The following is a 43,446-nucleotide window of genomic DNA, read 5'->3' as shown; positions in this document are numbered from 1 at the left end:
TTCTAATCATAATAAATACCTTTAAGATTTTGCTTATTTTAAGCTATAAATCTCTACAGTTTCATTAGACCATTACACTTCATAATCATCATTGCTAGCGTCTGCATTTAAGGTGAATACATCCGTCGAGTAATAATGGATCCACGGTCCACCATCTTGGCTTAAATATAATTCGGCAAATACATCGGCCTGAATGTCACCCGAGCTGCTATTAATGTCTGCATCAAAAGTCACACTAAATGTTTGATAAAAGCCATCGTAATCGTAGTCATCATATAAGCGAGAATCGGCAGCATAGAATGAAAAATCGTAGTAAACAACTTGGTTTTGCAGAGCTAATGCCCGCTGTTGTTGGTTTGCTGCAGTGGCAGCGACTTTTTGATTTTTGGCCATCACCTGTTCACGGGTGACTTTTTTAGTCACATTGTCGGCGCTGCTTAACAACTTAGCTTGCTCATGCAACGCATCCACCCTAGCCAATTTATCGGCTTCAGATTCGGGTGTTTGGAGATTAATGACTCTTGCCTGACTGTATGTACCCAAAGCTTGTTCAGATAACCGCTCAGCGCCATGTACTGCTGGCGAACTTAACCAAAGCGCACTGGCAACACACAAACTTAGCCCCCATTTCACTTGGGTATTCAGTGTCGATACGTTAGCTGTTTTCGCAGTATTATGTTTCATGTTCATTCCTCACAGTCTTGATATTAAGGCCATTAAAACCTACTCAAAATGAACATAAGCTGAACATAAGCTGATTATAACAACGAGGCTGACTACCTTGAAAAACACCGACCGATTAACGCCCCTACCATAAACCGATACAGCTAAGGCTCGGTATAACCTAAAAACCATTCAGTTAATGTTCATCTGCTGGAACGTATACTGCACTGGCAAATTATCCAAGAATTTAACTTTATCTATACTTGTAGAGACTTTTCTCAATTAGGTTACGTTAAGTAGATGTTTCTATATCGAAAGAGATCTTTTACACTGGCAACAATGAGGTTATTAGGGATCACAATATGCAGCGTATGCTCAACGTAAATGCCATCATGTTAAGCCTGATGTTAGCGATACTTTCACTGACGTGTTCAGTTTCGTCTTACGCTTCTGTTTTATCTTATTCCACAGACGTTAACTTCTCCCCCGGCCTCAACAATAGTCGTCAGAACAATAATCAACATAATAATCTGGTGGTCACTAGCGCCCGGCAAGCCGTACAGATAGCTCAACGTCGCTATTCGGGCAAAGTGTTAAAAGTACAATCAGCTAACGTCAATGGACACTCGGGTTATAGGATTAAATTACTCACCAATGATGGGGTGATTTTTTATGTGTCAGTGGATGCTACTAATGGCGCGGTCACAAGGAACTAACCCATGAGATTATTACTCGTCGAAGACGATTTAGCCTTGCAAGATAATATCAAACGCCATCTTATCGAGGCGCAATATACCGTTGATGTCGCCAGTGATGGTGAAGAAGGTTTATTTCAGGCTCAAGAATATCAATATGATGTGGCGATTATCGACGTAGGCTTACCCAAGCTCGATGGCTTATCATTAATCAGCCTCTTACGTCAGCAAAACATCAGCTACCCGATTATCATTTTAACCGCTAGAGACAGTTGGCAAGATAAAGTGGTTGGTTTAGATGCCGGCGCAGATGATTACTTAAGTAAACCCTTTCAGCTAGAAGAACTTGTCGCCCGTGTTAATGCCTTAATTAGACGTTCGGCAGGTAAAGCCAGCCCAGTAATCCACAACGGGCCATTTAGTATTAATACCCGCAGTTTTGAAATTAAAAAGCACTTGCAAGTGATTAATTTAAGTGGCTCAGAATATAAGTTGTTTGAATATCTGATGTTACATCCGGGATCTGTGCATTCAAAAAGCAGTTTAATCGAACATATTTATGACCAAGATTTTGATTTAGACTCCAACGTTATTGAAGTTTTCATTCGTCGGTTACGTAAAAAACTCGACCCAGACAATCAATACCAATTGATTGAAACCCTGCGTGGTCAAGGTTATCGTCTGCGCCAATTAGACCAAGATGCATAACCTACTGAGTTCGCTTAAAGTTCGCATTGTTGTCAGTGCCTTATTGCTGATTTTGGTGTTGCTGCCCATTATTGGCATTACCCTTAACAATGCCTTTGAGACCCAGGTAAATGTTGCCGCCAAAAACCAGTTAAAGGCGTATGTTTACTCTGTTTTAGCTATGGCAGAAGTGGAAGATAATGAGTTACAAATGCCGTCACATTTACTTGAAAATCAGTTCAATGTGATTGGTTCAGGCCTTTATGCGTTGATCACCACCAAAGACTATCAATTACTGTGGACTTCCAATTCATTTCTCGGTCTCAACACACCCATTAACTTGCCTAAACCCGCGACGGGCAGAAGCACGTTCGACTCGATAATGATTAATGATAAACCTCTGTTGATATATAGTTTTAGCGTCAGTTTTGCCACTAGCGAACAGCCTTTTACCATGACGCTGCACATTATAAAAAACAAACAAGAATACCTGCAACAAATCCAAAAGTTCTCCAATACCTTGTGGACTTGGTTGCTGATCTTAACCGCCTTATTGGTCATAGTGCAGCTAAGTTGGTTATTGTGGACTCTAAAGCCTTTAGGTCAGTTTAGCCAAGAACTCACTGCAGTAGAACAAGGCACGTCGATGCAGCTGAGCACCCACTACCCTGTGGAACTGCAAAAAGTAGCCAAACAATTAAACACCTTATTACAAACCGAACAAAATCAACGTAAACGCTACCGTAATGCCTTAGCTGATTTAGCCCACAGTTTAAAAACACCTTTAGCGGTCATTCAAACCCAAGCCGATTTAAGCGAAGCATCGACCGAACAAATTAATCGCATCAACCAGATTATTGCCTATCAACTCAGGCGGGCACAAAGTGCCGCTGGTAGCGGTTGGCATATAGGGATAAGTGTTGACAGCATTGCCGTCAGGTTAGTCAGAACGTTAACTAAGATTTACCAACATCAAAATCTTACCATCGAGTATCATCCAAACAAACAAGCCCGTTTTAAAGGCGATGAAGCAGACTTAACCGAAATGCTTGGCAATGTGCTCGACAATGCCTGTAAAGCGGCTAAAACAAGGGTAACACTCACCCTTAAACAGCAAGACAATCAGCTGTGGATGACCATTGAAGATGATGGTGAGGGTATTCCTGAAGAAAAACAGCAACATATTTTTGAGCGTGGGATCCGTGCAGACACTTATGCTCAAGGTCACGGGATCGGACTGGCCATCGTCAGAGATCTTGTCGACAGTTACCATGGCAACTTAACCGTCGGTCAATCAGCGTCATTACAGGGGGCCAAGTTCGAGTTTACCTTTGAACAGTAAAAATCGGCTTTAGGCAGCGCGGTAAATTAACTACCTACTCTGTGAATTTCAATTATCCGCTTTCAGCTTATGTTCATCTTCAAGCCGTTATTATCGAGTTAACAGTCATCAATGACACTGGAGATAACATGAAAAAAGCCATTCACGCACCCGCTCAGGCGCTACTTGCCTTAGTTTTGGTCTTTATACCATTAACGAGTGTGCAAGCGGCGCAGCCAACCAATACATACACTTACCCCGCCGAAGAGGGTGTGGTCAGTGATGCAGAGTTGGCTCAAATGCTCGCGCCCATTGCGCTATATCCAGACAGCTTATTAACCCACATCTTAATTGCGTCAACCTATCCGTTAGAAATAGTGCAAGCTAAGCGTTGGTCATCTAACCAAGGTGATCGCGACACTAACCAAATCATGACCGACGTAGAGTCGCAAGACTGGGACCAAAGCGTCAAAGCCTTGGTGGCATTTCCAAATGTATTACAGCGTTTAAATGATGATTTAGCTTGGACACAAAACATAGGCGATGCCTTTTTACAAGATGAAGGCCGCATGTTGGACACCATTCAATCCCTAAGACAGCAAGCTGATGAAGCCAATAACTTGGCTGACCTTGAGCAAGTGAAAGTCTCGCGGGTTGAGCGCCGGATCATTATTGAATCGGCTCGCCCAGAAATTGTTTATGTGCCTTATTACGATAGCCGTATTGTTTACGGCAACTGGCGCTGGAACCGTTACCCACCCGTTTATTGGCATGCGCCTGCATATGTGAATTATCGCCCTAATCACAGTGCCATTTTTGGGGACAGCGGAGTGCGGATTAGTTTTAACTTCTTTTTTAGTAGCTTTCATTGGCATGACCGCCGCGTGATTGCGGTACCAGTGCGTCCACACTATCGTTACTACACACCACGTAAAATAACCTACAGCCATGGTGCACAGCATTGGCAACATAAGCCTAAGCATCGCAAAGGCGTCGCCTATCGCAGCCAAGTGATCAGCAAACGTTACAATGGCCATTATGAAAAACATAACCAGAAAGTAAGTTATTCTCATGAGCCTAAACGTCAGCGAGCTAATGAGTCTCGTCATTACTCAACCAAGGTTAACGATCAGCGTAAACAGATAAACCATAATAGCAAACAGGACCAGCGTAGCCATAACTTAGCGGTAAGAGGCGTTAACCGTAATGAGCCACTTGAACACAGAAGTACTCAGCTAAAGCGCGAGTTAAGTCAGCAGCGCCCGACGGCACAGGCTAAATCGTTTGATCGTAAAGGCGAGCCAACAAAATCCCACTACAGCCGTCAACGCGACGTGACTCAAACAGCCCGTAAATATAATGCGAAACCCGTGGCTAATGTGACAAATAAACCACGCACTCAAGCATTACAACAAGCTCAACGTAATACCCGAGTTGAAAAAGCGCGTCAGCCACAAGTTAACGCCATGCGCCATCAGCAAAAGCAAGCTAAACAAACACGCAGAAGCGAACCGCAAAGCCAGCAAGATCGTTCAACAACGAGAGCGGCGCCTCAACACGCTTCACGCTCGAAGAGTCAGCAACGAGATAATTCATCATCACGCCATGCAAGCCAATCAAAGGACAGTAAACACTCAAGAGAAAGACAGTAGGTCAATAAACACTCGCGAAAAAACAGCATGAGTAGTATCCCCCTCTCATGTTGTTTTTTGAGTGAATCAGTGCGGCAGAGGAGACTCAGGTTAAACCTGAGTGTGAGCGTGCGGTAATACAATGCACACATTTAGTCCATGAGGTTCTACCCGATTAAAGGTTAGCTCACCATGATGCAAACTGATAATATGCTGGCAAATAAACAAGCCTAAACCGGCTCCTTGTGAGGCATTTTCATCAACACGATAAAATCGGTTTTTTGCTAAATTGATTTCTTCATCAGACATACCGCGACCTTGATCCATCACACAAACCATCGTCTGCTGATCATCTTCAGAAACCTTAATGGCAATTAATGATTCTAGAGGGCTGTATTTGCAGGCGTTTTCGATGATGTTTTTCAGTACCAATTCGAGGTAAAATTGATCGGCATTAATGGTCATCTCGGGGGGAATAACGATATGCCATTCGTAATCAGCAATCACGTGTAATAGCTGATTAATCACGTTCTCCATAATATTTTGCAGCTTACAATCGGTTATATTTAACGCCTCAATGGCATCAACACGCGACAACAGCAACAGTTGCTCCACGGTATGGCTTATACGATTAACGCCTTCGCTCATGGCCTGAATATAAGGCAAAGCCTCTTGCTGTACTGCATCGTCGGCCCCCGTTAACACATCACGTAATCCATCACTGTGCAATTTAATAATCGCCAAAGGGGTTTTTAATTCGTGGGCAGCATCTGCGCTAAAACGGCGTTCACGGATCATGGTGTCAGCAATGCGTAATAAGTAACTGTTTAATGCATATTGCGTTGAAATTAATTCCTTCGGTAATTTGATATCAATGGGGGTTAGATCTTGAACCGCACGATTATCTAAATGGCGCTCTAATAACTTAACCGGTTTAAATAAATAATAGGTTAGCAGCAACATAAAAAACATTATGATGGGGGTAATGATTAATGGCGATCGCCAAGTGTTACTGATGATTAATGATACTAACTCTCGGCGAACATCATCCCGTTGCGCTGTAACTATCCATACTTGATTAGGTTTAGAGAACAGACTGTAAACATGCCATTTATCGCCTTGAATAATTTTGATGGCATAACCTGGGGTAAAGTCTGTCAGTAGCTCTTTACCTGAACTATCAGAATAAGCCAGCAACGCCCCCGTTGCAGACAGTAATTGAAATGAGAGCTTATGTTCATAGGATAATGTTTCAGGGTTAGTTTGATCTGCAAAGGTTTCGATATTGGAATCATCGACATGAAACAAGATTGGCACTGAGATCAGTTGTGCTAGTTGCTCTTCGGTCAGCTGATCCACATAAAACTGTTCCAGCATTTTGGCTGTTTGAACCATTTGCGCGTCAAATAATTCTTCCACTTCATAGATAGAATCTCGCGTGCTTAATAGACTCGAAAATGTGACGGTTAATATAATACCTACCAACATAAGCAAGCTTGATAATAGTCGCAGCGAAAACATAACATCCTTATGATATTGACATAATCTTATTATTTTTAATGGTTTAGCTTAACGTGTAAATTATACAATTTCCATTAAAATGTAACCAATACCGCGCACGGTTTTAATCAATTCAGTGGCCATTTTTTTTCGTAGATGATGAATATGGACTTCAATCGAGTTGCTGCCCACCTCATCCCAGCCATACGTTAATTGTTCGAGTTGACTGCGAGTTAACACTCTCCCAGCTGACTGAGCAAACTCTAACAAGAGTTGATATTCACGCCGAGACAATGAAATTAATTGATCACGAAAATGCACGTCACAGCGGGTAAAATCAATCGCTAACGCCCCATAACTGAATTGGTTATGATCTAAACCATGCTGACGACGAATGATCGCTTTGAGCCTGGCAATTAATTCCCTTACGTCAAAGGGCTTACTTAAATAATCATCAGCGCCAATGTCTAAACACATCAAGCGCGTGTCAAAATCCGTGTTGGCGGTCAACACAATAATCGGTAATGAGATACCGTTTCTACGCCACTGTTTTAATAAATCAGCACCATTGCCATCGGGCAAACCAAGATCCAAAATAATCGCACTAAAATCTTCATTCTCTAACGCTACCTGCGCCTGCTTATAGGACGGTAAATGATCGACTTGAATACCCTCTTTGGCAAGGCCCATCATTAAGCCTTGCGCTAAAAGCTTATTATCCTCAACTAACAATACCCGCATTGATTGTCCTTATTATTTACCGAAACACCTTAAAATCGACACCTTGTTGCTGTAAAAAGTCTTCAGCATCAGGTCCTTTTAACATCGACATGGTGGCTAACATTCCCGCCATGACACAATTGGGCGCCAGCACTGTGACAGATAATGGCGCCTGTTCAACCGGGTAACCATTGTTAGGATTAATAATATGTCCATAACGCTTACCAGCGACCTCAATATAGCGGCGGGTATGGCCACTGGTGGCTAATGCACCTTGGCGAATGGTTAATAATGCTGCAGCGTTATCAAGCTTCTGCGGATTTTCAATGCCCACTTGCCAGCCATCATCCTTGCTAATAGGGCAAGCAATATCACCACCAAAATTGACTAGCACCGACGTTTTTGGCCAACGTAGAGCCAATAATTGCGCGGTGCGATCGACCGCATATTCTTTGCCAATACCGCCAAAGTCGACACTCATACCTGCAGGCATAAAAACCGTCGTGTCAGTCAATTCAATATGAGCAAAACCGACATGTTGCAAGGCATCATCGATATCAGTTTGGCTAGGCACACGATGGCTGCCGTCAAAGCGCCATAATGCCATTAATGGGCAAGCACTAATATCAAACGCCGCCTCACTTAATTGAAAACATTGCTGGGCGAACGTTAGTAAATGAAGCGTTTCGGCATCAATCGGTGTCGTTTCACCTTGAGCATGGTTTAACTGCCACACCACATTACCCTCAATAAAACGACTAAATTTATGTTCGATACGCTTTGCCTCATCATAAGCAAGATTTAGCATTTGCCTAGCAATGTGCTCGTCATTAACCGCCATTAACAACTCACACGGACTTGCCATGGCGTTAAATGAACCTAAAAAGCCCCAAGGACGAGGCTGTAAGCTCATCACTGTTGGGGCTTTTGACACTTTAGTTAGTGGTTTAAGCAAGTTAAATCACTCTGTTTATTGATGATACTCTCATCTTAAAACGAATAACTCACTTGGGCTATGATTGCTTTTACCGCAGGGAATAAATCGTAATTTTGCAACTGACCAGGTATCTCTGTGCCATTATTTTCAGGATTTTGCTGGTAATACTCAAGACGATAACTCAATTCATGGCCACCCGATAAACGCTGACCAAACTTAAGCCCAATAGTATAAGCCGTCATATCACTAATACGATAATCAGCACTGGCATACTCAGGTATGGCATCGCCGCTCATCAAAAAGGGTTGATAAAACTCAGCCGCTTGCTGCTGGTAATAACGCAAATGCAATTGCCCGTACATGCTTGGACTAAAATAGTATCGATAATGAGTTTCTAAAGTCTGTGACTGAATATCCCAATCATCCGTACTATAACGATATGAAAAATCGACTACACCAGAATCCAAGGCACCTTTAGTGAGTAAAAACACACTGTGCTTAAGACGTGAGTCAGGACGATTCTCGTAGCGGTAAGCTTGGGTTTTACCGTTGATATCGACTTCACTGAGAATTTTATACGGGTCAGTCATGTAACCTGACACACTGGATAAACCGTAGTTAGCCTGCATCAACCAATTACGATTAATAATCTGTGTCACGCCAAACATGATATCGCTAGTTTGTTTGGTATCATCGCCCGCTAAACGAGTTTGATCAAAGGCAGCTTGATAATCGGCATCGTTGCCATAATCACCACGAAACACCATTTCAGACATTGCCACAGGGCGTCCACCGACAGGATCAACCACATCATTAGTAAATGCACCCGATAACGACAACGTGGTGTTATTTTTATTAAAGCTACGCTCAAGGCCACCGTTAATACCCATCGATAGGTAATCGAACTCTTTGGAGCCATAAACGCCTATATTACCGGTCCAATCTTGATTAATCACTTCTTGCCAATTCGCACTCAGCTGAACACGAGTATCATGAAAAGTATCATCAAGCGGTGTATCACCTGTGGCAACGTTATATTGGCCGTCACCAGAAGGACGAGTAAAGGTTTGGCTTTCGCTTTGTGCAACCGCACCTGAGGCAGATGCGCCGGTCAAACTGTCGACCACAATTTTCATGTCCAATAGCGAACTGTCACCAAACGCTTTTTGCACATTACCAATCGCTTCAGCAGCTTGAACTCTATCTTGCTCACCATAATACATAATGGCGGCGTCGACTTTCCAATCATCATTCACAGCACCAGACTCTGCCGAATCTGCAGCGCTGACCTGTTGGCTCAATAAACTACAACTTGCTAACGCCAATGCACTGGCAATACTTTGCTTAGATGTTAGTTGCATCCACAACCTCCGCCCGCTAATGAACGACCACCACTGGTGCCTTCTTTACTAAAATAAATATGATCATCTAACGCGAGATCGAGCTTTTCGCTGTTTAAGGCCATGTCTGCACGGGCTAATTGATCTTTCTCCCAAGGTTGTACACCTAGGCTCGAACACCCTACCAGGCTACTCACGACAGCGATAACAGCAACTGTCTTGGCTAATTGTTGACACCACGGTTTTGTCATATGATTACTCCTGTAACAACATTTGGATTTCTTGTTCATATGCGGGAATATTTTGTTGATAAAATCCCACGTGGCTTTGCACTAATTCACCTTTGCGATTAAACAAAAAGCTACTTGGCATACCTTGTAATTCAAAGGCGTGCGCAACATCACCCTCTGGATCAAAACGAAGATTAAATTGTGCCGGCAGCTTACTCAAAAACTCATGAGCTAATGCGCTATCAACATCAAGATTAATCGCTACCACCTCTAAACCTTGCTGTTGATATTTAGCCTGCATTGCATTCATCCAAGGAAATGATTTACGGCATGGGCCACACCATGATGCCCAAAAATCGACATAAACCACTTTGCCAGCAAACTCTTGCAAACTAACGCTTGCGCCTTGTTGATTCAATACATTGTGTTCTAATGAGGGAGCCGCTTGAGTTTGGGTGTTAACACCTAACCCTACAGCTAAACTTAACGCTATAAACTTGATTTTACGAAAATGAGAAAATAACCCAATTGACATCATATTTTCACCTAATGAACAGATTGCCCACAACATAGGCTACCAATCTTAAGATTTACTTAAGCAATGGCAACATATCTTATGGGCAGCTTTTGTGGCTTCTTTCTATTAGGTTATGATTATTGACGTAGAACAACTGCAGGTCATAAGCCCCGCCTTGATAACATCACTACAAACTACTGCAACATGGATCGTTAACGATCAACAGGCACTAATACTAGCCACCAATCATTTTAGACACTAGGCCTTTATCGTTTCCCGACTCAGCCACTAAAATCCCCGCTAAATGTAAACCAATAAAAGGAACAAAATACCAAAGTGCTAGCTTGTGAATTGTTTCAACCTGATCTTCTATCGCTTCAGGGCCAAACTTGAGCAACAGGCCGAGGATCACAGATAGCGCAACACCTGCATAAAATACCCAATACACCCATGCTTGAAACTTTTGTTTTGTGGTCGCTTGGCGCGAGAAAGGTGATGGATAGTGCAGACCAAATTTAGCCATATAAACAAAACGAGCCAGCAAAAATACGCCCACTGCATAACCAAAGTAAATATGCCATTGGAACATCACTCCGCGAATACTTTTAGCAATGCTCACCGATTGGCTATCCGTAATAATAAGATCTATTTTGGCTAGGCCTTGATGAATAATGGCGGCCATGTGGTTTTTCTCCATCCAGCCAAGCCTCAATAATATGGTTAACAACATGACCATCATGGTCAAGGCTAGTCCCCAATGGAGTAAACGGTGTAGCAGTGGATAAGTAGTCTGTGTTTGCATGGAAAACCTCGATAGGATTATGATGATGGCGCCATTATAACGTCCAAATCTTAACAATCACTTATGAATGGCATTAATCGAAAGATAAACTAAAACATGACATTATTGCGAAAAAGAACATTGAAGGGAGTCACAGGTGACGCATATTTTTAACCAAAGCCGACAAGCGGCATTATTCCTTGCAGGTCTTGGAACCTCATTAGGTGGACTTTATACTTTGTTTCCTCAATGGGCCGTCGAAAATCTTAACCAACTAACCTATGTGGTCGACAATACGATATTTATTCAGCATTGGGGATTTATGGTATTAATGCTCGGATGCAGTTTTTTTATTGCCATGGTCCGTTCAACTTGGATAAAACCACTGTTTTGCATTGCGCTAATTGAAAAGCTGTTTTTTATTAGCCTAGTATTGAGCAATGCCAATCAATCTTTTGTCGATGGCTTTTGGTTATCAATGATAATGGACAGTATTATATGTGCTTACATAGCCGCTTATTTATGGTTTTGCCGAGCCACTGCTGATTTAACGTCTTAAGCTAAGCAAACTTAATTTAGCCGATACTATCTGGCGGTGCCGCGACATCGCATTTTTTGCAACTGAGAACCATATCCAATTTCTGTTGCCGACTGGCAACAGTTGTTACCCACAGGCGAACGGTCCACGGCGGATTATGGCGCACATGTTGAAAATGGCCGCAGTCCAATTCTGCCACCCAATGATGCTCTTCATCCAAATGATAACCGATAATTTTTTGCTGCATATTGGTTAGCCCAATGGTTAATGTATTACATTGCGACACAATGGATTATATTTCTGCTGGCTCAATAAATAGCCCATACCATGTCGATAACACCCACAAAAAAGCCTGAACGAGTCAGGCTTTTTGAGCAATAAATAACTTAACTACATGCTAGATTACTTAACCTTAGCGCGGGTTATTTAGTACGATCGCGAATATGGCTCATTGCACGCTTACGACGACGCTCTTGACCTACGGTTAATTTCACCGTTTTACCTTCAAACGGGTTAGCACCCTCATGGAAACGTAACTGAATGGGCGTACCGACAACTTTTAATGAACGACGGAAGTAATTCATCATATAACGCTTATACGAATCAGGTAGCTTCTTAACTTGGTTACCGTGGATAACAACAATCGGAGGGTTATAACCGCCAGCGTGAGCATATTTCAATTTCACACGGCGACCATTAACCAATGGTGGCTGGTGATCATCTTGAGACATTTGCATAACGCGAGTTAGCATTGAAGTACTCACACGACGTGTCGCACTGTCGTATGCTTCTTCAATTGACTCATATAAATGGCCAACACCGGTGCCATGTAACGCCGAAATAAAGTGGATACGCGCAAAATCGATAAAGCCTAAACGGCGATCAAGTTCACTTTTAACACGGTCTTTGATTTTTTGATCAATACCATCCCACTTGTTTATGGCAATAACCAATGCACGACCTGCGTTTAAGGTAAAGCCTAATAAACCCAGATCTTGCTCTGCAATCCCTTCACGCGCATCGATCACTAACAATACTACGTTAGCATCTTCAACCGCTTTTAAGGTTTTAATCACCGAGAATTTCTCGATAACTTCATTGACTTTACTGCGGCGACGAACACCTGCTGTATCAATTAACACGTACTCTCTACCTTCACGCGACATTGGAATATAAATACTGTCACGGGTGGTTCCGGGTTCGTCATAAACTACGACACGCTCTTCACCTAAAATACGGTTGATCAACGTTGATTTACCTACGTTAGGCTTACCAATAATGGCAAGCTTAATCGGTAAGTTTTGTAGGCGTTCTTGTTCCGCTTCAGCTTCTTCTTCAGTATATTCACGCTCAACTTGTTCGCCTTCTTCGTCTAATTCACGAACAATACCCATAGCTTCAGCATAAGGCGTTAACGCATAGTCGATCATGTTGGTGACACCACGGCCTTGTGCCGCAGCCATTTGATATACTTCGCCTAAACCAAGAGACCAAAACTCACCACAAGCTGAATCAGCATCAATACCATCAACTTTGTTGGCAACAACAAAGGTCACCTTGTCGCGGCTACGTAAATGCTGAGCAATCGCTAAATCAGCAGCGGTAAGACCGGAACGGGCATCGGTCATAAATAATACAACATCGGCTTCTTCGATCGCAGCCAATGACTGTTCAGCCATTTTAGTTTCGATCCCCTCTTCAGTGCCATCAATACCGCCAGTATCAACAACGATAAACTCGTAGCCAGCTAAAAATGCACGGCCGTATTTACGGTCACGTGTTAAGCCAGGGAAATCAGCGACTAACGCATCACGAGTACGAGTAAGACGGTTAAATAATGTCGATTTGCCGACATTCGGTCGCCCAACAAGGGCCACAACAGGGATCATGATTTTGCCTCTAAAAAACTTTTCAATAAAAAGCCCCCGGAACGCTTCCAGGGGCTCTAGTAAGGATATTATACCTTAATTAACGCAACAATAGTGCTAGGACTTATTCCGCATCTGTTTCGGTATCTTCCTCAAGATTCTTTTGCTCTTGTTTGTTCAAACTCACAATGGCGACTTTGCCGCTGCGACCTTGAACATAAATTTTGTCATCCACCACTAAAGGTTGGCCATATAAGCCATCGCTGTCAACTTCAATGCGGCCAACAACCTCACCGCTAATACGGTCAATAAAATGCAAGTAACCTTCGAAGTCACCGACAACAATATAGTTATCTATTACTGCTGGAGCCGTTAACTGACGATTTTTAAGCTCAGAATTACTCCATAGCTCTAAACCATTACGGCGATCGACTGAGTAAATACGGCTATGATCGTCCACTAAAAACAGGCTGATACCTGCTGCGGCCAAATCATTAAAGCTTGAGTATTTACGCGACCAAACTACGCGACCATTGCGAAGCTCCATAGAGACTAAATTACCATTGTAACTAGCAACATACAGATTCTCACCCAATATTAATGGCGTCATATCAATATCGGCCATACGGGTAAACTCATTGGCACCGGTCGGACTAAAAACGGTTTGTTCCCACGCTGCTTGACCATTACTTTTAACAACAACAGCTATTTTGCCATCTGCAGAACCTAAAAAGAAACCGCCCGCTTCATAAACCGCAGAACCCGTACCCCGTAAAGTGAGGTTTGGCAGTTGCATCTCATAGCTCCATAACTTTTCGCCGTTATCGACATTAAATGCTTCAAATGTGCCTTTACTGGTATTCACTGCGACAACATCTTCTGCCACTGTGGGTGCCGATAATAATTCGCCATTAGCTTGCGTAGACCACACAACGTCACCCGTTGCCTCATCAAGCGCGACTAATAAGCCCGTTTCGCCACCAATAAACACTTTACTGCGTGCCGCAGTAACACCCGCAGCTAAACGAATGCCTTTAGTTTTGGTTCCAAGCTGCTGTTCGAAGACATCATTAAAGTCTTGCTTCCAAAGCTCATCACCACTTGTTTCGTCAAAAGCGACAACTATACCGTTGCGATCAGCAACAAACACTTTGCCATAACGGACGCTGGGACGAAGTTGCGAATAATAATCGCCGACGCCATCACCAACACTGGTATCCCAAATAATTTCAGGAAACACCGTTGCTTGTATATCAACTAATTCACTAACAGGCTCTTCTTCAACATCACTTGAAGAACAAGCAGACATAAGAGCAACACTTAACCCAACGGCAAGTAAATTTTTGCACCACGACTTCATCGGCTAAGTTCCTTATGCCTTATTTAGATTATCTAACTTCATGGTCAGCGCTGGACTGGTTAACGCACCACCATTATCCACTGCTGCTTGATAAGCTAATTTGGCTTTATCCAAGTCACCTTGACGCACTAAAAAGTCACCTTTTAATTCTTCACGTTGAGAAGCAAATGCTTTATCAGTCACTTGATCTAACGTGGCTAACGCCATGCCTACATTATTTTGCTCAGCTTGAATACGCGCTAAACGGATCATCGCGACCATGCCCAAACCAGCACCAGGTTGCGCCGCAATCACTTTGGTAAATGAAACTTCTGCTTTAGCCAAATCACCCGCTTCAACTGCCGATTTTGCTATTATCAATTCGAGTAGCGCTTGATAACCTTGCTGATCATGTTCTGATGCAAAGCTTTCTGCCTGAACCAATAATGCAGCAGGATTATTCACCTGTGTCACGATAGACTGAAATGACTCTGAAGCTTCTTCAGCCGCCGTCACTTGCATGTCTGAATAAGTATTCCATCCATATAAGCCACCAAGGCCTACCACGGCACCCACGACAATCGAGGTACCATAATCTTTCCAGAACTGCTTGATAGCATCTACTTGTTGTTCTTCTGTGCTATAAATTTCCACTGGCACTTCCCCTTTTAAATCAGTTCTGCAATTTTAGTTACGAGTTCACTACGCGTAACCAATTGTTGTTCGTTGTTAGTTCGTAATGGCTTAATAGCGACTTGATTACTGGCCAATTCATTTTCACCAATAATTAACGCAAACTGAGCACCGCTTTTATCGGCACGCTTCATTTGCTTTTTAACGTTACCGCCACCGCAATGACTCATGACTTTAAGCCTTGGTAAATGTTGACGCAACTCTTGAGCCACTTTAATGGCTTCTACTACGCAGTTATCGCCCATTGCTGTGACATAAACATCCACTTCAGCGGCAATGTCACTGGTTAACTCGAGCGTTTCAAGCAATAGTACAATCCGCTCAAGACCCATAGCAAAACCAACAGCGGGGGTATCTTTACCACCAAGTTGACCGACTAAACCGTCGTAACGTCCACCTGCCAATACCGTACCTTGCGAGCCCAAACTAGTGGTAACCCATTCAAATACAGTACGGTTATAGTAATCTAAACCACGGACTAAACGCGGATTGATGGTGTATTGGATGCCAACAGCGTCTAAGAGTTCACACAAAGTTGAAAAATGTGTCTTTGATTCTTCACCAAGGTATTCCATCAATACTGGTGCATCGCTTAAAATAGCCTGCACTTGTTGCGATTTACTGTCTAGCACACGTAATGGATTTGAATACATCCGACGTTGGCTATCTTCATCTAATTTGTCTTTGTGTTGCTCTAAAAAAGCAATTAACGCATCGCGGTAAGCAGCACGCTCAGCGGGATCGCCTAGGGTATTAAGCTCCAGCGCAACATGTTCTTTAATGCCTAACTGGTCCCATAAACGGGCAGATAACATTAATACTTCAGCATCAACATCGGCGCTGCCGATCCCGAAAACTTCAACACCAAACTGATGAAATTGACGATAACGACCTTTTTGTGGACGCTCATGACGAAACATGGGTCCCATATACCATAAACGTTGTTCTTGGTTATACAGAAGGCCGTGCTCATTACCCGCGCGAACGGTTGAGGCGGTGCCTTCAGGGCGTAAGGTTAAGCTGTCATTGTTACGATCGCCAAAAGTGTACATTTCTTTTTCAACAATATCGGTCACTTCACCAATAGAGCGTTTAAAAAGATCAGTACTTTCAACAATAGGAGTGCGAATTTCGCTATAACCAAATGCACTAACTGATGAGCGCAATACGGCTTCGACTTTTTGCCATAAAGGACTTTGCGTTGGCAGAATATCATTCATACCGCGAATAGCTTGGATTTGCTTTGCCACTGTTAACTTGCCCAATTCTTGAATTAGCTTGCACTAATAAAATGTAAATATACCCTCAACATAGACAACACTTAGGTTGTCATGCACAGGATTAATGATTATTCAGTTTTGTCGGTGATCGCGATGCGATTTGCCATCATGCTTGCTTTAGCACGGATTTTGGCTTCTAAGCCATCGATAATATTTTTATTGTCAAAGCGCTCTTTTTGACGCACTCCGCCATCATAATAACCGCTCTTTGCATGGCCGCCAGTTAAGCCAATATCTGACACCAGTGCTTCACCTGGACCATTAACCACGCAACCAATAATGGACACGTCCATTGCAGTGGTAATGTCTTCAAGACGACGCTCAAGTTCATTGACGGTACTAATCACATCAAATTCTTGGCGCGAACAAGAAGGACAAGCAATAAAGTTAATCCCACGGCTACGAATGCGTAAAGACTTTAAAATATCAAAGCCCACTTTAATTTCTTCAACGGGATCGGCCGCTAACGAAATACGTATGGTATCACCGATGCCTTCTGCCAATAACAGACCCAAACCGACCGCTGATTTGACTGAGCCTGCGCGCAGGCCGCCAGCTTCGGTAATGCCTAAATGCAAGGGTTGACGAATTTGTTTCGCCAGTAAGCGGTATGATGCAACAGCAAGGAAAACATCTGAGGCTTTAACGCTGACTTTAAATTGATCAAAATTTAAACGGTCTAAAATATCTACATGACGCATTGCTGATTCTAATAAGGCTTCAGCCGTTGGCTCGCGATATTTGTCCATTAAATCTTTTTCAAGCGATCCACCATTCACTCCAATACGGATTGGAATGTTGTTATCGCGCGCGCACTCAACAACACTGCGAATACGTTGTTCATTACCAATATTACCCGGGTTAATACGTAAGCAATCTGCACCGTATTCTGCCACTTTAAGGGCAATACGATAGTCAAAATGAATGTCGGCCACTAAGGGAACATTCACTGACTGTTTAATCATTTTAAAGGCTTCAGCTGCGTCCATCGTCGGTACAGAAATACGCACAATATCAGCACCGACTTTTTCTAACGCCCGGATTTGCGCAACGGTTGCTTCAACATCGTTGGTATTAGTGTTCGTCATCGATTGCACAGCAATCGGCGCACCATCACCAATAGGCACATTGCCCACATATATACGTGTAGATGGTCTGCGAATAATTGGGGATTCGTTATACATGCGAATATGCTCTATTGCTATGCTAAAGCATTATGACGCTTTAGGCAGGGTTAATCTTGCTACTCGGCCGTCGGAAAACGCAGCTAAACTGACGTTATTACCATCGAGACTGATACTGGCTACTTGAGGCGCACCCAGGATCACTTTAAAAGGTTTTGTACCACGGACTTCTATTCTTTGTGCCGCATTTTTCACACCATCAACCATCACTTTGCCATTGGCATCAGTTACGTTAACCCAACAGTCACCCGAAAGTTCAATCGTTAACACACTCTCAGAACTTGATACGCTCGTCTCTGTTATGGTTGACGATGGCGTACTCGGTTGAGTTAATGCCTGAGTTGAGATCGCCGCGTTTTGCGCTGTTTGGATAAGATTATCTTCAGCTTCGATCGCAGCCCTGCTAGCTGCATCAGTTGAACTATCGATGCCTTCAGTCACATAATCTGACTCACTGGTGGTGTTTTCAGCTTGCGATTGTCCAGATTCACTGCGAATGATTTGCTGCGGATCAAGCATGCTACTTTCCGCGGCAATTTCTTCAACGGTTGGCTGTGATAAATCAACATTTGTCAGTAACGATGATTTTTGAACCCACCATAACACCAGCATCGCTATTAATATGGCAACAATAAGGTAAGTCACTAAATTAAGCCGACTATTGCGAGCTTGATGGATCGTCTTACGTGAAAAACTTTGCATTACCGGTGCCACGATTTCAGGCACTTGACGGCTTAAACATTGCTGTATTACAGCCATGTCGGCGCTAACAAAACGAGCATAATTCTTAATATAGCCTCTCACATAAGTGATAGAAGCTATATTAATAAAAATATCATTTTCAAGATCATCGATGATCTTGGGACGTAAATGCAATTGGGTTGCAACGGTCTCAATCGAGATCCCCTTTGCTTCGCGAGCCGCTTTTAAAATGGTGCCGGCTGTCACTACGTCTTTTAACAAATCCGCTTTTTCTGCGTCTTGTTCTACTTCGAATTCATTAGTCATTAATTCAAGTTAGCTCTATAATTTTTGGCTTGTGGAGATGCAGGAAACTTCGCAATTAATAAAATGCCAAATCGTTTTACGGCCTCTACATCGTTCGCCGCCCGCTCAATCTTAATCCCTAAGGCTAAACTTTCTGCTGATTCACTAGCAACTCGATGGTATCTTGCGAGTTGTTCGCGCGCATTGCCGTAGTCAGCATCTTCCATGGCTAACTCGGTTAGTTCTAACAACGTTACTTGCCGTCTTTTATCATACTTTAACGCCATATTAAAATACTGTCGCGCTTTTTCTTTATCACCTGCTTTGCGACTGCACACCCCTAAGTTTTCATAACTCGATGCTGTGCGGGTATATTTAGGTGTTTCAATCGCAGCAAGAAACATTTTCTCAGATTCGACAAATTTATTTTGTTGACACAAAAACACCCCAAAGTTATTCCGCGCATCACCAGTGACATCACTAAAGCTAATGGCCTTTTCGTATGATGCTTCGGTTCGCTCTAAATCACCTACGGTTTGGTAATAATAAGCCATTGCCATATGAACTTCGCTGGTATTGGGTGCATATTCAACTGCTTTATTTAAATTATACTTAGCTTGTTCGCTATTACCACGATTTAGATAAGTAAGTCCGAGATGCATACGCTCTCTAGCGGCCCCCTGCTTATCAAACTGACGTTCAGCTACAGGGATATCAGTACCACTGTAGGTACGCTCAGTCACACAAGCAGTGACAGACAAAGCCAATAAGGTAATCAGACCAACCTTTTGCATTCCGTGCATCATTTATAAGCCTATTATCTATGTAAACAACGAGTTATTCCATTGTGACTGAAATCTGATTCTGTTGCATTTGTTTTTTTGCTAAACGCTTTGTTCTATCACGAATATCACCCGCTAACTGGCCACAAGCAGCATCAATATCATCCCCACGGGTTTTACGCACAATAACGGTGAGGCCATGTTCTATCAATACTTTAGAAAAACGGTCTATGCGTGAGTTAGATGAACGGCCGTAAGGAGAACCAGGATACGGGTTAAACGGAATTAAGTTAATCTTACATGGAGTATCTTTCATTAACGTTGCAAGTTCATGCGCTTGGTCTGTGCTGTCATTAATATGATCAAGCATCACATATTCAACCGTTACGCGGCCGCGATTTGCATTAGACTTTGCTAAATAACGACGAATGCCCGCTAAAAATTCTTGTAATGGATATTTTTTGTTAACCGGAACCAACACATCGCGCAGTTCATCATTAGGGGCGTGGATACTAACCGCTAATGCCACATCAATAACGTCACCGAGTTTATCAAGCGCAGGTACCACACCAGAGGTTGATAAGGTCACGCGACGTTTAGATAAACTAAAGCCAAAATCATCAAGCATAATATCCATCGCAGGGATCACATTGGCAAGGTTAAGCAAAGGCTCACCCATACCCATCATCACTACGTTAGAAATGGGTCTATCGCCGGTGTCTTTATGGAAACCTAAAAATTGCGATACTCTCCAGACTTGACCGACGATCTCCGATACCGTTAAGTTACGGTTAAAACCTTGCTGACCAGTAGAGCAGAAAGTACATTCTAAAGCGCAACCCACTTGCGACGACACGCATAACGTCGCGCGGTCCTCTTCTGGAATATATACCGTTTCGACTTCTTGACCCTGACCAACATTGATCGCAAATTTAATGGTGCCATCAGCAGACTCTTGAAAATTAGCAATTTCAGGCGCAACAATTTCATATTTCGCAGCCAATTTTCCACGTAGAACTTTGTTTATGTTGTTCATTTCTTCAAAATCAGTGACCCCAAAGTGATAAATCCACTTCATTAACTGATCGGCACGAAACGGTTTTTCGCCCATTTCACTGAACAACGCACGTAGTCCTTTACGATTAAAATCTAATAAATTGATTTTTTTTACACTCATCTGCCTAACCTCAAAACACCAAAACCTGTAACAGGGCGGCGAATTATACAGTTAGCATCACGTTTTAGCCAGTATCTCGAGCATCGAGTTTACTCAATATATCTAGTATCGTGTTCGTGTCGTGTTTTAGCCACTGTCGCGAGTCCATCGAGTTGACTCAATATCGCTATTGTCGTGTTCGTGTCGTGTTTTAGCCACTGTCGCGAGTGCATCGAGTTTACTCAATATCGCTATTGTCGTGTTCATGTCGTGTTTTAGCCACTGTCGCGAGTCCATCAAGTTTACTCAATATCGCTATTGTCGTGTTCGTGTCGTGTTTTAGCCTCTGTCGCGAGTCCATCGAGTTGACTCTGTATCGCTAGTATAGTGTTTTAGTTACTGTAGAGAGTGAATCGGATGTTTACTCAGTATCGCTATTGTCGTGTTCATGTCGTGTTTTAGCCACTGTAGCGAGTGCATCGGATGTTATGATAGAATTGATACAGTTTATTTAGTCTACCTCGAGGAAGTTTCTACTTACATTTATGTTAACTCTTTTTTTGATTGTCTTTTTTGCTATTTTCATTTCATTTCTATGCAGTATTTTTGAAGCAGTCCTCTTATCTGTTACTCCAAGTTATATCGAAACCCTCAAAGAAACTCACCCCTTTATTGCTGCACGCCTCGATAAGCAAAAGCAAAATATTGATTCTCCATTAGTCTCTATCTTAACGATAAATACCATCTCACATACCATGGGGGCTTCTGTTGCTGGTGCAAAGGCGGCCATCATATTTGGTAGTGAAATGCTTGGCGTATTCTCTGCTGTTCTGACTTTTTTAATTTTATTCTTCTCAGAAATCATTCCTAAAACCTTAGGGGCTAATTACTGGCGCAAATTGGCTCCATCGGTATCACTATGTTTATATTGGATGGAAAAGATGACGATGCCTTTAATTTGGATGACTCAAAAAGTCACCAATCTCTTCGGCAAAGGCGAAAAAGGTCAATACATTCGTCAAGAACTCAGCGCAATGACCCAAATGGGGAAAGACAGTGGCGAATTAAGTGAGCAAGAATCACAGATGTTAACGCAAATGTTGTCGATGAAAGACATGCACGTCAGTGACATCATGACCCCCCGCACAGTGATTTTTAAATTACCAACTCACATCACTAATGAGCAATTTATCGACCAGTATTTGTCCAGTACTTTTACCCGGATCCCGATTTATCAAGGTGATCGTGACAATGTGATTGGTTATGTCAATCGTAATGATATTATACTTCAGTCTCGCCAAGCCCCAGATACTGAAATTGGAGAGCATTTAAAAAATTTACTCGTCGTCCCCTCTTCCGTAAGAGTATTGCCGCTGTTTCAATTAATGATCAATCGTAGTTCAAAAATCGCCTTGGTGGTTGATGAATACGGTTCAAGCGAAGGCATTGTGACGATTGAAGATATCATCGAAACCTTAATTGGTTTAGAAATCGTTGACTCAAAGGATTTAACGCCCAATATGCAAGCATTGGCGCGCAAACTTTGGCAACGACGGATAAAAAGTAAAGGTTTAGTCATATACGATGAAAATAATATGGGTTAATTGAGCCTCCGTTATTGGCTATAAAATCAGACTAACCAATTATTAACATTCAATTTATAGCCTTTTTTATACCAACTGAATGATGTATATTCAAATTTATCTTAATCATTAACAATGTTAACAGCAATTCGATTAACTAATTGTTAAAAAAGGTGTTTTACCATTGTTAACCCACTAAACTTGTTGTGATCACGGGGCTAATAGTCAATCCTGCGTTAGCCTCAATCCATACCATAGTACAGTGTAAATATGTCGCATTATTATCTATAACCTCATCTCTGGACAATCCTTAAGATAATAAACCGTTCTCAAATCGCTTTTTGTCCCGCGATCGAAGTGGCATTGACTTGCAACAACAGCGCTATTATCGCCTTTACTCGCAAAACAAAAGGCAAGGTTAATAAACCAGACAACACGCTAATTTATATCACTTTATCTTACTTATACCAGAATTGAAGTTAAGTACGATCAATAAAAGACTCTTAGGTATTCTGTTTCTGCGTTACATGGCAACTCTTGCGCCAACAAGCTTAAATTGAAAGACCAGGGGAAACGCTGAGTGATTACATATTTAATGAAATGGGTATAATATACCGACATTAAATTGAGGGAAAAAATGCCAAATATTTATCGTTTATCTATTGCTCACATTAATGACACTCATTCTAACTTCGAACCTAGTCCAGTCCATTTTAGCCTGACAGCCCAACAGCACACTTATAAACTAGAAGCCCATTCTGGTGGCTATGCGCGTTTAGGTTATCAAATAGAACAGGCAAGACAGCAAGCCGCGGCCCAGCAAACTCCATTTCTATTTTTACATGGCGGCGATAGCTTTCAAGGCACTTTATATTTTAGAGAGTTTAAAGGTGCAGCCAATGCCCATTTACTAAACCTGCTAAAGCCCGATGCTATGGTCATAGGTAATCATGAAATCGATGCGGGTAACAGCCCTGTTCAAGCGTTTTTAAATCGTATCGATTTTCCGATATTAGCCGGTAATATGGATTTAAGTCAGGAAGACCGCCAGAAAACAGGCCGACTTTATGGCCATCCAATGCTATACGACTTTGATGACTCAACTGAAACGGCCAAAGTATTAATTAAGCCGTTTTATGATACCAAGCTAGCGATAATTGGCATCACTCTTGATCAAATGCGCTTAATTGCCAGACCGGATCCTGATACCCACTTTGTCAATGCCATCGAGACCACGGAGCGAACAATACAACGCTTGCACCAACAAGGTATTCATCACATTATCGTCCTGAGCCATTTAGGCTTAGATCAAGATAGGGAACTGGCCGCAAAAGTTGATGGCATAAGCCTGATTGTAGGTGGTCACTCGCATACGCTCCAAGGCGAGCTGAGTGATATTGGCCTGAGTAATATCCCTTATGGCGAAACAATTAATTCAACGCCGATTTTACATGCCGGTAAATATGCTGAAACGGTTGGTTTAGCTGAAATATGTTTTGACCAACAAGGTAAGGTTGTCGAACTGTTGGGTAACAATTACTTTATGCTCGATAACAAGATTACCGTAACCACAAAACAAGGCACTGTTGCTGACAGTCATACTTCAGCGGCATTAATTGAACAACTTTTTAGTCACCCTTGTATTAAAGATGCCCAACATGATGAAGAGATCCACTCGGTCATTCACACCCAATATAGACCATCATTAGACGCAATAGAAAATCAAATTCTAACCCATATCCCGCGCGATTTTGTCCATACTCGCCTGCCCAGTAAACATTTTCCTCACGGCAGTGAAATTGCGCCTTGGGTCAGTAGAAGCATGTATAAAGCCGCAAAAAATATTGAACCGAATATTGATTTTGCCCTCCATAATGCTGGCGGTGTTAGACAGTCGTTGAATAAAGGCCAATTGTCATTAGCGGATGTAGTAGGACGGATTTTACCTTTTGAGTTACCCCTGACCTTGTACCAAATCCAAGGGAAATATGTCATTGAAGCGCTTGAGTCTTCAATTAACTCGGCAACCAATAATGGTATTATGGGTACTGGCGCAGGTAGTTTTCCTTATCCTTACGGATTGCGTTACTTCTATGATGGTAAGCAAATTAAAGGGCAACGGATCACCCAAGTCGAAATTTACAAACAAGATCAATGGCAAACCCTTGATCCTAAAAAGCTGTATCTCGGGGTATCAAGTTCTTATACCGCTGCGGGTAAAGAAGGATATGAGGCATTGTTGCTGGCACATTGGCAACAATCGATAACGGATCAAACATTACCAGAAGCGTTTATCGATTTTGTCAGTCAATATGGACACCTCATTAACGGACTACTATTGGCCAATGTACATTATATTAGCCACCGCGATTAAACCAGCATGCCTAACAGCTGGGAGACCGCAATAATTCGTAGTAGATCACAGACCTCAGTGAACAGAGATGGTTAAATAGCATAAAGTTGAGCGAATCTCGTTATCCATTATCATCTGTAGATAAAAAATAGGAATACATACATGAAAGCTAAATTAATCGCATTTGCAGCAGCGGCCACCTTGGCTATAGGTGTATCTTCAGCATGGGCACAAGGCGCTTTACATCAAGCTGAAGTTCTCGACACCATGAATGGCGGTGGTTATACCTATGTTCAGTTAAAAGAAGCTGACAAAACATACTGGGCAGCAGGTCCGCAAACTGAAGTAAGCAAAGGTGACAAGGTCGAAGTGTCAGAGCAAATGTGGATGAGTGACTTTAAAAGCTCAAGCCTCAACAGAACATTTGATAAAATCATGTTTGTTGGTGATATTAATAAAAAATAGTACGTTTTATTGCTAAAACCTTACATAATTGACCAATCTTATCGATTGGTCTTTTTTATGCAAAATTCATTTCCTCATCCTTATCAAATCGTGGATTTTTCTGCGTCAAATGCAACTCAAATCAGTCAATTGTACCATTGTGCCGTGCAAGGTATTATTCATCCAAGATACCCAAAATTAAAACTCAATGCATGGTCCTCAGCACCCCGTTCCGCTAAATTTTGGCAACTAAGATACAAACGAAATAAAGCATGGTTAGCGCTTGATAACCAGCACGTTATTGGCTTTATTAGTGTGGAAACACACTTTAAATATCAAGGTTACATAGACTGCTTATATGTGCACCCCAACTACCAACACCAAGGCATCGCCAGCGCCTTATACAGTCACTTACAGCATTGGGCAATACAGCAACAATATTCCAACCTCAGTGTTGATGCATCATGCTTATCTAAGCCCTTGTTTGAAACCATGGGCTTTATCTTGCAACACACAAGCTATCAGCAAAAACGCGGTCAAACCTTTACCGGCTTTTACATGAAAAAACCTATTCTAAAAGCCTAGGTGCTAGGACGCTTCGCGGCTAGATCCTATAACAGCGGTAGAACTAGAGCTAGAACGATAACTGCACGCCATTGCGTGGCCTCAAAAAGGGCGCTAACGAGCGAACGCTTTGACCGCTTTATTTAGCAGCGTAGCGATCTAGCAGGACGCAGTCCGCCCTAGCCTCTAGGCTGTTACGCTTGTTATCGCTCTTCCCTGCTTTATTTAGCAGCGTAGCGATCTAGCAGGACGCAGTCCGCCCTAGCCTCTAGGCTGTTATCGCTTGTCATCGCTTGTTACCCGCTTCAACGCTTTAACAGCGGTTGTAGCATTTCTTCCAATCCATTGAGTTTCACTTCATACATTAATGCGAGTTGCTCACCGAGCTTGCCCTCTGGAAAACCTTTAGAATGAAACCAGACCAAATACGGTTCAGGTAAATGCAATAATTTACGTCCAGCATATTTACCAAATGGCATGGTTTGATTAATCGCTTCTAACAATTGCTGCTCATTCATCACTATGGCTCCAGGCCTTTGATTATCAATAAGGTTATTGTATTACCCATCACATTAACTATTTTATCAGCTCAGAGTCATTTTCAAAACTGCTTTAGGCTACGCCAAATCAACAGATAATGGATCTGTTTGCTATAGCGGGCCGTAAAGGCACCAGCAACGGAATAGCATAACTGACGGATGTCGAGTTAATGGCCATTCATGTCAAATCAGCACCAAGTTCACTTCAAAAACAAGCTCAAGTGACAATATCGAGCATTAATAAAGCGACTAATAAAGCCACTGCTAAAGTAAATGCTAAAGTTAAATACCCTATTTGACCTCAATTCTGGTTAATAAACGCTTATCAAACAGCCCTTAGCTTAAAAATAACCCATTTAGCTGCATCATCAAGTTATATCAATTAGCTATATTAAAATCATCCTATAGTCATTTAATGTATATAAATTGGTTATCTCGTTGCTGCCAATATTAAAACGGTGTCAGCACACTGGATTGTTAACCGTATTTAACTGGCGTAAGTCATTATTAAATTTAACCTTTAAGTAACATTGACGCATGTAAACTAGCGCCGTCAATTTTCTGTCTAAACACTCAACACAGTCAAATAACCGCCCAGATGACATTAATAAAAAACTGTCAAAAATCAACTAATTGACTAAACCCGCATCCATAATTACAGTGAGTTATCAATTACATTTAACGATGTAAGTTAATTTATATTGGGAGGGCAACGTCCATGATCATATTAGTTGGTGGTGAAAAAGGCGGCAGTGGTAAAAGCTGTCTTGCGCAAAATATTGCGGTATTCCTGACCAAAGAGGCGAATGCAAGCGTGATTATGGTCGACTGTGATCCACAACGAACCACATCAGACTGGATCCAAGCCCGTAACAATAATCCTAAATTACCTGCTATTAACTGCGTGCAACTCTATGGAAAAATTCGTAATGACTTACTCAGCTTAGAGCAACATTACGACTACGTTATTGTCGATTGCGGTGGCCAAGATAATTTAGCCCTTAGAGCAACCATGTCAGTGGCATCCCATGTGTTAATGCCATTACGCCCCAAACGACGCGACTTAAAAACCGTCAGTCATTTAGACGATATCGTCGCCACTTGTTTGATGATTAACCCAAAAATGAAAGCGTCATTCGTGATCACGCAGTGCCCAAGTTTACCTAATCAGGCAAGCAGAATTATAGAAGCAAAAGATGTTTGTCGTACCTACGACATTAACGTGTTAGATGCGGTTAACTACAGTCGTAATATTTACGACGATAGTGAAGAATCGGGATTATCTGTATTTGAATTAGAGCCAAAAGGTAAAGCGGCATTAGAAATGCGCAGTATTGCCTGCGAATTACTCGAAATTACCGATGCAAAACAACTCATCGAACAGCGCAATACTGCATCAAATGTGACCACATTGAGAGGAAATTATGGGACTAGCCGATCTCAAGAAAAACGCTTCGTTATGTAAAAATACCACTAACATTGCGGTATCGATTGATGACTTTATTGCGGCAGCCGATTTATATGCTGCGGGTCAAGACCGTCCTCAACATGATGCAAAGCAAACAATTACGACAACCAATGCCGATAACCAGAGCAATATAATCGATTTTCTACAGCGTAAATATCCACAGTATCTTGAACCAATGGTGTCTGCGAATAAAAGCAAAAAACAGCCTTACAAACACTGTACATTTACCTTAAGTGAAACGGCAATAAATGAACTAACATTACTGAGCCAACAAGGAGTCATAGCAAAATCAAAACTCATCAGGCAATTGATTTCACAACATTTCAGTCTATCACCACAACAACAAAAAATGTTAGAGGCTAATTTTTCAGACCAGTAATACATCTTAAATACACCTAATAATTGCAAATAAGTACTCTTTTCTCCCCACCCTTTTGCTGGCAACAAATATGAGGTTAATATTTGTTAGTCAGTGCTTTTTTTTAAAGTTTAATGCCTTCATTCCAACCAAAAAGTTAATAGCCGACACCCTGATCACTATTTAGTTTTCACTAAAGCTTGAATTTGTTCAATCGCTACCCCATTAATTATTAATACTCACAGTATGAAAAAATGAGCAATGCACTCATCGGCAAGCTCCAGTAATCAATAATGATGGGTTCGAGACAATAATTTAACTCCCCTTCGACCACCAGGACATGTCTATGATCGCGATTATAATATTGCTCGTTATATCAATGATAGCCGTGGGGTGGATCGTCAGTAGTCAATGGCGTATCAACCGTCAACGTAATATCGTCACCCGTCAGCCATTTCCCACACGATGGCGTAACATATTGAAAACCCGCTTTCCATACTTTAAAGCCATGCCGACGGATTTGCAGCTTCAGCTCAAAAAACATATTCAAATCTTTATCGATGAAAAACAATTTGTGGGTTGTAACGGATTCGAAATTAATGACGAAGTAAAAGTCACCATCGCAGCCCAAGCCTGTTTATTATTACTCAACCGTAAAACCGACTATTACCCTAAACTGAAGCAAATTTTAGTCTACCCAAGTGCATTTATTGTTGAGCAAAACCGAACTGGCCTCGGGGGAGTACAATCGACCCAACGTAATGTCTTGCTAGGTGAATCATGGGAGTATGGTAAAGTTGTTTTATCATGGAACAGCACTGTAGAAGGCGCGGCAGATCCATTTGATGGCAGTAATGTGGTCATACACGAATTTGCTCATCAACTTGATCAAGAAGATGGCAGCGCCAATGGCGCTCCTCCACTGCGAGATATCACTTCATATCGCTCATGGTCAACAACACTGGGGCAAGAGTTTCAGCAACTTCAGTATTGCGCTCAGCATCATATCCCGTCATTATTCAATTATTATGGCGCGACCAATCCGGCGGAGTTTTTTGCGGTGATCAGTGAAACTTTTTTCGAACGACCTGTAGAGTTTTATCAACAACATCAACAATTGTATAAAGAATTGAGCCAATTTTATCAGCTAGATCCCATAAATTGGCACTAGAATACTAATAGTAAAAACATCATAATAATTCACAATATGAAAAGGGATACTATGCAATCAATTATCCACCGACTCGGTTTTATTGCCGTGTTAATGACCACAGTGACGGCTTTTGACTTACACGCAACGCAGGCGGAAGAATTAACCACAGAACAAAGTCAAACCGAGCCGAAAAATGAACACGTGAGTCAACAAGTGAGCTCCGAAAGCGAAGCTGTGATTAAAGACATCAATCAAAAAAACGAGTTAATTGACAGCCAAGGTTTATCTGCAAAAGACAGCCAAGCTGTTAGTGGCTTATTAAATCAATTACATGAAAGTGCTGCTGCAGCAGACTGGAGTACTTATTTTAGTCTTTATCACCCACAAGCCGTGTTTATTGGCACCGATGCATCAGAGCGTTGGAATATGGTTGAATTTGAGCGCTATGCTAAACCCACTCAAGGTTGGCACTACGATGTAAAATCGCGTCACTTGTTACAAATTGACGATACGATTGTATTTGACGAACAGCTCTACAGCCCAGCTTATGGCGTCAGCCGTGGTACTGGCGCGTTAGTACAAACAGTTGATGGTTGGAAAATTGCTCAGTATCATTTGAGTTTCCCAATCCCAAACGACAAAGCTAAACGTATTACCAGCTTAATTATGCAATAAGGATTTAAGGATATGGTGGCCATTGTCGATTATCATGACCACCATAAAACTGAATACCTAATACCTAATACCTAATATCTAAAGCTTAGCTTTTAAGATTGTCGGTAATTGCACAACATTCAGCATTCAAGAATCAATAATCCTTCTATGTCATTGACACCCTAAAACACACATTCGCTAGTTCACTAAAGTGTGTAAAACTGTCGAAATCTTCTTGCTCAAAATGACGTTCAGAACCCTGCCTATCGGCATAGAATAACCCTAACACTTTATGACCTACACAGAGTGGCGCTAATAAAAAACCATGTTGAGAAAAACGTTCAACTAGCACATCATCAACTTGTACTTTGCATTCATTACTGGTTGGTGTATTTACCCAAAAGCTCTTTTTTTGCCCCACACATTGAGTGAAAACCGATGTTGGATCATCAAGTTCAATCACAAAGGCTTGTTTTAATAACTCTGCACCATCACCCATCATCACTCTGGGTTGTAATAATTTACGGCTCGGTGATAGTAACAACACGCCACAACGATCCAAGCCAACACCGGTTAGCATCCCTTCTAATGTGGTGTGCATTATTTGATTAAAATCAGTTTTCTCCACCGCATAATGAGTGAGTTGCCTCAATTTGCTTAATTGATAACCTTGGTTGGTTTGTCGTATCTCTGTGGGCTCAATCGGAGAATCGGCTTTTTCTAATACGTCGCCAGTATTAGGTAAATAAGACACTATGGCTTTGGCACCATATTCAATGGCTAACTTATGGGTGATGTCACTGCAATCAATGAATCGTTGTGTAAACTCATCCACACTGATGTCTAACATGTCTGCGGCTTGGGATAAGCGCTTATGTAATTCTTCAGCATTAACGTTAGGCTGAGAAACAATTTCTGATAACTTATTCGCTAAAAATATACAACGGATCTCAGGCATGCGCTCATCAGGTTGTGCTAAAGACTTAATCAATACTTCACCTAAACCCCAACTTCTGGCAATACTTTGGGTAAGCTGAGGAAATGAGGTGCCAAGTTCAGCTCGGATCAGTGATTTTTGCTCAATGTTATCCTCAATGGTTAATAATTTTTTATCCAGTTGCTCGGTCTGCTCACCACCCATACTCCAAAAAGCACTTTCACCTATCCGATATAACAAAGAGGCAATAAACACTTCTTCACGCAACGACTCGCCCTTGTCGCTCATCATCATTCGAGCCAACATCGCCGCTTGAAATGACTGCGCCATCAGCTTTAATAAACGCTGGTAAACACCTTCTGAAAGGTGTTTATTTTCTAATAAGCTGGTCAGTAATTTAGCGGTAAGACAGATATTGCGAATAGTATCAAAACCTAGCACCACAGCCGCGCGGCTAACCGTTGAGACTTGACTAATGCCTTTGTTGTATATGGCGCTGTTAGCCACTCGTAAAATACGTGACGTTAATGCGTTATCGTGCATCACACTTCGACCTAATAAAGATAACGAAGACACATCGTCTTTTGCCAGCCTTTCTAAATCAAGCACGGTTGAACATAATGCAGGCATTTCTTGATCACTGATCCGTTTAGTCCAGTAATCAGCCCCTTTTTGCGGAGTCATAGGTTTCAAAAAAACAGCCTAAATGTAACAAATATTATTTTCAGTATACTCAATTTCATCACAGTGTCTTGTAGATATTGTTACTCGCTCAAGCTAGCTCACGTATCAACGCAAAAACAACACTTTCGGCATCCTCAATCATACTGACTGGCAAGTTAACAAAATTGACTCTAGCACACTGAATAAACGACAATTTATATTGTGATTAATCACTTTATTTAGGCTCTGCTTATCTTTTTGCTTAGGAGTGGTCTGAGGTGCAACCCACCAATGCCATATTAAGGTCAATCCGTGGGATTTTTGGATAAATGAGTAGGTAAAAAAAAACGGCTCGCAAGAGCCGCAATCACAAATAATGTGGTTAAAAAAGCTTACCGGGAGGAAGTACCCAAACAATCAGGATCAACAACTAAGCATATACTTATAATCCATCATACTTGGATAAAAATCCCGTACGACCTGTAGGTGAGCCGCACGGGGTTACAACAGTCACAAAGTGACTAAGCTTGTAAAATGGTCAGGCAACTATCTTAGAACTGTTCTTCTTCAGTAGAGCCCGTTAGTGCAGTTACTGAAGACTTACCGCCTTGGATACATGTTGTTACTTGATCGAAGTAACCAGTACCCACTTCTTGCTGATGCGACACGAAAGTGTAACCTTTCTTAGCTGCAGCAAATTCAAGTTCTTGTACTTTTTCAACATAATGCTTCATGCCTTCGCCACGTGCATAGTCATAGGCTAAATCGAACATGTTGTACCACATGTTATGAATGCCTGCTAACGTGATGAACTGGTACTTGTAGCCCATGTTTGATAACTCTTGCTGGAATTTAGCAATTGTTACATCATCCAAGTTCTTCTTCCAGTTGAACGAAGGAGAACAGTTATAAGCAAGTAGTTGATCTGGGTACTGTGCATGAATGGCATCAGCAAACTTCTTCGCTTCTTCAAGACAAGGTTTAGCGGTTTCACACCAAATTAAGTCAGCATAAGGTGCGTAGGCAAGACCACGAGAAATCGCTTGGTCTAAGCCAGCTTTAACGCGGTAGAAACCTTCGTTAGTTCGCTCGCCTGTCACAAAGTCACGGTCATATTCATCACAATCTGAAGTCATTAAATCGGCAGCATTAGCATCAGTACGTGCAATAACTAACGTATCTACACCGCTCACATCTGCAGCTAAACGGGCAGCAACAAGCTTTTGTACTGCTTCTTGGGTTGGCACTAGAACTTTACCGCCCATGTGACCACACTTTTTAACAGACGCGAGTTGGTCTTCAAAGTGAACCCCAGCAGCACCAGCATCAATCATCGACTTCATTAGTTCGAAAGCATTTAGTACGCCACCAAAACCCGCTTCTGCATCTGCAATAATAGGTAGGAAATAGTCAGTGTAATTGTCATCACCAGGATTGACTTCTTTGCCCCATTGAATTTGGTCAGCGCGGCGGAATGAGTTATTAATACGGCTTACTACTGCTGGTACAGAGTTAGCTGGGTATAGTGATTGGTCAGGATACATAGTGCCCGCTAAGTTAGCGTCCGCAGCAACCTGCCAGCCTGATAAATAAATCGCTTCAATACCCGCTTTTGCTTGTTGTACAGCTTGACCACCTGTAAGTGCACCAAGAGAGTTAACGTAGCCTTTCTTAGCGCCGCCATTAACCAGAGCCCACAATCTTGCGGCACCCAGTTTCGCAATCGTATTTTCTGGCACGACAGAGCCACGTAATGCGACGACTTCTTCAGCGGTAAAAGGACGCTTAACCGATTTCCAACGTGGATTTTCAGCCCAATCTTTCTTAATAGCATCAACCTGTTGCTGACGAGTTAGTTGTGTAGTCATAATGTCGCTCCTTCCTGTGTAATGGGTCGGCAAAGTGAATTTTTCGACTTTGCCTAATTCAGTAGTGTTGTAATTAATATTCTGATAACTGGCGTATTAAGCCGTTAGCAGTTCATATCCTGGTAATGTTAAGAAATCGACTAGCTCATCTGAAGTGGTAATTTGCTCGAACAGCCCTGCTGCTACAGTGAACTTGCCAGCATTAAAACGTTCAGCACCGAGCTCTTTCTTCACGTTGGCCATTTCTTCTTTCAACATGTCTTTAAATAATGTTTTGGTGACTAATTTGCCATTTGATAAGCTCTTGCCGTGTTGGATCCACTGCCAAATTGAAGTGCGCGATATCTCTGCTGTAGCAGCATCTTCCATCAAACCGTAAATCGGTACGCAACCATTACCCTGGATCCATGCTTCGATGTACTGCAAAGCAATGCGGATGTTCAAACGCATTCCCGCTTCCGTCTTCTCTCCATCGCAAGGCTCAAGTAATTCGCTGGCTAAAATCGGCGCATCCACATCACGGGTAATATGCAATTGATTGGTTCTATCGCCACCAATATAATCATTAAAAATTTTCATTGCGGTGTCGGCTAAACCTGGATGAGCAACCCAAGTACCATCGTGACCATTTCGGGCTTCTAACTCTTTATCGCCACGTACTTTTTGCAATACGAGTTCGTTAGTCGCTTCATCTTTGGCTGGAATAAACGCCGCCATACCACCCATCGCTAATGCGCCGCGTTTATGGCAGGTTTTAATCAGTAAGCGTGAATAGGCGCTTAAAAACTTAGTGTCCATGGTCACGGCTTGACGGTCTGGTAACACACGATCAGGGTATTTCTTTAATGTCTTAATATAGCTAAAGATATAGTCCCAACGACCACAATTAAGCGCGACAATGTTCGAACGAAGCTCATAAAGGATCTCCTCCATTTCAAACACCGCAGGTAAAGTCTCAATTAAACACGTACATTTAATCGTGCCAGGCTGTAAGCAAAAACGCTCTTCCACAAAGGCAAAGACTTTCGCCCACCAACGCGCTTCCAGATGGCTTTCTAGCTTAGGAATATAAAAGTAAGGTCCTGAGTTGTTAGCTAACAGTTGGCGATAGTTATGATAAAAGTACATTGCGAAATCAACTAAACCACCAGGAATAGGTTTACCTTTGTATTCAATGTGTTTTTCAATAAGATGCAAACCACGTACACGTGCAATTAATACTGCTGGGTCTGGATTAAGCGAATAATGCTTACCTGTTTCTGGGGCGGTAAAATCAATATCACCACGTACGGCATCACGAAGGTTAATTTGACCTTCTACAATCTTTAGCCAGCTTGGTGCTAAGGAGTCCTCAAAGTCAGCCATAAACACTTTTACATTGGCGTTCATCGCGTTGATGATCATTTTACGGTCAACGGGACCAGTAATTTCAACACGTCGGTCAGTTAGATCTTCAGGCATGCCGCGAATAGTCCAATCACCATCACGTATCGCACGAGTTTCAGGTAAAAAGTCTGGCAACTCACCGCCATCAATACGGGCTTGTTTATGTTGACGTTTACTTAACAACTCAGGTACTTCATCAACAAACTTTGCGCATAACGAATCAAGGAAAGTCACGGCGCCAGAGTTAAAGACCTCGTCTTGGCCGTTGACAGTGGGACCAATAAACGTGAGATCGGTTTTAAGCGAATCATCAGCATTTGCTGTGGACTTACTGTGTTGAGCTACCAATTGTTCTGCCGTCATATTTGGCTCCCTAAGTGCTATCAGTGTTGATAGTGCTATATGTGTTGATGTTGGTTGTCATGCTTCATTACTTAAACAGGCTAGTTATTGCTATCACTCACATTGAATCGTAAAGCTAAGCACCACTATCACGGCTTACGCTTAAATGTTTCAAATCAAGTTCAATAAAGAGTATGCAAATAATAGTTAACTGAAGCTGATGGTTAACCTGAAAGTTAATAATACAAACGTTCAAATGTTTGTTTCGTACTAAAAACTAACCAAAAACGTTTGTAATTGCAACAGTTAATACTTTACCAAACTGCCTTAAACACAGTGTCGACGATCACGCAAATTGGTAATACCAAAGAATTAAAACCAATTAAGCTAATGATTAATATTAACTTTAATAATTAGAGCTTATACTTTAAATGAGTGGGTATAAATTCATCTTACCAATTGACCAGCAAACTGAAATAGTATAAAAGCTTGTAATTTAATTACCTGATGTAAATATAAATTTACATAACTTTAGTCTACATTGTTGAATTAAACAATTTGATAACGTTTTTAACTTACCTATACGTAACTGCATTTTATTGTTTAAAAACAGGATACTAAACTAAAGCAGTCAACTCAAAAATTTAAACAACCGTTTTAAATTTACGTTCACGTAAACGTTATAAAAAAAGACATTAGGACGTTTAAAAGTGTGAGTTACGTCACCCGATCAACAAGATCAAGCAGATTGGTCTGTTTTAAATAAAATTAAATTTTTTTTTTAAAAAATGAAAAAAGTTCACGAATGGGGCAATAGAGAACCAAAATGGTGCAGTCGAAAGTATTAAACAGCGGTGATCGCAACGCTACGCTCACTGCATGGCAGTTATCGACTTATCGATAATTCATCAACCATTTCTAGCGTGAACAGAGTCATGCTTATACGCTACGTGGCGGGAAAAATTGAGAAAGCGTTGAGAAAGAGCTAACAAAGAGAGTCATAAGGTGGGCGGTTAATGTTTGCTACAAGGGGGCTTGATAGGATTTTGCTTTAAGCAACTTGGGGCAGAGACTTTACCCTCTTAACCACAACAGCTGGGGGCCGATTTTAGCCGCAATGACATGGGGTGCTATCATAAGCCTGATTCGATTATTGTCAGCTTGTCTGATGACGGCGGTTTCATGGTGTCGTTGTAACATACCGCACAATTTCGACCGTTATGTTTGGCCTTATAAAGGGCTAAATCGGCACGGTGAATTAATGGATCAAGGCTTAAATCATTTTTATCGACACTGCTAATGCCACAACTGATGGTAACCGTAAAATCGTGGCCAGAGAAACGAGTGTTAATATTGGCAACTTCACTGCGGATCTGTTCGGCTAAATCAGCAGCTATATTTTCAGTCTGCTTGGGCATAAAGATAGCAAACTCTTCCCCGCCCATTCGAGTAAAAATATGAGTAGAGTTCAACATATCACCAATCACATGAGTCACCTTTTTTAATACCCAGTCACCGGTGGCATGGCCATATTGATCATTAATATTTTTAAATAAGTCCAAATCCATCAACATAACTGAGAATGACTCGCCAAGCGTTTGAGCTTGAATGAATTCATTTTCCGCCATCTCTTGTCCTGTACGGCGGTTAAAAATCCCCGTTAATCCATCTCGCTGCGCTTGTTTCATAAATTGATTACGTTGCAACCAAGCAGATACCAATAACAATAATAAACCAACAGAAAGACCCACAAGTAACGTTGAGATCATGATGGAGGAGCTTTTTTCCTTCATGACTAAATCTTTTTGTTTTATCAGTAACTCGTGATCTTGGATCAAACTGGTATTCTCACGATTTTTTTCAACGCTATCAAAGCGGGCCATTTGATAAGCATTTTCTTTTACTTTCTGTTCATCAAGCAATTGCTTAGCCAGTGCAGAAGCGACAACTTGATATTGGTACGCTTTATCAAAGTGACCACGTTTACCTGCAATCAAAGAAAGGACTTCATTAACACGCTTTTTTACTTGCATGTTACTGGGTTTATTAGGTAAAGCATTGACTAATTGGGCAAACATTTTAGCTTGTTGGTAATCGCCTGAATGAAAATAAATAACGCTTAAATAAGACTGTATTTCATTTATTTCAACTTTAAATTTAAACTTTTGGTAGCGTTCTAAAGCCACTAGGTACAAACTTTCGGCTGCCGCATATTGTCCTTTATCAAACAGCACATTGCCTTGCCCCTTAATAGACATAATCTCAATTAAAGGAAGGCCATGATCTTTACAATACACTCGGGTGTCTTTGAATAATGTTTCAGCTTGATCAAAGTGCTGTAATTTTAAATGCGCTACAGAAAGGAGTAGCATTGAAAAACATTGATTTCGTGGATCTGCACCCTGGTTTAAACTCAGTGCTAATTGTGAAATTCGTAGCATTTCGTCATAAGCACCGAGTTGTAAGTACACGTTCGACAAGCGATTATAAGACTTTATTTTTATGCTGTTATCTTGATAATTTTCGATACGAGAAAAATTTTCCTCTAAGAGAGAAAAAGCTCGTTGATAGTTTCGCTGCGCTATATTTACGGTAATTTTAAATAAATAAATATTTGTCAGAACTTCCCCTTTTGGGTTAAACGTTAACGCTTTATCTAATGCCTTATCCGCTTCAACAAAATCGCCCAAATAAATATACTTTGCACTTAATAACCCATACAAACGACTGTGTTGTTGAGCCCTTAACAATGACTCAGAAGATAATGCAGCATCAATTTGTTCAATGGCTTGATTAATATCAGTCTGCAATGACTTTTCAATAGCATCTAAGCCTTTATCATAATCAATGCTAGCGGCAATCGCCGTACAGCTCAAAAACGATACAAAGATTATAAATATGTAGGGTAATTTTTTTAACAAAATAACTACTCTGTTGGATTTAGCACAATCAAATACATCGCCATTTCTTTGTCGCCGGACAACTGGCTGATGCGCGTTTTGTCGCCAGACTTTACCGCTTCAATCTCTTCTTCTGTTAATCCATTTGATTTCATTACGCCGCGAGGATCACGCTTATATGCTTCTAATAGCGCAGCATTAGTCCCCAGTTTAGTAAAAAATGTACTTATGTTCGACATGTTATTGCTCTCTATTTTAAGAATTTATTATAGTTTTTTATTGTTAATTCATAATCATAATGACATAACAGGTTGCAACTCAACACCTAAAGAGCATGCTACTGATTTAGCTAGCGTTCATAAGCTGGAGTGTACTTTACACTCCAGTGGAATTAACAACAAACGGTGCTAGTTGTTACCCTTACATTAGCTGACAATTTCAATGAGCCATATTCTAAATGTGCCGATTAACATTGGCAAAAGGGTATTCCATCATTGCTGCATCCATATCCAGCTTTATAAAAAAATCGTCATGTTAACCATAATAACTCTCTTATTGTATCGTATAATCTTTTAATTTTAACAGTCACTTACCCCATATCTAATGCTGTTATGCCTAATTTAGCCAACATTTCATGGTTAAGAGTGATTTGGCTCGCAGGAGGGATCAATAATGTGCTAATCGTCGTTAACCTAGCCTCTGGCAATGCCGACAGCGATATACGCTCTATCACTGGTGATTGAAATGGCAAATTTGCTGCTTCATATATAATCACTTGATGGTTAAGCGGATACCACTGAGATAAATGTTCAACCAAAACCTGCAATCTCGCTTCAGTGGTACTAAATTGAGTCAAGGTGTGTTCGCCAGCAAGGGCTATCTGCCAAAGTAACAGGTGCGTGGTAGGATCAGGGACATGGTGATAAAGCATGAATTGAGTAGCCTCAAAGCTTTGGTGACCACTATTGCCAGGATCGATGCCTAAATCGGCCCACAAACACGCTTCGGCTGAAATCCCCGGTAACATGCTCGCGTCGTAACCTTCAGCACGGGCTTGTTTAATGGATAAATGCGCCACACAAGCAAACACCCCTGGGTGCCCATATAATGCGCACACAACTAATTTCCCTAGGCGCACTTCATCTAAAACGGCATTGATCATTTCAGCATAAGTATCACGGCGATTTTTTATCTCATCGTGTTGAGCATAGTAAACTTGTAGTGAACGCACATCAGCATTAAGCGACATCAGCCACCGTTCAGAAAAACCATCGGGCACTAACGAAAACACCACATCAGCATGTTCAATATAACTCAAACTTAATAAGCCTATTTGCCCAGCAAGCTGTAACCCGGTTCCAACACAAATAAGCTTACCTTGGTTTGCACTAGCTAATGTTGTTACCTGCGATGGATGAATAGTCATGGTGGTTTCTTATTATTGTAATCACTACAACTTATATAAAATATAAATTATCAGTGACTTATACATAAATAGCATTTGATATCGACAAATATTAGCTCGAGCGTTTTAAATCGAACAATTTAACAACATCTTACCAACATTTCTGCTGTAACGATAAATAAAAATGAAAATTTACTATAAATTTATTTCTCCGAAAAATGGAACTTAGCGCGCTAAATTGACTCAAAGCCACAACATCTTCTAATAGCCCCTTGTCAGCATAGGGACAGCTTGGGTATGATGACCGACAGAATTTAGGAAGTAGCGCAGACAATGATAAACAAAAAACAAAGTCTTACCCTTGTAAGCGCAGTAGCGCTTTCATTATCTCTTAGCGGATGCAGTGTGTTTGATTGGTTGATTTATAAACCAGACGTGCCGCAAGGCAACTACATGGAAACACAGCAAGTCGATAAACTTCGTATCGACATGACTAAAGAGCAAACCGAATATATTTTAGGTCGCCCAGTATTGCGCGACAGCTTCTCCGATGACACTTGGTATTATGTGTATCATTTCAAAAGTGGTCGAGATGCTAGCATTACCCATAAAGAATTGATTATTCACTTTAATGGCGACAAAGTTTCCAGTGTTGTGGGTGATTATGACCTCAGTAACGATTTTAATACCCCGCTTGGGCAAAGCTCATTACCCTCGGTCAACCAGCCTGATCTTAAGCCTTTATTACCTGAAGTTCGCCCAGATGCGAAACCTTTGGTTGAAGAGCAACGTCCGACGTTAAAAAATCAAGCTAAAACCGATAATGAAGCGTTATAAGTCAAATGCCACCATGTGATTTAAGCAAAAAAAAGCAGGACCTCTATTGAGGAGCCTGCTTTTTTTTTGCTATATAGCTCATCTCTTAGCCCGAGTTGAGATTGATTAACCTTAGTTCGGCATAAGGGCGGTTTGATAACCGTTTAGTATCCTAAGCGAAGGTTAGTTGACTTTGGCACCGGTAATTTTATTAATACGACCTTCATCTTTGGCCTTTTCGGCGCGCTTACGACGCACATCTTTAGGATCTGCAATTAACGGGCGATAAATTTCGACACGCTGCCCAGGAACGAGCACTTCATCATGTTTAGCCTGACGGCTAAATACCCCAAGCTTAACCTCTTCAAGGTTAATATCAGGAAAAAATAGCACCATATCACTTTGCTTAACGGCTTCAATAAATGTGGTTCCTGGCGACACCATAATCGGAATAATTTTCTGTTGTTTTGGCAATGCATAAATAACATCTACCGAGAATTTTTCTGTTGCATTAATCACGATAAATCACCTTTGCCCTGTCGGTAAATGCCATCACCATCGACGACATTAAATCCTTAAATACCTTACCAAACGCCATATCAACAAGCACACTAGAAAATTCGAAGTCTAAATCGAATTCAACTTTACAGGCATCTTCAGTCAGCTCGGTAAATGTCCACAAGCCATGCATATACTTAAACGGGCCATTTTCCAATTCAAGTGAAATCGATTTGGCGCGAACAACTTGATTGCGCGTGGTAAATGTTTTACTGATCCCCGCTTTACTGACATCAACCGAAGCCACCATGGTTTTACCATCAAACTCAAGCACCTTCCCCCCAACACATCCGGGTAGAAAAGCATGATACGATTCAACATCATTGACTAAATCATACATCTGTAAGGCACTAAATCTAACCAGTACATTCTTGGAAATCTTGGGCATCTGACATCACTATCCTTAATACAATAGCCCGATTTTATCACGTTAAACAAAAAAGGCATCTTTGAGAGTGTTAAATCACGTTGGAAATAACACAATCACTAAGAAACTGGGTATAATCGTTGAAAGATCAAAAATCTCCCCCATATCTATTAGTTAATAGATTAACTTAATAGAGTTTATCAAATGGGCTCACTGCGGGTTGTCCAGCACCATCCTTCAGGTCAATAACGGCAATCAGACGGTAATAACTATGGTAAAAAAGAAATCAGCAAAAAATTCCTCAGCGAGCATCGCACGTAATAAACGCGCGACCTTTGAATACCGCATCGAAGAAAAGGTCGAAGCGGGATTACAACTTATGGGCTGGGAAGTTAAGTCCATTCGTATGGGGAAAGTCAACTTATCTGATTGTTATGTATATATTAAAGAGGGTGAAGCCTTTATGCATGGTTGTACTATTCAACCACTTAATACCGCTTCAACCCATGTAATATGTGATCCCATCAGAACAAAAAAACTGCTATTAAAGCGCAAAGAAATTGACAAACTTGCCGGCCTAATTGAACGTCAAGGCTACACCTTAGTGCCATTATCAATGTACTGGCGTAAAGGCGCTTGGGTAAAAGTAGAAATAGGTTTAGGTAAAGGTAAAAAAGATCACGATAAACGTGAAGACACCAAAGAACGCGAATGGAAAATTGAAAAAGCGCGTGTCATGAAAAAAGACAAAGAGAACGCTTAATCTCATCAATAGACCTTTGAAGTGAATAACACTGATAAGTCTTTAACTAACAGAGCTCTATTACGAAGTTGAGCCTATTACGAACAGATAGTGAACAAACGATTATATTTTGTTAATGGACGCTAGGTATTCATCTAACAACACGCTATAGTTAACTCAATTGGGGGCGATTCTGGATTCGACAGGATTCACGAAACCCAAGGAGCATGTCGAGGGGCGGTTGGCCTCGTAAAAAGCCGCACCGTTATAGTTGCAAACGACTCTAACTACTCTCTAGCAGCTTAGGCTAGCTAGCCATCAACCACACGTTTCGCACGTGGACAGTGGATTCTGATGGTCATATTACAGTGTGCTAGCGAGGGAACTCCGTCCGGGGGTGAACCGCGAAACAGTACCGGACTCACCAAGTAGCATCCTGTCTTTCGGAGACTGCTTGGTTAAATAAAAGAGAGACTAAACATGTAGTGCCGAGGATGTAGGCTTTCTGGACGCGGGTTCAAGTCCCGCCGCCTCCACCAATTTATAGAAGGGCTTAGCAGCAATGCTAAGCCCTTTTTGTTTGTCTATTTTTGGGTGGCAACATTTTATACTTCGATTAACTGGTCGTAATCATTCAATTTAAAAAATAACATCAACGTCGTGGCGCTTCGCCCACACCAGACCAAGAGGAAATCAACGGCTATTCCCTCTTGGAACTCCCAGCCGCCCCGCAACATTTTCAAACAGCGAAAAGGTCGCCATGGGGTCAGATCCAGCTTTTAACCTCATTTGAATCTTGCCTCGGTCTTATTCGAAAATGCTAACGCTTCCGATAGGCCATCCTTGGCCAACGAAAGCTAGCCTGACGTCCTGTCAGGCTCACGCTATTTTCTTCAACGTCCTCAAGTTCAGAGTTGAATTTGTCCCTTTTAAAGTCAGTATATCTGACACGTTTATGCCCCAAAATGTGTTAGTAGCCGATTTTAAATGTCACTAATTTATTCAATAAATCCTGCTACAGACATACTCCCTACAAGCTGTAAATGTACAGTTATAATTATTCCCTAAGAATTGGCCACTATTAGCGATGCAAAAATCAGCTCAAATGGCATCGATAAATTAGCGTGTAAAAATATAACATCTATATTTCAACAACTTAATTTTCCATGTGTAGTAGCAATAGACCCTATAAATATTCTTGTCCAATTTTGCGGAATGACTAACCTGGAATTCTTAGATGATGATGATGGATTAGTCTATTTACATCAATAGGTTACATTGATATATTTAATGAAAGTGAAGTAGATATTTATTCAAGACGCTGGATGATAGCCTGTTAACTTCGTGAGGAGACAATAAAATCAAAGTTTTAAATATTATTTTATCTTTAGTCATTTTTAGCGCTGTTGTTGAAGCTGACTGTAATGGTCTAATGAAACTGTAGAGATTTATAGCTTAAAATAAGCAAAATCTTAAAGGTATTTATTATGATTAGAA

The 43,446-nt window shown here is 41.5% G+C and carries 41 protein-coding genes and 1 other RNA gene; 16 read left to right on the top strand and 26 right to left on the bottom strand.

The window, feature by feature from the left end; translation table 11 throughout:
• Positions 1-72 precede the first annotated feature (72 nt).
• On the bottom strand, positions 73-684 hold the full coding sequence (locus tag AAEZ02_RS15325; protein ID WP_351123877.1) for a choice-of-anchor H family protein: 612 nt from the start codon (positions 682-684) through the stop codon (positions 73-75).
• Between the two features lie 341 nt (positions 685-1,025).
• On the opposite strand from AAEZ02_RS15325, the gene AAEZ02_RS15320 reads away from it, so the two are divergent.
• From AAEZ02_RS15320 to AAEZ02_RS15305, 4 genes are all read left to right on the top strand, one after another.
• Positions 1,026-1,379 (top strand): PepSY domain-containing protein, encoded by a 354-nt coding sequence (locus AAEZ02_RS15320; protein WP_351123874.1) that lies wholly within the window; start codon positions 1,026-1,028, stop codon positions 1,377-1,379.
• Between the two features lie 3 nt (positions 1,380-1,382).
• Positions 1,383-2,066 (top strand): response regulator transcription factor, encoded by a 684-nt coding sequence (locus tag AAEZ02_RS15315; protein ID WP_124011979.1) that lies wholly within the window; start codon positions 1,383-1,385, stop codon positions 2,064-2,066.
• The gene (locus AAEZ02_RS15310; RefSeq protein WP_351123871.1) at positions 2,059-3,387 is read left to right on the top strand and encodes an ATP-binding protein; all 1,329 of its coding nucleotides are present in this window, start codon (positions 2,059-2,061) and stop codon (positions 3,385-3,387) included. Before AAEZ02_RS15315 ends, AAEZ02_RS15310 begins: the two co-directional genes overlap by 8 nt.
• A gap of 128 nt (positions 3,388-3,515) precedes the next feature.
• Positions 3,516-5,018: a DUF3300 domain-containing protein gene (locus tag AAEZ02_RS15305; protein WP_351123868.1), complete on the top strand. Its 1,503-nt coding sequence runs from the start codon at positions 3,516-3,518 to the stop codon at positions 5,016-5,018.
• Between the two features lie 90 nt (positions 5,019-5,108).
• Here AAEZ02_RS15305 and AAEZ02_RS15300 read toward each other — a convergent pair whose 3' ends face one another.
• The 7 genes from AAEZ02_RS15300 to AAEZ02_RS15270 form a co-directional block, all read right to left on the bottom strand.
• Complete coding sequence (locus tag AAEZ02_RS15300) at positions 5,109-6,518, bottom strand: ATP-binding protein (RefSeq protein ID WP_351123865.1); 1,410 nt, start codon at positions 6,516-6,518, stop codon at positions 5,109-5,111.
• Between the two features lie 60 nt (positions 6,519-6,578).
• On the bottom strand, positions 6,579-7,238 hold the full coding sequence (locus AAEZ02_RS15295; RefSeq protein ID WP_101032389.1) for a response regulator: 660 nt from the start codon (positions 7,236-7,238) through the stop codon (positions 6,579-6,581).
• Positions 7,239-7,254: 16 nt separating this feature from the next.
• Positions 7,255-8,130 carry an FAD:protein FMN transferase gene (locus AAEZ02_RS15290; RefSeq protein ID WP_351075387.1) on the bottom strand — a complete coding sequence of 292 codons (876 nt, stop codon included), beginning with the start codon at positions 8,128-8,130 and terminating at the stop codon, positions 7,255-7,257.
• Positions 8,131-8,207: 77 nt separating this feature from the next.
• The gene (locus tag AAEZ02_RS15285; RefSeq protein ID WP_351088390.1) at positions 8,208-9,515 is read right to left on the bottom strand and encodes a DUF3570 domain-containing protein; all 1,308 of its coding nucleotides are present in this window, start codon (positions 9,513-9,515) and stop codon (positions 8,208-8,210) included.
• Entirely contained in the window at positions 9,506-9,745 is a 240-nt protein-coding gene (locus tag AAEZ02_RS15280; protein ID WP_164839513.1) for a DUF4266 domain-containing protein, read from the bottom strand. Before AAEZ02_RS15280 ends, AAEZ02_RS15285 begins: the two co-directional genes overlap by 10 nt.
• Before the next feature lie 4 nt (positions 9,746-9,749).
• Positions 9,750-10,262: a TlpA disulfide reductase family protein gene (locus AAEZ02_RS15275; protein ID WP_232772063.1), complete on the bottom strand. Its 513-nt coding sequence runs from the start codon at positions 10,260-10,262 to the stop codon at positions 9,750-9,752.
• 214 nt (positions 10,263-10,476) lie between these two features.
• The gene (locus tag AAEZ02_RS15270) at positions 10,477-11,043 is read right to left on the bottom strand and encodes a cytochrome b/b6 domain-containing protein (protein ID WP_124011986.1); all 567 of its coding nucleotides are present in this window, start codon (positions 11,041-11,043) and stop codon (positions 10,477-10,479) included.
• A gap of 136 nt (positions 11,044-11,179) precedes the next feature.
• Here AAEZ02_RS15270 and AAEZ02_RS15265 point away from each other — a divergent pair, with 136 nt between their 5' ends.
• Positions 11,180-11,581: a hypothetical protein gene (locus AAEZ02_RS15265; protein ID WP_124011987.1), complete on the top strand. Its 402-nt coding sequence runs from the start codon at positions 11,180-11,182 to the stop codon at positions 11,579-11,581.
• Positions 11,582-11,597: 16 nt separating this feature from the next.
• Here AAEZ02_RS15265 and AAEZ02_RS15260 read toward each other — a convergent pair whose 3' ends face one another.
• The 9 genes from AAEZ02_RS15260 to rlmN form a co-directional block, all read right to left on the bottom strand.
• Positions 11,598-11,807, bottom strand: coding sequence for a DUF3565 domain-containing protein (locus AAEZ02_RS15260; RefSeq protein WP_351123861.1), 210 nt, complete (start codon positions 11,805-11,807; stop codon positions 11,598-11,600).
• Positions 11,808-11,982: 175 nt separating this feature from the next.
• Entirely contained in the window at positions 11,983-13,449 is a 1,467-nt protein-coding gene (gene der / locus AAEZ02_RS15255; RefSeq protein ID WP_101032395.1) for a ribosome biogenesis GTPase Der, read from the bottom strand.
• A 103-nt stretch (positions 13,450-13,552) separates the two neighbouring features.
• Positions 13,553-14,788, bottom strand: a complete 1,236-nt coding sequence (gene bamB, locus AAEZ02_RS15250) for an outer membrane protein assembly factor BamB (protein ID WP_124011989.1) — start codon at positions 14,786-14,788, stop codon at positions 13,553-13,555.
• A gap of 12 nt (positions 14,789-14,800) precedes the next feature.
• Entirely contained in the window at positions 14,801-15,421 is a 621-nt protein-coding gene (locus AAEZ02_RS15245; RefSeq protein ID WP_101032397.1) for a tetratricopeptide repeat protein, read from the bottom strand.
• Positions 15,422-15,435: 14 nt separating this feature from the next.
• On the bottom strand, positions 15,436-16,710 hold the full coding sequence (gene hisS, locus AAEZ02_RS15240; RefSeq protein ID WP_101032398.1) for a histidine--tRNA ligase: 1,275 nt from the start codon (positions 16,708-16,710) through the stop codon (positions 15,436-15,438).
• Between the two features lie 98 nt (positions 16,711-16,808).
• Complete coding sequence (ispG, locus tag AAEZ02_RS15235; RefSeq protein ID WP_101032399.1) at positions 16,809-17,924, bottom strand: flavodoxin-dependent (E)-4-hydroxy-3-methylbut-2-enyl-diphosphate synthase; 1,116 nt, start codon at positions 17,922-17,924, stop codon at positions 16,809-16,811.
• A gap of 30 nt (positions 17,925-17,954) precedes the next feature.
• On the bottom strand, positions 17,955-18,932 hold the full coding sequence (locus AAEZ02_RS15230; RefSeq protein ID WP_351123858.1) for a RodZ domain-containing protein: 978 nt from the start codon (positions 18,930-18,932) through the stop codon (positions 17,955-17,957).
• Positions 18,932-19,717 (bottom strand): type IV pilus biogenesis/stability protein PilW, encoded by a 786-nt coding sequence (pilW, locus tag AAEZ02_RS15225; protein ID WP_101032401.1) that lies wholly within the window; start codon positions 19,715-19,717, stop codon positions 18,932-18,934. The genes AAEZ02_RS15230 and pilW overlap by 1 nt, the downstream gene beginning before the upstream one ends.
• Before the next feature lie 31 nt (positions 19,718-19,748).
• Positions 19,749-20,870, bottom strand: a complete 1,122-nt coding sequence (gene rlmN / locus AAEZ02_RS15220) for a dual-specificity RNA methyltransferase RlmN (protein WP_351075348.1) — start codon at positions 20,868-20,870, stop codon at positions 19,749-19,751.
• Between the two features lie 524 nt (positions 20,871-21,394).
• Between rlmN and AAEZ02_RS15215 the strand changes: the two genes are divergently transcribed.
• From AAEZ02_RS15215 to AAEZ02_RS15200, 4 genes are all read left to right on the top strand, one after another.
• Positions 21,395-22,453, top strand: coding sequence for a hemolysin family protein (locus AAEZ02_RS15215; protein WP_124011992.1), 1,059 nt, complete (start codon positions 21,395-21,397; stop codon positions 22,451-22,453).
• Positions 22,454-23,069: 616 nt separating this feature from the next.
• Entirely contained in the window at positions 23,070-24,806 is a 1,737-nt protein-coding gene (locus tag AAEZ02_RS15210) for a bifunctional metallophosphatase/5'-nucleotidase (RefSeq protein ID WP_351088394.1), read from the top strand.
• A gap of 141 nt (positions 24,807-24,947) precedes the next feature.
• Positions 24,948-25,250 (top strand): NrfJ, encoded by a 303-nt coding sequence (locus AAEZ02_RS15205; RefSeq protein WP_101032405.1) that lies wholly within the window; start codon positions 24,948-24,950, stop codon positions 25,248-25,250.
• Positions 25,251-25,307: 57 nt separating this feature from the next.
• Positions 25,308-25,814, top strand: coding sequence for a GNAT family N-acetyltransferase (locus AAEZ02_RS15200; protein WP_124011994.1), 507 nt, complete (start codon positions 25,308-25,310; stop codon positions 25,812-25,814).
• Positions 25,815-26,098: 284 nt separating this feature from the next.
• On the opposite strand, the gene AAEZ02_RS15195 is transcribed toward AAEZ02_RS15200, so the two are convergent.
• Entirely contained in the window at positions 26,099-26,311 is a 213-nt protein-coding gene (locus AAEZ02_RS15195; protein WP_101032407.1) for a DUF3820 family protein, read from the bottom strand.
• A gap of 739 nt (positions 26,312-27,050) precedes the next feature.
• Here AAEZ02_RS15195 and AAEZ02_RS15190 point away from each other — a divergent pair.
• From AAEZ02_RS15190 to AAEZ02_RS15175, 4 genes are all read left to right on the top strand, one after another.
• The gene (locus tag AAEZ02_RS15190; protein ID WP_124011995.1) at positions 27,051-27,797 is read left to right on the top strand and encodes an AAA family ATPase; all 747 of its coding nucleotides are present in this window, start codon (positions 27,051-27,053) and stop codon (positions 27,795-27,797) included.
• Positions 27,757-28,179 (top strand): hypothetical protein, encoded by a 423-nt coding sequence (locus AAEZ02_RS15185; protein ID WP_101032409.1) that lies wholly within the window; start codon positions 27,757-27,759, stop codon positions 28,177-28,179. Before AAEZ02_RS15190 ends, AAEZ02_RS15185 begins: the two co-directional genes overlap by 41 nt.
• Positions 28,180-28,504: 325 nt before the next feature.
• Entirely contained in the window at positions 28,505-29,329 is an 825-nt protein-coding gene (locus AAEZ02_RS15180) for a M90 family metallopeptidase (protein ID WP_101032410.1), read from the top strand.
• 51 nt (positions 29,330-29,380) lie between these two features.
• Positions 29,381-29,986: a nuclear transport factor 2 family protein gene (locus AAEZ02_RS15175; RefSeq protein ID WP_351075355.1), complete on the top strand. Its 606-nt coding sequence runs from the start codon at positions 29,381-29,383 to the stop codon at positions 29,984-29,986.
• 145 nt (positions 29,987-30,131) lie between these two features.
• On the opposite strand, the gene AAEZ02_RS15170 is transcribed toward AAEZ02_RS15175, so the two are convergent.
• From AAEZ02_RS15170 to AAEZ02_RS15145, 6 genes are all read right to left on the bottom strand, one after another.
• Entirely contained in the window at positions 30,132-31,595 is a 1,464-nt protein-coding gene (locus AAEZ02_RS15170) for an HDOD domain-containing protein (RefSeq protein WP_502959317.1), read from the bottom strand.
• Between the two features lie 521 nt (positions 31,596-32,116).
• A complete protein-coding gene (gene aceA / locus AAEZ02_RS15165; RefSeq protein ID WP_124011997.1) occupies positions 32,117-33,433 on the bottom strand; it encodes an isocitrate lyase in 1,317 nt (438 codons plus the stop codon).
• 96 nt (positions 33,434-33,529) lie between these two features.
• Positions 33,530-35,182, bottom strand: coding sequence for a malate synthase A (gene aceB, locus AAEZ02_RS15160; RefSeq protein WP_351075357.1), 1,653 nt, complete (start codon positions 35,180-35,182; stop codon positions 33,530-33,532).
• A gap of 1,112 nt (positions 35,183-36,294) precedes the next feature.
• Positions 36,295-38,037, bottom strand: coding sequence for a tetratricopeptide repeat-containing diguanylate cyclase (locus AAEZ02_RS15155; RefSeq protein WP_351123854.1), 1,743 nt, complete (start codon positions 38,035-38,037; stop codon positions 36,295-36,297).
• 50 nt (positions 38,038-38,087) lie between these two features.
• Complete coding sequence (locus AAEZ02_RS15150) at positions 38,088-38,300, bottom strand: hypothetical protein (RefSeq protein ID WP_351123851.1); 213 nt, start codon at positions 38,298-38,300, stop codon at positions 38,088-38,090.
• Positions 38,301-38,650: 350 nt separating this feature from the next.
• Positions 38,651-39,487 (bottom strand): SAM-dependent methyltransferase, encoded by an 837-nt coding sequence (locus tag AAEZ02_RS15145; RefSeq protein WP_124012000.1) that lies wholly within the window; start codon positions 39,485-39,487, stop codon positions 38,651-38,653.
• A gap of 312 nt (positions 39,488-39,799) precedes the next feature.
• Here AAEZ02_RS15145 and AAEZ02_RS15140 point away from each other — a divergent pair, with 312 nt between their 5' ends.
• Positions 39,800-40,303, top strand: coding sequence for an outer membrane protein assembly factor BamE (locus AAEZ02_RS15140; RefSeq protein WP_101032417.1), 504 nt, complete (start codon positions 39,800-39,802; stop codon positions 40,301-40,303).
• Between the two features lie 162 nt (positions 40,304-40,465).
• On the opposite strand, the gene AAEZ02_RS15135 is transcribed toward AAEZ02_RS15140, so the two are convergent.
• A complete protein-coding gene (locus AAEZ02_RS15135; protein WP_101032418.1) occupies positions 40,466-40,801 on the bottom strand; it encodes an RnfH family protein in 336 nt (111 codons plus the stop codon).
• Positions 40,794-41,228 (bottom strand): SRPBCC family protein, encoded by a 435-nt coding sequence (locus tag AAEZ02_RS15130; protein WP_101032419.1) that lies wholly within the window; start codon positions 41,226-41,228, stop codon positions 40,794-40,796. The genes AAEZ02_RS15135 and AAEZ02_RS15130 overlap by 8 nt, the downstream gene beginning before the upstream one ends.
• 250 nt (positions 41,229-41,478) lie before the next feature.
• Between AAEZ02_RS15130 and smpB the strand changes: the two genes are divergently transcribed.
• Together smpB and ssrA are read left to right on the top strand one after the other, a co-directional pair.
• The gene (smpB, locus tag AAEZ02_RS15125; protein WP_101032420.1) at positions 41,479-41,970 is read left to right on the top strand and encodes an SsrA-binding protein SmpB; all 492 of its coding nucleotides are present in this window, start codon (positions 41,479-41,481) and stop codon (positions 41,968-41,970) included.
• 162 nt (positions 41,971-42,132) lie between these two features.
• Positions 42,133-42,488, top strand: a transfer-messenger RNA (tmRNA) gene (gene ssrA / locus AAEZ02_RS15120).
• Positions 42,489-43,446 lie beyond the last annotated feature (958 nt).

The sequence above is a fragment of the Shewanella sp. T24-MNA-CIBAN-0130 genome, from assembly GCF_040310185.1.
Taxonomy (GTDB): domain Bacteria; phylum Pseudomonadota; class Gammaproteobacteria; order Enterobacterales; family Shewanellaceae; genus Shewanella; species Shewanella psychromarinicola.
The sequence above is the reverse complement of the archived record's forward strand: the minus strand, read 5'-3'. Positions and strand labels throughout refer to the sequence as shown.

Excerpts from the sequence above, each read along its gene's own strand:
- AAEZ02_RS15325 (WP_351123877.1), bottom strand. The coding sequence starts at position 684 with ATGAAACATAATACTGCGAAAACAGCTAACGTATCGACACTGAATACC.
- AAEZ02_RS15320 (WP_351123874.1), top strand. The coding sequence starts at position 1,026 with ATGCAGCGTATGCTCAACGTAAATGCCATCATGTTAAGCCTGATGTTA.
- AAEZ02_RS15315 (WP_124011979.1), top strand. The coding sequence starts at position 1,383 with ATGAGATTATTACTCGTCGAAGACGATTTAGCCTTGCAAGATAATATC.
- AAEZ02_RS15310 (WP_351123871.1), top strand. The coding sequence starts at position 2,059 with ATGCATAACCTACTGAGTTCGCTTAAAGTTCGCATTGTTGTCAGTGCC.
- AAEZ02_RS15305 (WP_351123868.1), top strand. The coding sequence starts at position 3,516 with ATGAAAAAAGCCATTCACGCACCCGCTCAGGCGCTACTTGCCTTAGTT.
- AAEZ02_RS15300 (WP_351123865.1), bottom strand. The coding sequence starts at position 6,518 with ATGTTTTCGCTGCGACTATTATCAAGCTTGCTTATGTTGGTAGGTATT.
- AAEZ02_RS15295 (WP_101032389.1), bottom strand. The coding sequence starts at position 7,238 with ATGCGGGTATTGTTAGTTGAGGATAATAAGCTTTTAGCGCAAGGCTTA.
- AAEZ02_RS15290 (WP_351075387.1), bottom strand. The coding sequence starts at position 8,130 with ATGAGCTTACAGCCTCGTCCTTGGGGCTTTTTAGGTTCATTTAACGCC.
- AAEZ02_RS15285 (WP_351088390.1), bottom strand. The coding sequence starts at position 9,515 with ATGCAACTAACATCTAAGCAAAGTATTGCCAGTGCATTGGCGTTAGCA.
- AAEZ02_RS15280 (WP_164839513.1), bottom strand. The coding sequence starts at position 9,745 with ATGACAAAACCGTGGTGTCAACAATTAGCCAAGACAGTTGCTGTTATC.
- AAEZ02_RS15275 (WP_232772063.1), bottom strand. The coding sequence starts at position 10,262 with ATGATGTCAATTGGGTTATTTTCTCATTTTCGTAAAATCAAGTTTATA.
- AAEZ02_RS15270 (WP_124011986.1), bottom strand. The coding sequence starts at position 11,043 with ATGCAAACACAGACTACTTATCCACTGCTACACCGTTTACTCCATTGG.
- AAEZ02_RS15260 (WP_351123861.1), bottom strand. The coding sequence starts at position 11,807 with ATGCAGCAAAAAATTATCGGTTATCATTTGGATGAAGAGCATCATTGG.
- der (WP_101032395.1), bottom strand. The coding sequence starts at position 13,449 with ATGATCCCTGTTGTGGCCCTTGTTGGGCGACCGAATGTCGGCAAATCG.
- bamB (WP_124011989.1), bottom strand. The coding sequence starts at position 14,788 with ATGAAGTCGTGGTGCAAAAATTTACTTGCCGTTGGGTTAAGTGTTGCT.
- ispG (WP_101032399.1), bottom strand. The coding sequence starts at position 17,924 with ATGTATAACGAATCCCCAATTATTCGCAGACCATCTACACGTATATAT.
- AAEZ02_RS15230 (WP_351123858.1), bottom strand. The coding sequence starts at position 18,932 with ATGACTAATGAATTCGAAGTAGAACAAGACGCAGAAAAAGCGGATTTG.
- pilW (WP_101032401.1), bottom strand. The coding sequence starts at position 19,717 with ATGATGCACGGAATGCAAAAGGTTGGTCTGATTACCTTATTGGCTTTG.
- rlmN (WP_351075348.1), bottom strand. The coding sequence starts at position 20,870 with ATGAGTGTAAAAAAAATCAATTTATTAGATTTTAATCGTAAAGGACTA.
- AAEZ02_RS15215 (WP_124011992.1), top strand. The coding sequence starts at position 21,395 with ATGTTAACTCTTTTTTTGATTGTCTTTTTTGCTATTTTCATTTCATTT.
- AAEZ02_RS15210 (WP_351088394.1), top strand. The coding sequence starts at position 23,070 with ATGCCAAATATTTATCGTTTATCTATTGCTCACATTAATGACACTCAT.
- AAEZ02_RS15205 (WP_101032405.1), top strand. The coding sequence starts at position 24,948 with ATGAAAGCTAAATTAATCGCATTTGCAGCAGCGGCCACCTTGGCTATA.
- AAEZ02_RS15200 (WP_124011994.1), top strand. The coding sequence starts at position 25,308 with ATGCAAAATTCATTTCCTCATCCTTATCAAATCGTGGATTTTTCTGCG.
- AAEZ02_RS15195 (WP_101032407.1), bottom strand. The coding sequence starts at position 26,311 with ATGAATGAGCAGCAATTGTTAGAAGCGATTAATCAAACCATGCCATTT.
- AAEZ02_RS15190 (WP_124011995.1), top strand. The coding sequence starts at position 27,051 with ATGATCATATTAGTTGGTGGTGAAAAAGGCGGCAGTGGTAAAAGCTGT.
- AAEZ02_RS15185 (WP_101032409.1), top strand. The coding sequence starts at position 27,757 with ATGGGACTAGCCGATCTCAAGAAAAACGCTTCGTTATGTAAAAATACC.
- AAEZ02_RS15180 (WP_101032410.1), top strand. The coding sequence starts at position 28,505 with ATGATCGCGATTATAATATTGCTCGTTATATCAATGATAGCCGTGGGG.
- AAEZ02_RS15175 (WP_351075355.1), top strand. The coding sequence starts at position 29,381 with ATGCAATCAATTATCCACCGACTCGGTTTTATTGCCGTGTTAATGACC.
- aceA (WP_124011997.1), bottom strand. The coding sequence starts at position 33,433 with ATGACTACACAACTAACTCGTCAGCAACAGGTTGATGCTATTAAGAAA.
- aceB (WP_351075357.1), bottom strand. The coding sequence starts at position 35,182 with ATGACGGCAGAACAATTGGTAGCTCAACACAGTAAGTCCACAGCAAAT.
- AAEZ02_RS15150 (WP_351123851.1), bottom strand. The coding sequence starts at position 38,300 with ATGTCGAACATAAGTACATTTTTTACTAAACTGGGGACTAATGCTGCG.
- AAEZ02_RS15145 (WP_124012000.1), bottom strand. The coding sequence starts at position 39,487 with ATGACTATTCATCCATCGCAGGTAACAACATTAGCTAGTGCAAACCAA.
- AAEZ02_RS15140 (WP_101032417.1), top strand. The coding sequence starts at position 39,800 with ATGATAAACAAAAAACAAAGTCTTACCCTTGTAAGCGCAGTAGCGCTT.
- AAEZ02_RS15130 (WP_101032419.1), bottom strand. The coding sequence starts at position 41,228 with ATGCCCAAGATTTCCAAGAATGTACTGGTTAGATTTAGTGCCTTACAG.
- smpB (WP_101032420.1), top strand. The coding sequence starts at position 41,479 with ATGGTAAAAAAGAAATCAGCAAAAAATTCCTCAGCGAGCATCGCACGT.